42 protein-coding genes, 3 tRNA genes and 1 riboswitch (2 of these 46 running past the window's edge) are annotated in these 57,671 nt (G+C 63.0%); of the genes, 20 read left to right on the top strand and 25 right to left on the bottom strand.

Annotated features, from left to right (window positions below):
- Nucleotides 1-201 carry the start of a malate:quinone oxidoreductase gene (locus HMPREF3172_RS05580; RefSeq protein ID WP_070516071.1) on the bottom strand. The gene continues 1,287 nt to the left of window position 1, outside the view, so 201 of the gene's 1,488 nt are visible here — the first part of the coding sequence; it begins with the start codon at nucleotides 199-201; its stop codon lies off the left edge, out of view.
- 198 nt (nucleotides 202-399) lie between these two features.
- On the opposite strand from HMPREF3172_RS05580, the gene HMPREF3172_RS05575 reads away from it, so the two are divergent.
- Complete coding sequence (locus HMPREF3172_RS05575) at nucleotides 400-1,848, top strand: hypothetical protein (RefSeq protein ID WP_141741590.1); 1,449 nt, start codon at nucleotides 400-402, stop codon at nucleotides 1,846-1,848.
- Nucleotides 1,849-1,985: 137 nt separating this feature from the next.
- Here the strand turns inward: HMPREF3172_RS05575 and HMPREF3172_RS05570 are convergent, their stop codons facing one another.
- Together HMPREF3172_RS05570 and HMPREF3172_RS05565 are read right to left on the bottom strand one after the other, a co-directional pair.
- Entirely contained in the window at nucleotides 1,986-4,022 is a 2,037-nt protein-coding gene (locus HMPREF3172_RS05570; RefSeq protein WP_070516069.1) for an acetoacetate--CoA ligase, read from the bottom strand.
- A gap of 123 nt (nucleotides 4,023-4,145) precedes the next feature.
- Nucleotides 4,146-4,754, bottom strand: coding sequence for a nicotinamidase (locus HMPREF3172_RS05565; RefSeq protein WP_070516067.1), 609 nt, complete (start codon nucleotides 4,752-4,754; stop codon nucleotides 4,146-4,148).
- Nucleotides 4,755-4,900: 146 nt separating this feature from the next.
- Between HMPREF3172_RS05565 and HMPREF3172_RS05560 the strand changes: the two genes are divergently transcribed.
- Nucleotides 4,901-7,885: an ExeM/NucH family extracellular endonuclease gene (locus HMPREF3172_RS05560; protein ID WP_070516065.1), complete on the top strand. Its 2,985-nt coding sequence runs from the start codon at nucleotides 4,901-4,903 to the stop codon at nucleotides 7,883-7,885.
- A 401-nt stretch (nucleotides 7,886-8,286) separates the two neighbouring features.
- Here the strand turns inward: HMPREF3172_RS05560 and HMPREF3172_RS05555 are convergent.
- Nucleotides 8,287-8,359: transfer RNA gene (locus HMPREF3172_RS05555), tRNA-Arg, on the bottom strand.
- Nucleotides 8,360-8,627: 268 nt separating this feature from the next.
- On the opposite strand from HMPREF3172_RS05555, the gene HMPREF3172_RS05550 reads away from it, so the two are divergent.
- On the top strand, nucleotides 8,628-10,460 hold the full coding sequence (locus HMPREF3172_RS05550; protein ID WP_070516064.1) for a phosphoenolpyruvate carboxykinase (GTP): 1,833 nt from the start codon (nucleotides 8,628-8,630) through the stop codon (nucleotides 10,458-10,460).
- 251 nt (nucleotides 10,461-10,711) lie between these two features.
- Nucleotides 10,712-11,818 (top strand): baeRF3 domain-containing protein, encoded by a 1,107-nt coding sequence (locus tag HMPREF3172_RS05545; RefSeq protein ID WP_070516062.1) that lies wholly within the window; start codon nucleotides 10,712-10,714, stop codon nucleotides 11,816-11,818.
- A 78-nt stretch (nucleotides 11,819-11,896) separates the two neighbouring features.
- Here the strand turns inward: HMPREF3172_RS05545 and HMPREF3172_RS05540 are convergent, their stop codons facing one another.
- Nucleotides 11,897-12,958, bottom strand: coding sequence for an alpha/beta hydrolase fold domain-containing protein (locus tag HMPREF3172_RS05540; protein WP_070516061.1), 1,062 nt, complete (start codon nucleotides 12,956-12,958; stop codon nucleotides 11,897-11,899).
- A gap of 133 nt (nucleotides 12,959-13,091) precedes the next feature.
- Nucleotides 13,092-13,183, bottom strand: a tRNA-Ser gene (locus HMPREF3172_RS05535).
- A gap of 204 nt (nucleotides 13,184-13,387) precedes the next feature.
- On the opposite strand from HMPREF3172_RS05535, the gene HMPREF3172_RS05530 reads away from it, so the two are divergent.
- Together HMPREF3172_RS05530 and HMPREF3172_RS05525 are read left to right on the top strand one after the other, a co-directional pair.
- Nucleotides 13,388-15,514, top strand: coding sequence for an LCP family protein (locus HMPREF3172_RS05530; protein WP_070516059.1), 2,127 nt, complete (start codon nucleotides 13,388-13,390; stop codon nucleotides 15,512-15,514).
- Complete coding sequence (locus HMPREF3172_RS05525) at nucleotides 15,507-17,555, top strand: FAD/NAD(P)-binding protein (RefSeq protein ID WP_083281438.1); 2,049 nt, start codon at nucleotides 15,507-15,509, stop codon at nucleotides 17,553-17,555. The genes HMPREF3172_RS05530 and HMPREF3172_RS05525 overlap by 8 nt, the downstream gene beginning before the upstream one ends.
- 68 nt (nucleotides 17,556-17,623) lie before the next feature.
- On the opposite strand, the gene HMPREF3172_RS05520 is transcribed toward HMPREF3172_RS05525, so the two are convergent.
- The 8 genes from HMPREF3172_RS05520 to HMPREF3172_RS05485 form a co-directional block, all read right to left on the bottom strand.
- A complete protein-coding gene (locus tag HMPREF3172_RS05520; RefSeq protein WP_070516056.1) occupies nucleotides 17,624-20,095 on the bottom strand; it encodes a YhgE/Pip domain-containing protein in 2,472 nt (823 codons plus the stop codon).
- Complete coding sequence (locus HMPREF3172_RS05515; RefSeq protein WP_070516055.1) at nucleotides 20,088-22,931, bottom strand: MMPL family transporter; 2,844 nt, start codon at nucleotides 22,929-22,931, stop codon at nucleotides 20,088-20,090. Before HMPREF3172_RS05515 ends, HMPREF3172_RS05520 begins: the two co-directional genes overlap by 8 nt.
- A 269-nt stretch (nucleotides 22,932-23,200) precedes the next feature.
- Nucleotides 23,201-24,337 carry a C45 family autoproteolytic acyltransferase/hydrolase gene (locus HMPREF3172_RS05510; protein WP_070516053.1) on the bottom strand — a complete coding sequence of 379 codons (1,137 nt, stop codon included), beginning with the start codon at nucleotides 24,335-24,337 and terminating at the stop codon, nucleotides 23,201-23,203.
- Nucleotides 24,338-24,377: 40 nt separating this feature from the next.
- On the bottom strand, nucleotides 24,378-25,241 hold the full coding sequence (locus HMPREF3172_RS05505; protein ID WP_070516051.1) for an MBL fold metallo-hydrolase: 864 nt from the start codon (nucleotides 25,239-25,241) through the stop codon (nucleotides 24,378-24,380).
- Between the two features lie 96 nt (nucleotides 25,242-25,337).
- Nucleotides 25,338-25,880: a peptidoglycan-binding protein gene (locus HMPREF3172_RS05500; protein ID WP_070428853.1), complete on the bottom strand. Its 543-nt coding sequence runs from the start codon at nucleotides 25,878-25,880 to the stop codon at nucleotides 25,338-25,340.
- A 424-nt stretch (nucleotides 25,881-26,304) separates the two neighbouring features.
- Nucleotides 26,305-26,391: transfer RNA gene (locus HMPREF3172_RS05495), tRNA-Ser, on the bottom strand.
- Nucleotides 26,392-26,529: 138 nt separating this feature from the next.
- The gene (locus HMPREF3172_RS05490) at nucleotides 26,530-27,930 is read right to left on the bottom strand and encodes a hypothetical protein (protein WP_141741587.1); all 1,401 of its coding nucleotides are present in this window, start codon (nucleotides 27,928-27,930) and stop codon (nucleotides 26,530-26,532) included.
- A gap of 175 nt (nucleotides 27,931-28,105) precedes the next feature.
- Nucleotides 28,106-30,364 carry a maltokinase N-terminal cap-like domain-containing protein gene (locus tag HMPREF3172_RS05485; RefSeq protein WP_070516047.1) on the bottom strand — a complete coding sequence of 753 codons (2,259 nt, stop codon included), beginning with the start codon at nucleotides 30,362-30,364 and terminating at the stop codon, nucleotides 28,106-28,108.
- Nucleotides 30,365-30,508: 144 nt separating this feature from the next.
- Between HMPREF3172_RS05485 and ilvA the strand changes: the two genes are divergently transcribed.
- From ilvA to HMPREF3172_RS05460, 5 genes are all read left to right on the top strand, one after another.
- Complete coding sequence (gene ilvA / locus HMPREF3172_RS05480; protein WP_167346407.1) at nucleotides 30,509-31,768, top strand: threonine ammonia-lyase IlvA; 1,260 nt, start codon at nucleotides 30,509-30,511, stop codon at nucleotides 31,766-31,768.
- A gap of 174 nt (nucleotides 31,769-31,942) precedes the next feature.
- Nucleotides 31,943-33,091: an NAD(P)H-quinone oxidoreductase gene (locus HMPREF3172_RS05475; protein WP_256173224.1), complete on the top strand. Its 1,149-nt coding sequence runs from the start codon at nucleotides 31,943-31,945 to the stop codon at nucleotides 33,089-33,091.
- A complete protein-coding gene (locus HMPREF3172_RS05470) occupies nucleotides 33,084-33,614 on the top strand; it encodes a proteasome activator (protein ID WP_070516046.1) in 531 nt (176 codons plus the stop codon). Before HMPREF3172_RS05475 ends, HMPREF3172_RS05470 begins: the two co-directional genes overlap by 8 nt.
- Nucleotides 33,615-33,624: 10 nt before the next feature.
- Nucleotides 33,625-34,197, top strand: a complete 573-nt coding sequence (locus HMPREF3172_RS05465) for a hypothetical protein (protein WP_083281433.1) — start codon at nucleotides 33,625-33,627, stop codon at nucleotides 34,195-34,197.
- A complete protein-coding gene (locus HMPREF3172_RS05460; RefSeq protein ID WP_083281432.1) occupies nucleotides 34,194-35,075 on the top strand; it encodes an HAD family hydrolase in 882 nt (293 codons plus the stop codon). Before HMPREF3172_RS05465 ends, HMPREF3172_RS05460 begins: the two co-directional genes overlap by 4 nt.
- On the opposite strand, the gene HMPREF3172_RS05455 is transcribed toward HMPREF3172_RS05460, so the two are convergent.
- Together HMPREF3172_RS05455 and serS are read right to left on the bottom strand one after the other, a co-directional pair.
- Nucleotides 35,058-35,891, bottom strand: a complete 834-nt coding sequence (locus tag HMPREF3172_RS05455; protein ID WP_070516044.1) for an HAD family hydrolase — start codon at nucleotides 35,889-35,891, stop codon at nucleotides 35,058-35,060. The genes HMPREF3172_RS05460 and HMPREF3172_RS05455 overlap by 18 nt on opposite strands.
- Nucleotides 35,892-35,928: 37 nt before the next feature.
- Nucleotides 35,929-37,215, bottom strand: coding sequence for a serine--tRNA ligase (gene serS / locus HMPREF3172_RS05450; protein WP_070516042.1), 1,287 nt, complete (start codon nucleotides 37,213-37,215; stop codon nucleotides 35,929-35,931).
- Nucleotides 37,216-37,314: 99 nt separating this feature from the next.
- Between serS and HMPREF3172_RS05445 the strand changes: the two genes are divergently transcribed.
- Entirely contained in the window at nucleotides 37,315-38,442 is a 1,128-nt protein-coding gene (locus HMPREF3172_RS05445) for a diacylglycerol/lipid kinase family protein (RefSeq protein WP_070516041.1), read from the top strand.
- A 41-nt stretch (nucleotides 38,443-38,483) separates the two neighbouring features.
- Here HMPREF3172_RS05445 and HMPREF3172_RS05440 read toward each other — a convergent pair whose 3' ends face one another.
- On the bottom strand, nucleotides 38,484-39,068 hold the full coding sequence (locus tag HMPREF3172_RS05440; RefSeq protein ID WP_083281431.1) for a MarR family winged helix-turn-helix transcriptional regulator: 585 nt from the start codon (nucleotides 39,066-39,068) through the stop codon (nucleotides 38,484-38,486).
- A 177-nt stretch (nucleotides 39,069-39,245) separates the two neighbouring features.
- On the opposite strand from HMPREF3172_RS05440, the gene HMPREF3172_RS05435 reads away from it, so the two are divergent.
- Nucleotides 39,246-40,037 carry a maleylpyruvate isomerase family mycothiol-dependent enzyme gene (locus HMPREF3172_RS05435; RefSeq protein WP_070516037.1) on the top strand — a complete coding sequence of 264 codons (792 nt, stop codon included), beginning with the start codon at nucleotides 39,246-39,248 and terminating at the stop codon, nucleotides 40,035-40,037.
- A 253-nt stretch (nucleotides 40,038-40,290) separates the two neighbouring features.
- Entirely contained in the window at nucleotides 40,291-41,487 is a 1,197-nt protein-coding gene (locus HMPREF3172_RS05430; protein ID WP_070516036.1) for a hypothetical protein, read from the top strand.
- Between the two features lie 128 nt (nucleotides 41,488-41,615).
- On the opposite strand, the gene HMPREF3172_RS05425 is transcribed toward HMPREF3172_RS05430, so the two are convergent.
- The 4 genes from HMPREF3172_RS05425 to dnaK all read right to left on the bottom strand — a co-directional run bounded on the left by HMPREF3172_RS05425 (nucleotide 41,616) and on the right by dnaK (nucleotide 45,734).
- Nucleotides 41,616-42,071, bottom strand: a complete 456-nt coding sequence (locus HMPREF3172_RS05425) for a heat shock protein transcriptional repressor HspR (RefSeq protein ID WP_062023219.1) — start codon at nucleotides 42,069-42,071, stop codon at nucleotides 41,616-41,618.
- Nucleotides 42,071-43,075 (bottom strand): DnaJ C-terminal domain-containing protein, encoded by a 1,005-nt coding sequence (locus HMPREF3172_RS05420; protein WP_070516034.1) that lies wholly within the window; start codon nucleotides 43,073-43,075, stop codon nucleotides 42,071-42,073. The genes HMPREF3172_RS05425 and HMPREF3172_RS05420 overlap by 1 nt, the downstream gene beginning before the upstream one ends.
- Before the next feature lie 137 nt (nucleotides 43,076-43,212).
- Nucleotides 43,213-43,884 carry a nucleotide exchange factor GrpE gene (locus HMPREF3172_RS05415; protein WP_070516033.1) on the bottom strand — a complete coding sequence of 224 codons (672 nt, stop codon included), beginning with the start codon at nucleotides 43,882-43,884 and terminating at the stop codon, nucleotides 43,213-43,215.
- Entirely contained in the window at nucleotides 43,884-45,734 is a 1,851-nt protein-coding gene (gene dnaK, locus HMPREF3172_RS05410) for a molecular chaperone DnaK (RefSeq protein ID WP_070516030.1), read from the bottom strand. Before dnaK ends, HMPREF3172_RS05415 begins: the two co-directional genes overlap by 1 nt.
- A gap of 398 nt (nucleotides 45,735-46,132) precedes the next feature.
- Here dnaK and HMPREF3172_RS05405 point away from each other — a divergent pair, with 398 nt between their 5' ends.
- Nucleotides 46,133-47,437, top strand: coding sequence for a hypothetical protein (locus HMPREF3172_RS05405; protein ID WP_070516028.1), 1,305 nt, complete (start codon nucleotides 46,133-46,135; stop codon nucleotides 47,435-47,437).
- A 148-nt stretch (nucleotides 47,438-47,585) separates the two neighbouring features.
- Complete coding sequence (locus HMPREF3172_RS05400; protein ID WP_070516026.1) at nucleotides 47,586-49,121, top strand: carboxylesterase/lipase family protein; 1,536 nt, start codon at nucleotides 47,586-47,588, stop codon at nucleotides 49,119-49,121.
- Nucleotides 49,122-49,188: 67 nt separating this feature from the next.
- On the opposite strand, the gene HMPREF3172_RS05395 is transcribed toward HMPREF3172_RS05400, so the two are convergent.
- Nucleotides 49,189-50,160, bottom strand: a complete 972-nt coding sequence (locus HMPREF3172_RS05395) for an alcohol dehydrogenase catalytic domain-containing protein (protein ID WP_070516024.1) — start codon at nucleotides 50,158-50,160, stop codon at nucleotides 49,189-49,191.
- A gap of 54 nt (nucleotides 50,161-50,214) precedes the next feature.
- Between HMPREF3172_RS05395 and HMPREF3172_RS05390 the strand changes: the two genes are divergently transcribed.
- Nucleotides 50,215-51,021, top strand: a complete 807-nt coding sequence (locus HMPREF3172_RS05390) for a DedA family protein (protein ID WP_070516022.1) — start codon at nucleotides 50,215-50,217, stop codon at nucleotides 51,019-51,021.
- Between the two features lie 75 nt (nucleotides 51,022-51,096).
- Here HMPREF3172_RS05390 and HMPREF3172_RS05385 read toward each other — a convergent pair whose 3' ends face one another.
- The gene (locus tag HMPREF3172_RS05385; RefSeq protein ID WP_070516021.1) at nucleotides 51,097-53,193 is read right to left on the bottom strand and encodes a RecQ family ATP-dependent DNA helicase; all 2,097 of its coding nucleotides are present in this window, start codon (nucleotides 53,191-53,193) and stop codon (nucleotides 51,097-51,099) included.
- Nucleotides 53,194-53,298: 105 nt separating this feature from the next.
- Between HMPREF3172_RS05385 and mgtE the strand changes: the two genes are divergently transcribed.
- Nucleotides 53,299-54,642: a magnesium transporter gene (mgtE, locus tag HMPREF3172_RS05380; protein ID WP_062023194.1), complete on the top strand. Its 1,344-nt coding sequence runs from the start codon at nucleotides 53,299-53,301 to the stop codon at nucleotides 54,640-54,642.
- Between the two features lie 196 nt (nucleotides 54,643-54,838).
- Here mgtE and HMPREF3172_RS05375 read toward each other — a convergent pair whose 3' ends face one another.
- Together HMPREF3172_RS05375 and HMPREF3172_RS05370 are read right to left on the bottom strand one after the other, a co-directional pair.
- The gene (locus HMPREF3172_RS05375; protein WP_070516019.1) at nucleotides 54,839-55,627 is read right to left on the bottom strand and encodes a DUF3800 domain-containing protein; all 789 of its coding nucleotides are present in this window, start codon (nucleotides 55,625-55,627) and stop codon (nucleotides 54,839-54,841) included.
- A 9-nt stretch (nucleotides 55,628-55,636) separates the two neighbouring features.
- On the bottom strand, nucleotides 55,637-56,068 hold the full coding sequence (locus HMPREF3172_RS05370; RefSeq protein WP_070516017.1) for a MarR family winged helix-turn-helix transcriptional regulator: 432 nt from the start codon (nucleotides 56,066-56,068) through the stop codon (nucleotides 55,637-55,639).
- Between the two features lie 169 nt (nucleotides 56,069-56,237).
- A riboswitch (FMN riboswitch) is annotated at nucleotides 56,238-56,381 on the top strand.
- A gap of 97 nt (nucleotides 56,382-56,478) precedes the next feature.
- Between HMPREF3172_RS05370 and ribD the strand changes: the two genes are divergently transcribed.
- Together ribD and HMPREF3172_RS05360 are read left to right on the top strand one after the other, a co-directional pair.
- A complete protein-coding gene (ribD, locus tag HMPREF3172_RS05365; RefSeq protein WP_070516016.1) occupies nucleotides 56,479-57,564 on the top strand; it encodes a bifunctional diaminohydroxyphosphoribosylaminopyrimidine deaminase/5-amino-6-(5-phosphoribosylamino)uracil reductase RibD in 1,086 nt (361 codons plus the stop codon).
- On the top strand, nucleotides 57,545-57,671 hold the 5' portion of the coding sequence (locus HMPREF3172_RS05360; protein ID WP_070516014.1) for a riboflavin synthase. Its footprint extends 554 nt past the window's final position; 127 of the gene's 681 nt are visible here — the first part of the coding sequence; its start codon is at nucleotides 57,545-57,547; its stop codon lies beyond the right edge, outside the window. Before ribD ends, HMPREF3172_RS05360 begins: the two co-directional genes overlap by 20 nt.

Raw genomic sequence — 57,671 nt, 5'->3', positions numbered from 1 at the left:
GAGCTCGCACAGGGCCGCGTGGCCGGTGCCCGCGTTGTTCCATGCGTCAGAGCTTTCGCGTGCGACATAGTCGGTGCGCTCGTAGACGCGGATTGTCCAGTCGGGCTGAAGTTCGTGCAGCAGGGTGCCGAGCGTTGCGCTCATGATGCCCCCGCCGATCAGGACGACGTCAGCGTTTTCTTTGATACTCAAAGTCAGCATCCCCGTTCGGCTGTGTAGTAGATACTCCACTCAAACTCTACTCCTGTGCACACGACGGTGCCTCCCAGGGTCACCGCGGGCCGAGCCCTTGAAAACACCCCGCCGACTTGTGTGCTTGAGCCTGTGGATGAAATCGACGATGTCCACAGCCTGTCTCAGGCGTAGAGAAGCCGACGGCAGCACGTGTCTGATGTGGCTATGAAAAATCTATTGACAGCGCTGAAGACAAGCGCACTCATCATTCTGACCGCCATCATGGCGTTCGCAGTTTCAGGACCAGCGGCCGCCGACGACGACTTCTACGGCCCCGGTCTGTGGCACAAAGAAGGGGTGCACAAGACCTTCTACGGCGCCTATCTCACGATCGACGGCAAACCGTCCTACTGTCTCGATGCGGGGCTTCCCTCACCCAGGCCACAGCACTTCAAGGGGGCTGAGCCAACATCGGTGCGCACACCGCAGACAGCCTGGCTGCTGGCGGAATACGCGGACTCGAAGGACAGCAGCCGGCAGGCGGCTCTGTCGGCGTTCGTCAAACTCGACAAGGCACTGCCCCACCGACACACCATGAAGGTGCGCACGCCGAAAGAGCTCGGCAAGAAGTTCGCAAAAGCCGCGGACATGTTCACCCAGATGCGCAAGGACGCCAAAGACTTCGCAGGCCCGTACACTCTGACCCTTGCGCCTAAGCACCGCGACGGGAAGGTGTTCGCCACTCCGACACTGACCTCGGCTGCGGGGAAGGAACTGGACTGGCCGGTGGATGTTGTCATGACCGGCGGCAGCGAAGATCTCCGCAAGCAGGTGCCGGCCGGCACGGAAGTATCTGTCTCAGCACCACCCGGCGCGCTGGTGTCTGTCGAAGCCACAGCCGCGGGGCTGCCGAGCACAGATGTTCTGGTGTACAAGCCCACTGACGGCAAGCGAGTTCAGAACGTCACCACAGGTGTTCCCGCGAAAGTCACCGCTAAGGCAGCGGCGAACACGCAGCTGCCCTTTGCGCCGACTGCCGAAACAACTGCCGAGGTTTCCTCTGACGGGAGCATCACAGACACCATCAACATCACCGGCGCCCCGCCGAACTCAACACTGTCCGTAATCGCGCGGGCCTACCATTCGGACACCGAACCCGTGCAGAGTGCGGAACCACAGGGAACACTGGTCGACGAACAAGAACTCACGGCACGCATTGACGGCGACGGAAAGGCCCAGCTGACGACCGAAGCCGTGGAGGGCAAACCCGGCTGGACCACGTGGACCGTCGAAATTCGTGAAAGCGAAAGGTCAGACGGCTGGGTGTCCGACTGGGGCATCCCGGAAGAAACCGTCTACTGGGAAGAACCGCCGGAGCCGACTCCCCCGCCGGAAGAGCCCACGCCGTCTGAAGAGCCGACACCGTCTGACACACCCACACCGGAAGACTCCCCAACGCCGGAAGAAACTTCCTCGGCCCCACCGGAACAACCGGAACCGAAGCCCGAGTCCACGCCGGAAGCCGGAGGCGAAGAAAGCCCCACACCACAGGAGCCGAAGCAAGCCGAAACGCTGCCCCGCACGGGTGCGGACTGGCGGGTTGGCGCCGGAATGGGGCTGGTCCTGCTGGGAATCGGCGCGGCAGCGGTGGGCTTCACCCGGAAGCGAAGCTGATTGCACAGCGCGTTAAAGCAGAACGCACACTGAATCTGCACTGACAGCACGAGGGGGGGGTGGACAGCACCAGCTGTCCACCCCCGGGGCCTAAAGCCAGTACCGAAGATCCGGTGCCGAACCTCACGTGCCGAACATCAGCCCTTGCTGTCTGCCTCCTGGTCAGCCGCGCCCTGAGCAAAGCGGCTGGCGAAGTCCAAATACCAGTCAAGAATCTCGTTGTCAGCGGCAGCAGATCGGTTGACAACATCTGGCGACTGGCCCTGGAAGACCTTCTTGAGCGGCACCTCGAGAAGTTTGCCGGTGCGGGTCATGGGAACACCGGGGGCGGCGATGATCTCGTCCGGTACGTGCCGCGGAGACACCTCGGAGCGGATCGTCTGCACGATCTGGGAGCGCAGCTGCTCATCGAGTTCCGTTCCGGGCGAGGTCACAACGAACAGCGGGAGGTAGTAGTTACCATCGCCGAGCTCGGCGCCGATCACCATGGACGCCTGTACGCCCTCAACCCGGTTGACTGCGTTCGTGATGTCCGAAGAGCCCATGCGGATGCCGCCGCGGTTGATGGTCGAATCCGAACGGCCGTGGATGACCCAGCGATCATCGGCGGAGCGCGTCACCCAGTCGCCGTGGCGCCACACGCCGGGGTACACATCGAAATAGGCGTCCCTGTACCGGCTGCCGTCAGGGTCGTTCCAGAACTTCACCGGCATTGACGGCATCGACTCGGTCACCACGAACTCGGCGAGCTCATCCACAACAGAATTTCCGTGGGCGTCGAAAGCATCGGCGGCAACGCCCAGGTACGGCCCCTGCAGCTGGCCCAACACAACTGGGTCCAGCGGGTTCGAACCGATGAACGCGGTGCAGATATCGGTGCCACCGGAATCCGAACCCACGCGGATGTTGGGGGCCACAAACTCATACGCCCACTTCCACGTTGAACCCGGCAGCGGTGAACCGGTCGACAGGATTGTCCGCAGGGATGACAGATCGTATTCGGCGCGCGGCTTCGCGCCGGCCTTCTCCATCATCTGCAGAACCGCGGCACCCGTCGCGAAATGGTTCGCCTTTTCCCGGCTGACGATCTCAAACTGGCGCGAAGCCGAACCGGCCACCGGGGAACCGTCGTAGACGACGATCGCCGCGCCGGCACCAAGGCCGTTGACCAGGATGTTCCACATGATCCACGTGGGTGAGACAGCCGTGTAGGTCACGTATCCCGGCTCGAGTTCGCTGTGCAGAACACTCTTCGCCGCTTCTAGAACAATGCCGCCGTGACCGTGCACAATGCCCTTCGGCTTGCCCGTCGTGCCGGACGAAAAAACAACCCACAGGGGGTGCGAGAACTCCACGCGAGTGAATTCCGGTTTCTGCGGCTGAGCAACAATGTCAGAGAAGACAGCGCTCGGCACACCCACCTCGGCAGCGTCAGCTTCGGGCAGACGGTCGCCCAGATTGTCGACCAGTACGTGCGCCTTGATGCTGGGCATCTGCTCCACTAGCGACGCCGCAGAAGCACGCAGATCAATCTGCTTGCCATTGAACTTGTAGCCGTCAACGGTCAGCAGCACCTTCGGTTCAAGCTGCTGGAAGCGGTCCAGCACGCCCGCCGAACCGAACTCCGCCCCGACAACCGACCAAATCGCCCCCACGGATGCACTGGCCAGCAGACCGACAACCGTCTGGGGGATGTTCGGCAGCACGGCACAGACAACATCGCCTTCACCCACCCCTGATGACCGCAGCCACTCGGCGAGCGCACCGACCTGTCCCGCGAGCTCCGCCCAGGTCAGAGCGTGCCGGTTCAGATCTTCGTCCAAGCCGATGAGCGCCTCGTCATCCGGTGCGCTGTCAGCCCGGCGCAGCATGTTTTCGGCGTAGTTGATCTGGGATCCCGCGTACCAACGGGCATCTGGCATGGTGCCGGTGACCGCCGGACCGTCTGCGCGGTCGCCGATTATGTCGAAGAACTCCCACACCGCGTCCCAGAAGTCGTTCAGGTTCTCGACTGACCAGGCGTGCAGCGACGCGAAGTCACCCACCGGCACACTCCGTGTTTCAGCCAGCCACTCCTGGAACTCCCGTATTTTCGATGCGGCGATTCGCTCGGGTGAGGGCGTCCACAGAACGTCACCGGGTTCCGCCTGTTCAAAGTTCTCCGCAAGTGCCATAGCTGTCCTTTCTGCCGCGCTTCATTGCGCTGTGTGCTGCGGTGTGCGAAATGTTTCTGTGCGCCTCGTTTTGGGCCGGTCGGGCTGACCAGCCCAGAACGAAGCGCCCAGATCTGGTGAGTCTCAGTCCTCGGCGTCCCCGATGTCGTAGGCGGCGGCCTTTCCGTCGGTGCGCTGAACCGTGACGCCGTTGTCGGCGAGTTCTGCGAGCGCTTTGCGGCTGGTATCTGCAGCGACACCCGCGCACAGATCTTCGAGCACTCGAACTTCGAAGCCTTCGTCCAATGCGCTCAGCGCGGTTGCGCGCACGCAGTAGTCGGTGGCGATTCCACAGACGCTCACGTGCGTCACACCGCGTTCCCGCAGCCATTCGGCAAGTTCTGATTCGCCGTCTGCCTCTACACCGTCAAAACCGGAGTAGCCATCTGAGTACTGCCCCTTGAGGAACTGGGCATCAACTGCTTCAAGCACCGGTTTGAGGGCCGGTGTGAACTGCGCACCCTCGGTGTCTGCCGCACAGTGCACGGGCCAGGTGGTTGTGAAGTTCGGTTCGGAAGAAAAGTGCGTGCCGGGATCGATGTGCCAATCCTGCGTGGTCACAACGAAGTCGTCAGGCCCCTCTTCCACGTAGTCGGCAATCGCTTCGGCCGCTGCCAGTCCCCCGTCAACACCGAGAGAACCGCCTTCACAGAAGTCATTCTGAACATCAACGATGATGAGTGCAGTTGTCATGACCACAGTCTACGGAATGTGGTTCAGGTCTCTTCTGCGTTCCTTGGCAGAGTTCACTTTCTCGTTGCCTAAGAGAATGCTGAGTCTTCTAGCCTGGCTGGGTCAGTCTGCACTTTCGTGTGCTCACACCTCTCATTAGGACTCATATGAAGCGCCATGCTCTGCTCGCCGGCACTGCCGCCGTCGGTCTCGCATTCGGCTCCGCAGTTCCCGTTTGGGCCGCTCCCGCCGATGCTCATATCTCTGAAATCTCCTACCCGTCGAACGATGCCGACTTCGTTGAGATCGTCGCCCCCGCTGGTACGGATCTGTCCGGCTGGATCGTCGGTTCTGTCACTCGAGGTGGCGCTCTCAACAGCGACGAATCGGTCGTCGCCCTGCCCCAGGGCACGGTTGTCGGTGAATCCGGTGTTCACGTTGTCGAACTTCCGCTGACGAACTCTGTCAAAAGCGGCGCCGCCGCTGATGGTTCCTACGGAGCTTCCGTTTTCGTGGTCAGCGCCGATGGAAACCTCGTCGACTTCAAGCAGATCGGCGGTGTTGTCGGCGGAAAGGGCGTCACGGCGTCCAACAGCGACAAGCTGCCTGCCTCGGTGCGCGGTCAGCAGGCAGAGCCCACTGGAGCAAAGGCTTCCGGCAAGGACCAGTCGATCCAGCTCAACTGCTCCGAATGGGAATCAGGTGAGCCGACCCCGGGAACCGCACCCGACCCCAGCACGTGCGACGCACCCGACAACCCCAACCCAGATGAGCCCGGCACACCTGGCCCAACAGACCCCTCGGACCCGGAGAACCCGGCCAACCTCCTGCCGATCAACACCATCCAGGGCACCGGTGACGAAAGCGCGTATAAGGGCAAGACCGTCACCACCACCGGTGTTGTGACGGCCGCTTACCCGACCGGCGGGCTGAACGGCTACTACATTCAGACCGAAGGCACCGGCGGAGACAACCACGACTTCGCAGCGGGCTCGCACGGCATCTTCGTCTACTCGAAGGACACCGTGAAGCAGGTCAAGACCGGTGACAACGTCGAAGTGACCGGCAGTGTCAGCGAGTACTACGGACAGACCCAGATCAGCGTTGGCGGTGAGGGACTGAAGAAGCTCGACGAAGCAGCGGTGGCTCCGAAGCCGTACGAAGGCGCATTCCCGGAAGACCCTGCCAAGCGTGAGGCCCTCGAAGGCATGCTTGTTCAGCCCACCGGCGACATCACGGTCACCGACAACTACTCGACCAACACCTACGGTGAAATCGGCCTGGCCAACGGAACTGAAACCCTGCGCCAGCCCACGGATGTGGCGCGCCCTGGATCAGAAGAAGCCAAGAAGGTCGACGCCGAAAACAAGAAAAAGGCCTATGTCCTCGATGACGGCGGCACCGCGGACTTCTTCAAGACTGCGAAGGACACCCCGCTGCCGTACCTGAGCAACGACAAGCCGGTGCGCGTAGGCGCCAAGATCACGTTCACCAAGCCCACCGTTGTCGGCTATGGCCACGACAAGTACCGCCTGCAGCCCACGGGGTTCCTGCCGGACAACAATGAGCTGACCCCCGCTGAGTTTGAAAACACCCGCGCAGACGTACCGGGTGTCGGCGGTGACATGACGCTGGCCAGCTTCAACGTGCTCAACTACTTCCCCACCACCGGCGACACAGAAAAAGGATGCAAGGCCTACACCGACCGTGAGGGCAACCCAGTCGGATCGAACTACTGCACGCCGCGTGGCGCGTACAACGAAGAGAACTTCAAGCGTCAGCAGGCAAAGATCGTCACGGCCATCAACAAGCTCGACGCTTCAGTTGTCGCATTGGAAGAGATTGAAAGCTCCGACAAGTTCGGCAAGGACCGCGACTGGGCTCTGGAAAACCTGGTTGAGGCACTGAATGCCGCGGCAGGCGAAGACCGCTGGGCTTTTGTCCCCTCCCCGAAGGCGATCCCGGAGACCGGTGACGACGTCATCCGCACCGCTTACATCTACCAGAAGGCTGAAGCGAAGCCCGCAGGCGAATCAGCAATTCTCGACAGCCCGGCGTTCCACAACGCTCGCGCGCCCCTGGCGCAGAAGTTCCAGGCCGTTGGCGTAGACAACCCTGAGGCTTCCGAGTTCATTGCCGTTATGAACCACTTCAAGTCCAAGGGCTCCGGCAAGGGCGAAGGCAACGAGGACACCGGTGACGGCCAGGGCAACTCGAATGCCGACCGCGTTAAGCAGGCGAAGGCGGTCAAGGCTTTTGCTGACAAGCAGAAGGAAGCCATGGGCACCAAGCGCGTGTTCATTCTGGGCGACCTGAACTCGTACACGCAGGAAGACCCGATGCAGGTCTTCTACGACGACGGGTACACCAACGTCGGTGAGCACTTCGATGCGGCACCCACCTACCTGTTCGGTGGGCTGACCGGAAGCCTCGACCACGTGCTCGCCTCGGAAGAAGCGATGGGTCCGAAGGCACAGGCACGCTCGGCTGCTCCCACCGCTGCGGCGGGTGCTGTGACCGGCGCTGCCACATGGGAGATCAACTCGGTTGAATCGGTCGCACTGGAGTACAGCCGCCACAACTACAACGTGACCAACTTCTACCAGCCCGACGAGTTCCGCTCGTCTGACCACAATCCGAGCATCGTGGGCATCAGCACAGGTGCGCCGGCAGAAGAACCTGGTGACAACGACGACCAGGCTCCGGGCGAAGACGAAGGCCAGGAACCCGGCGAACAGCCCGGTGACAACGAAGACCCGGCACCCGGCGATGACGAAGGCCAGGAACCAGAAGAACAGCCCGGTGACGATGCGGGCCAAGCCCCGGGTGATGACGAAGGTCAGCAGCCAGGCGAACAGCCCGGTGACAACGACGGGAAGGGACCGGGTGAGGAATCTGGCGAAGACGCATCGGACGACGCAGCCGCTGGCAACGAGGGTTCGGATGACAGCGAAAGCCAGCCGGGCTCCGGCGGTTCGGACTCCCACGGATCCACAGCGAGTGGCTCCGGCAGCACTTCGGCCTCGGGCAGCGGAAAGGGCCTGCCCCGCACAGGTGCAGAACTCACTGCCCTCGGCGCGGGCCTAGCACTGTTGGCGGCAGGAGCTGCAGCAGTGTTTGCAAGCCGTAAGCGCGCACACGCTCGCCGCTGAACTGAAGAGCTGAGCTGACAACTGCGGCTCAGCAAACAACGCAGGGGTGGTTCTCCAAGGAACGGAGAACCACCCCTGCATCGTCTCCGGAGTCTCCTGTTCCACGACGAAGTACAGCCCAATCCGAAAAGGGAGCTGCGGCTCGGCATGGCCACACCCAGATTTGGACAGACGCACACCCTTTAGCCGGATTCTGCGCCTTAGCAACAACTGCTAACGGGAGTTTCTGTTGCTAAAGGGAGTCTCCTTACGGCTAAAGCGTGGATTCCGGCTAAGGGGTACTTTTCCCTGCCAAGCCGCCACAGCCTGCCAGCCCACATAGGAACCGATGACCCGACACATGGCAGCCAAACAAAAAATCTCGGGACATCGAGTGAACGATGTCCCGAGATTTTCACTTGCGCGCCACGAGGGATTCGAACCCCCAACCTTCTGATCCGTAGTCAGATGCTCTATCCGTTGAGCTAGTGGCGCACATCCGTGCGGACCTGAACAACTATACACAGTGTTTGCGGGAAACCCAAAAGCACGCAGCGTGAGGCTGCCCACAACCATAAAAACCGCTCTTGCAAAAACACGTCATGCTTATGCAAGCAACAGCCACAAGAATTTCAGAATCACGCCACACGGAACCATCTTGTGAGCCAACACACATGTTCAGTGGCCCGTTTTCCTCTCCAGCGTACATTCTGCGTTCCTACGGTGGGCTTGTCTCAAGAACACCGAAAGCTTGGAGTTAAGCATGACCGTCATCGACCGTGGCTCAGTCGAAGACCTGCTCGCAGGCGCACCCACGAAGAACGAGAAGATCCTCGAATTCGTCAAGCGCGCTGCCGAGCTCACCACCCCGGACCGCATCGAGTGGATCACCGGAGACGAAGAACAGCGTCAGGCAATCACCGACCAGCTGGTCGAAGCCGGCACTCTCGTCAAACTTTCCGAACCGGCTAACTCGTACTACGCGAAGTCCGACCCCGCCGACGTCGCACGCGTTGAATCGCGCACCTTCATCAACTCTGAAAAAGAAGAAGACGCCGGCCCGCTGAACAACTGGATGGACCCGCAGGAAATGCGCGCCACGCTCAACGAGCTGTTCACCGGCGCTATGCGCGGTCGCACCATGTACGTCATCCCGTTCGCAATGGGACACATTGACGCCAAGCACCCGCAGTTCGGCATCGAGATCACCGACTCGCCCTACGTTGTTCTGTCCATGCAGATCATGGCCCGCGTCTCAAACGAAGTCCTTGAGGCCATCGACAAGAACGACGGCAAGTTCGTCGAATGCATGCACTCGGTGGGTGCCCCGCTCGAACCGGGCGAAGAAGACGTCGCTTGGCCGTGCAGCGAGACCAAGTACATCACCCACTTCCCAGAAGACCGCTCCATCTGGTCCTACGGATCCGGCTACGGCGGCAACGCTCTGCTGGGCAAGAAGTGCTACTCGCTGCGCATTGCTTCGGCCATTGCCCGCGACGAAGGCTGGCTGGCCGAGCACATGCTCATCATCAAACTGACCAACCCCGAAGGCGAATCCAAGTACATCGCGGCCGCTTTCCCGTCGGCCTGCGGTAAGACGAACCTCGCAATGATCACGCCGACCGTCCCCGGTTGGAAGGCTGAGACCCTCGGCGATGACATCGCCTGGATGCGCTTCGGCGACGACGGTCAGCTCTACGCGGTCAACCCCGAATACGGCCTGTTCGGCGTTGCTCCCGGCACCGGCTACTCGACCAACCCGACCGCAATGGCAGCAATCGACGCTGGCGGCAACATCTTCACCAACGTTGCCCTCACCGATGACAACACCGTGTGGTGGGAAGGCAAGACCGACGAAGCCCCGGCCCACCTGACCGACTGGAAGGGCAACGACTGGACTCCGGAGTCCTCGACCCCGGCAGCCCACCCGAACTCGCGCTTCTGCACCCCGATTGCCAACGTGCCCACCGCAGCTCCGGAATGGCAGGACCCCAACGGCGTCCCGATTTCGGCAATCCTGTTCGGCGGTCGTCGCAAGACCACGATGCCGCTGGTGACCGAAACGCACGACTGGCAGCACGGTGTGTTCATGGGCTCGGTCCTGTCCTCCGAACAGACCGCCGCCGCTGAAGGCAAGGTCGGCGTTGTCCGCCGCGACCCCATGGCCATGCGTCCGTTCATCGGCTACAACGTCGGCGACTACTTCCAGCACTGGCTGAACATCGGCCAGACCGAAGGCGCCAAGCTGCCGAAGATCTTCTACGTCAACTGGTTCCGCCGTGACGACGACAATTCGTTCCTGTGGCCCGGATTCTCTGAGAACTCGCGTGTTCTCAAGTGGGTGTTCGAACGTGTTGCCGGCACCGCTGACGCTGTTGACACCCCGCTGGGCAAGGCTCCCGCCGAGGGTGCCCTGGACGTTGACGGACTCGACGTCACTCCGGAACAGCTGCAGAAGGCCCTGGCCATCAAGCCTGAAGAATGGGCTGAAGAGCTCAAGTCGATTGAAGAGTGGTACACCGAGCTGGGCGACCACGTTCCGGCTGAGCTGCGCGGCGAAGTCGACAAGCTGCGCGAACGCCTGGGTCTCGCCTGACCCAAGCCGCGCCCAGCGCCACCCGCACCTAATGCCAGCCGCATAGGAAGCATCGGCTGACATAGCAGACCGGCGAGCGTCCGGCCTCAGGTTCACGAGCCAGAACCGAGGTCGGGCGCTCGTTCTGTTTCTCCTGGTGGACCACCCCTTTCCTCGTAGTGAAATTCCCCTTTTCACTCTGCGCACCGGCCGCTACCGTGGTGGGAAGAGATGACACTTCGGTGTCACCCAACTGCGGAGAGGAATCTTCAATGACTGACAACCCTCAAGGCACCATCGACCAGCTCGACTTCAACGCTCTGATCAACGGCGATCAGGCTGCGGGCGGCAAAGTCTCCATCTACATTCCCACGAAGGTCTCCGGCGGCCAGGACAAGGTTGCTGCCGGTCTCATGCGCGATCAGCTCAGCGGCGCGAAGGCGGACCTTGAAAGCGCGGGTCTCAGCGCGAGCGAAGCTGCGGCGATTGTTGAACCCGTCCAGAAGGCCCTCGATGATCCTGATTTCTGGTTGCACATGAGCCGCGGACTGGCGGTTTTCGCTGCCGACGGCTTCTACCGCGTGTTCCGCATTCCGCTTGAGGTTCCGGCTCTGCGCACGGTTGATGACCACTTCAATGTGGTTCCGCTCGCGCCGATGCTCGAACAGGCCGGCCGCGTCTACGTTCTGGCGTTGGCCAAGAACTCGGTCCGCCTGTTCGATGCCAGCCGCAATCACATCGAACAGCTGCCTCTGGGCGCAATCCCAGAGAACTTCGATGCCACCGTCACGGAGCTTCCGGAGCATAACCTCCAGTACCGGTCCGCCGGCGGCGAGCGCACGGGCTTCTACGGTACTGGCGGCGGTGGCGACACTGAGGATCACCTGCGGGAGAACTTCCTTCGCCGTGTGGGCGAAGGTGTTGCGGCTGAACTGGGCACTGCCCGTTCACAGCCGCTGGTTCTGGCTTCAGTGCAGGAGTATCTGAGCCCGTTCAAGAGCCTGTGCCCCTACCCGAACATCCAGGACGTGGTCATCCCTGGCAACCCAGAGCAGACAAAGCCGGAGCAGCTTCGCTCGAAGGCCTGGGAAGTGCTCAACGACAAGATGCAGGCTGACGAGGCCTCTGTTGTCGAGCACGCTCGTTCGCTCATTGCGTCGGGCAAGGGCTCCTATGACCTGGGTGAGATTGTGCAGGCCGCGGCCGAAGGCCGGGTCGACACGCTGTTCACCCCGCGTGACATTCAGCGTTTGGCCGCGACGAACGCCTACGGGCCTGCCAGCCGGGCGATTCTCGCAACTGTCGCGAACAAGGGCACGGTCCGCACGGTTGGCGAGTTCCCGGAATCGTCGGAGGCGGTTGCCACTTTCCGCTACTGACCTGCTCACCTTCCCCTAACGCACGAGGTGGAGCTGCAGATTTCTGCAGCTCCACCTCGTGTTTTGGGGAGGGGCCGATCAGACATCGTCGAAGCGGGCGGCCGCATATTCGGCTCCCCACGCCAGCACATCGCGCGAAGCTTCCATCATCCTGCCGAAATGGAGGAAGGAATGCAGTGCACCTTCCTCTAAGTGGAGCTCCCTTTCGCGGCCGAATGTGCCCAGAACCTTGTCCAGGGCTCGCGAGTCATCGGCCAGGGGGTCGAGTTCGGCCCCGACGATGAACATGGGCGGCACGGGTTTCGAGTAGTCGGCCGTCAGCGGGTCAACGTAGGGGCTGGCTTCGTGCTGGGCGCCGCGGTAGTGGGCTTCGAGCATGTCGTCGAGATCGTTTCGGCTCAGGCCGTCCCACCAGCCGCCGTACAGGCGCATGGTGGCGGAGTCCCTCAGCCCGTAGGTGCCGTAGTACAGCAGGAGTGAGCGAATCGATTCGAAAGCGCTGTCCCCTGCGGGGTCCCCGACACTCGCGTCGTCGCTGAGGCCTGCCGCTTCGGCCGCAGTGCCGGGTTCATCGCGCAGAAGCAAAGTGGCTGTCAGCGACAGGATCGCACCGGCGGAGTCCCCGGCGAAGGCAAGACGCCTGGGATCGATACCGTGTTCACCGCCGCGTGCCGCGAAGTAGGCGGCGGCACCGGCAACTTCGTGCAGCGCCTGCGGGAACACTGCTTCTGGGGTCAGCGAGTAGTCCACTGCAATGACCGCCGCCCCGGATTCAGCCGCCAGTACGCGCTGAATCCGGTCGTGGGTGTCAAGGTTGCCCACGCTGAAGCCGCCGCCGTGAATGAAGATGATCGCCGGCAGTGTTTCAGCGTCTGCGGGACGATGAATCCGCACTGGAACAGACGTCCCGGCCAGCGGCAGCGTCAAGTTGTCGGTGCGGACCATCTGCGGGCCGCCTTCGTTCCAGAATGCGCGTTCGTCGTTGTAGTCAGCGCGCATTGCAGCGACGGGATCGTCGCCCGCGCCCTCGGGTGCAAGAGGCACGCGCGCAAGCTGATGCCGGATGACGGCGGCCTGTTCGGGCGTCATGGCGCGGCGAATGTGCGCGGGGATGGACTCAAAGGTCTGTTCGTCAGCCATGGGGCAATCGTCTCACCTGTCCTATAGAGGTCGTACAGAACGAAGAGGAACGGCACACAGCAGAGTCCGAAGACCCCGCCCACAATGGAAAAGACCCCCGAGAACTCGAGGTTCTCGGGGGCCTTTCACTGCTTGGCGGAGTTGGAGGGATTTGAACCCTCGGTCCCCAAACGCGAGGACTTCACCTTAGCAGGGTGATGCTTTCGACCGCTCAGCCACAACTCCAGGCAGATACAGGTTACAGTCCAAGCGCCGCGGGAGCAAAAGCGCCCCTCCTTTAAGCACCGCCGCCGAGGTGGAGCTCGCCTGAGCGTCGCATGTGACCTGTGTGGGCGGTCGGCTCGGTACACTTGCTGTTCAGCCGAGGAACATATACTCACCGCGCCGCTTCTGTGAGCGGCACGGCTGATGAATAGAGGAGACGACACGGTGACCGATTCTCACGACACCCCAGGCGACTCTGGCTCCGCTGGCGGCACAGACAAGCCGGACGGTGCGGGCACCACCCAGCATGGACGCTGGGACAATCTCCCTTCGCGCAGGGTTCTTCGCGCATCCTCTCGCCCCAACTTCCGCGGCGACAAACCCACCGGATCCCAGAGCGAAGAACCGGCTGCGGAAACTGTCCGCCCCACACCGGCCTCCGAACACCACAACACGCGCAATCTGAGCGACCCCCTTCCGTCACGCCGTGAACTTCGCGAGCAGCGCGAACGCGAAGAGCAGCAGCGCGCAGCACAAGCAGAAGAAACCGCACCGGCTGACGCGCCCACCGCCTCGCCTGCGAAATCGCAGAAAGCAGAACCCGCCCGTTCAGCAGCGGCCACCGCGGCAACCGCTCCCGCCGCGGCCACAGTGCCTGCAGCCGCCACTCCGACAGCCGGCACCACCCCCGCCGCAGCCGCCTCGGGAACCCCAGCAGCAGGCACCTCGACCGCGGCCCCGCCTCGAACCGCGCACCGCGACTTTGACCAAAACGACGACGCCCAGCCGCGTCACGGTGAACGCAGCGGTGAAGGCTTCCCGTCGATCGTCACGTGGACGACGCTGGGAACAATGCTGCCGGGTCTGGCAATCCTCCGCCGCAACCGCAGATCGATCGCCGGATGGATTCTGCTGTGCGGCTTCATCCTGGGCATCGCGGCCATCGTCATCACGGCACTCATCTACGGTCCGACGGCCTTTGCCAGCCGCGTGGTGTCCAGCCCGAAGATCCTGCGCTTCGCATCGGTTGTCCTCCTTATAGGACTCGTCATCTGGGTCCTTGTGATTCTGCGGTCCTTCGCAGTGTCCAAGCGCGGCTTCCGCCTGCCGAAGGCACAGAAGGTGCTCAGCTGGGTGCTTGTGGCCAGCCTCATTGCGATCGTCGGCATTCCGCTGAGTGTCGGAGCCGCATACGCCAATGTCACCGCCACCACCCTGTCGAAGGTATTCGGCGAAAACGGCGCCAAGGTGCTCAAACGCGAAGACCTCTGGGCTGACCAAGAGCGCATCAACGTCTTCCTCATCGGCCAGGACAGTTCCGACACCCGTGAGGGTGTCCGCCCTGACACCATGCTTGTAGCCAGCATCGACACGCGCAATGGGCAGACAACCCTGATTTCAGTCCCACGCAACCTGGCCTTCCCTGAATTCCCCGAAGACTCGAAGCTCGCCGAAACCTTCCCCAACGGTTTCCGCCCCACCGGCGATCCCACGGAGGACCTCATCAACGCGGTGTGGGACTGGGCTGAAAACTCGCCGGAATCCGTCGGCGACCCCCACGGCCTCGAACCGGGCATGTTCGCCACCATCCAGGCGGTCGAGGCCTCCCTGGGACTGAAGCTCGACTACTGGACTGCCGTCAACATGAAGGGCTTCACCGACCTCATCACCACGATGGGCGGAGTTGAACTCGATGTTGAGCGCCCCATCCCGATGGGCGGCGGCACCAACCAGAACACCGGTGGGAAAAACCAGATCTTCGACTGGATCGACCCGGGCCCGCAGCGCCTCGAAGGCAAGAAAGCGCTCTGGTACACCCGCAGCCGTGACGGGGCGGACAACTACGACCGCATGTGCCGTCAGCAGCGTTTCCTCAAGGCCGCTCTTGACCAGCTCAGCCCGCAGGAAATGGCGATCAAGTACCCCCAGCTGGCTGCGAGTGCATCTGACAACATCCGCACCGACATCCCGCTGTCGGACCTCAGCGCATTCGCCGACCTCGCCATGGTCATGCGCGGCACCGAAGTGAAATCTGCCCAGATCACCAACGATGTCGTCAACACCCTCCACCCGGACTATGACGACCTGCGCAAATGGGTGAAGAAGAACACCACCTCGGACGACGGCAAGAAGAAGCCCGGCAAGTCCAGCGCATCCACGCCCGAAGACTCCGCCTCGCCATCAGAGGAACCGCAGCAGGAAGCCGAGACCACAGAACCCGGCATCGGCATGGAGGACGATGACGGCAAGTGCTACCCGCACGGTTACAAGCCGGGCGATCCCTGGCCGGGCTACCCGCACAACGACAAGCTGCGCGGAGGTGCAAACGCTGGGACCGATGCCGATGGCTGATGTTGCGATCATCGGCATGGGCCCGCGGGGCCTGACTGTTCTGGAGCGCCTGGTTGCGCTGTCATCTGCTGGGACTGACGAGGTGCCGCCCGGGCTGCGCATTCATGTGATCGATCCGTTCCCGCCGGGCGCGGGCCGGGTCTGGCGGACGGATCAGAGTCCGTCGCTGTTGATGAACACAACGGCTGCCGAGCAGACGGTGTTTGCGGATGAATCGTGCGGTGTGCCGAATCCAGACCAGGGGCCGTCGATGGCCGAGTGGTCGTCTGATCCGCGCAATCCGGGCTCGTATTTCCCCAGCCGTGTTGAGTACGGCCGGTATCTGCGCGATTCCTACCAGCGGATCGTCGCGCGGGCGGAAGAGACACAGACCGCGGACGTCATAGAGCATCAGGCGCGCGTCACGGACATCGCCGAACCGGACGGCACGGACGGCCAGCAGGTTCTGCGCCTGTCCGATGGCAACCGCCTGACGGTTGACTTCACCGTGCTGTGCTTGGGCCACATTGAGGCCCGTCTGACGGGTGAGCGCCGCTCCTACGCTGAGCTCAGCCGAGAACCGGGTGTTGAGTACCTGCCGCCGTGCCTGCCGGCCGAAACGCCCCTCAACCACCTCAAGCCTGGCGAGCCGGTGATCTTCCGGGGGTTCGGCCTGAACTATTTCGACCTGCAGGATCTGCTTACCACCGGCCGCGGCGGCTCGTTCACACAGAACGAGGACGGCACCCTCAAGTACCACCCCAGCGGGCTCGAGCCGATCCTCGTGCCGTCTTCGCGCCGAGGCGTCCCCTACCGGTGCAAACCGATCACCGAGGCGCACCCGCTTTCTGAATGGGAGCTGCGCTATTTCACTCCGGAGAACATTCAGGCTCTGGTTCAAGCGCAAGCGGCTGAGGGCCAGAAGCTGAGCTTCAACGACCACCTGTGGCCGCTGATCCTCGCAGACATCCGCTCAGCCTGGTATCGCACGCTCTACCGTGTTCACCCCGAGGCTTTCAGCGCCGATCCGCTTCACATGCACGACGCGCTGACCCACGCTGTCACCGAACACATCGGCGTGCGCGCGGGCCGCAGTGAAAAAGGCGGCAAGGCCGCATCCGCAGCGGCGTCCGCTGCAACAGCACCGTCGGCTACACCAATCGTCGGCCCGCACCGCAGCCAGCACACGCCTGACAGCCGTCAGCGGCCTGCTGGCGCTTCCCCTGCCGGTCATCTGACACAGGCCTCCCCCAACTGGATTTCTGTCGAACGGCGGGTGCTTGCAGACCCCAGCTTTGCACTTGATCTGCACCGGCTGCTGCGCCCCATGGAAGACGTCGAATTCGCCGACCCTGATACTGATCTGCGCGAATGGATGCTGCAGTTCCTTCGTCGCGACCTCGCTGCGGCACAGGCCGGCCCTGAGGGATCTCCCGGCAAGGCTGTTTTCGCCGCCCTGTGGGCTGCGCGGAACCTGCTGAAGACTGTCGTAGTCGACGGTCTGCTGGATCCGGTGAGCTTCACATCGGAGGTTCGCGGGTGGTTTGAGGGCTTTGTGTCCGGCATCTGCGACGGCCCGCCGCCGCAGCGCTTTGCCGAGCTCATTGCGCTGACTGAGGCTGGTCTTGTTGATTTCATCGGCCCTGACGTGCAGATCAAAACCGTCAGCGGTCCTGGGCGCGGCCATTTCGTGGCCACCAGTCCCACCGTGGACAGGGCGATCCGAGCAACCGCCCTGGTGGATGCTTCGACACCCGGCAACAACGTCCGCTTTGCCGATGACGAGCTCATGAACTCAATGCTGGACCGCGGCCAAGTGCGGCCGGCCGTCATCACCACCCCGGCGGGCGTTGACATGCCCCTGACGGGGCTGGACGTTGACGGTCCCGCGTACCGCACCGTCACCGCTGACGGCACGGTTCATCCGCGCCGCTTCGCGTTCTCCATTCAGCTCTCCGCCGTACAGCTGGGCCTGGCAATCGCCGCTAACCCCGATGCAAAGGCCCAGAGCCTCATCGATGCCAACACGATCGCCCAGGCCATCATCGACGACCTCACCTGACCAGCCCAGAACAAAAGACGAGGCGGAAGCTCACCTGAGCTTCCGCCTCGTCCTCTGTTGTCAGCTGATCACACGTACCGGTACGCGGGCCTGCGCGGCACCGTGACGGTGCGCTTGCTGGCGATTGCCGCCAAGGCCGCAGCTGCGCTCACAACGAGCCACACAATCAGCTGGCCGACCGCCGCACCGGCACCCGGCGTGCCGGAAGCCAAAGCGGTGAAGCCGTTCACCGCTGGGGCCAGCGGCAGCATGCTCATGAGCGACACGAGCCCTGTTGGTGCCGTGCTGATGAGGTTGACCGACAGAACGCCGACCATCATCGCCGCCGACAGGATCCGGCCGAACCCTCCCATCAGTGCCACGAGGGCGAAGTTGATGACGGTGAACGTAATTCCCGCCAGCAGCGCCAGGAGGAACATACCGGCGAACGTTCCGAAGCCCAGGCCCCAGATGAACTGGAACAGGACCGTCATGACGAAGGCGTGGATGACCGCGATCGCCAGACCCGGGGCCAGCGATTTCAGCCCCACCTTCCACGATGGGTTGCCCGACGTTACGGCTGAGGCCGGTACTGCGCGCAGCACCGTGTAGGTCAGCAGCGAGCCGATCCACAGCAGCAGCGCGAACAGCACGCCGATGACGCTGTTCTGGGCCAGGGAACTCAACTTCGCCGATTCACCCGGCACAGATGCTGCCACGACGTCCGACAGCTGTGAACGGTGCGATTCGTCGTAGGTCGGGACTTCGTCCTTGCCCTCTTCGAGCTTGTCGTAGAACTCGCCTGTTCCGTCCTTGAGCTTCTTCGTGCCGTCGACCAGCTGCGGGGTGTTGTCCGACAGCTTCTTGGTGCCGGCGGCCAGCTGATCAACCCCGTCGGTGTACTTGCCGACGCCTGCGCGGTACTTCGAAGCGCCGGCGGCCAGTTCGTTCGAACCGTCAGCCGCCTGACCGATTCCCGCGGTCAGCTTGCCGGTGCCCTTGTGGAGCTTCTTGGTTCCGCCGGCCAGTTGGCTCGATCCGTCACGCAGCTGCTTGCCGGCCTTGAGAACCTTCTGCTGCCCCTCCTTGAGGCCGTTGACGTTCTTCTCGATGTCACCGAGGTTGTCATGGATGCCGGAGTTGAGTTCACTCGTTCCATCTGCCAGCTTCCGCAGCCCCTGCGGCAGGGTGAGACCGGAATCGCCCTTCGTGTGCAGGCCGTCGCTGACCTTCTGGAGCACACCCACCGAGGCGGTGGACAGTCCCACTGCGAACGCCCTTTCGGCCGCGCTGCAGGCTGTCTGCGACACCGCACTTCCGAGTGCCTTCTGGAACTCTGGATCAGTGAGCGTCTTCTGGATTTCAGGGTCGACTCCCGCATCGGCAAGTGCCTTCTGCAGGTCTTTCTGGAACTTTTGGGCGCTCTGCTGGCTGATCTTCGAGCCCGGTTCGGGGCACAGCGTTGCACGGACTCGCGCGACTTCCGTCGCCGACATCAGACCCACGGCCTGGAGATCATCGAGGCTCGTGGCCTTCGAGGTGCCGTCGGAGTTCATAAGCTTCTTGGCTGCAGCGAGCTGCTTGTCGACGTCCTTCTGCATGTCTTCCACACCGGTGGCGATGGTGTTCATGGAGGTGTCGAGCTTGTCGGCAGCGTCAACTGCCTTTTTGAGTTTGTCAGCGTCGAAGTCGTCGAGTGCAGTAACGACCTTGTCGATCTCACCGGTGTACTCGACGATGCCGCCGTGCAGCTGGTCGGCGCCCTCGTACAGTTTCTTCGTCTGCGAGGGAAGTGACTTCGTCTGGTCCTTCATGGTGTTGAGGCCGGAGGAAAGTTCGCTTGCACCGCTGGCCAGCTGGTCAGCTCCGCTGCGCAGCTCTTTGCCCTTGGTCGACAGGGTGCGCGCACCCTTGTTGAGCTCCTGCACACCGCTGTCGAGCTGCGTGGTTCCGTCTACCAGTTCACCGGCGCCGTCGTCGAGTTTCCCGGCGCCGTCGGCGGCTTCCTTCATCTGTCCGGAGATTTCGTTGAAGCCCAGGTAGATGTTGTCAAGGTACTGCTTGGCGAAGTCCTTGTTGAAGCTCTGGGTGGCTGCCTGCGTGATCGCCTTGGCGATGATCACGTCCGGCACGGGCTTCACTTTGGACTGCTGAATGTCGATTGTGGCGTGTTCGGCGTTCTTGCCGTCGTCTTCGGAGATCGACATGACGCGCTCGGAGAAGTTCTTCGGGATCGTCACAACCGTGGCGTACTTGCCGTTGCGCAGCCCCTCGGCTGCGTCCTCATCGTCAGACAGCTGCCAGTCGAGGTTGTCCTGGTCTTCGTCGTCCGGCGAGATGAGCGCTGCGGCCAGCTGACGGCCCAACGGCACGGTTTTGCCGTCGATCTCGGTGCCGTCGTCGTTGTTGACGATGGCTCCCGGGATGCTGTGGACTTTCTCTTCTGCCCCGTGGGCAGTCACCACATAGCCGCCGGCTACGAGCAGTGGGATGAGAAGCAGACCGATGATGGTCCACCATGTCACCCGCTGACCGGCAGCGGCCCGTTCAAACTTAAACATGGTGTGTTTCCCCTGTCAGGTGGACAGACTCTTGGTGCGCATCAGCATGTGCTTCCGCCAAAGGCGAATGGTCGGAGCTGCGATGGAGGTCAAGAAGTGTGTATTCGGAGTTCTTCGGCAGCATCCAGTCGGAGTCCGCAGTGACAAGACCGAGGACAACCGCAGAGCCGCGCTGGAGTGCCGAGTCGATGAGCCGCTTGAGCAGAGCCGCGCTCTGCGCATCCTGCGGCTGGTCCGCGTGGTCGACGACGACCAGCTTGGGCGGGTTCTGGATCATGCGGTAGAGCGAGCGGTGCGACGGTGCTGTCGAATCGTCGCGCGGGCTCATGACAATCAGCGGAAGCGCCCGCCGAGCGTGCACGCCCTGTTCTGGCATGACCCAGTCGAGAATCTTGAGTTCACCCTCGGAGACCGCCATGCGGCCCGACAGAGCTGTGACAAGTGCCGATGATCCCGGCCCGGTGACGGCAAACACCTCGCCTGGTTTCAGGGCAATGTTGACCCCGGAGACCAGCTTGCCTTCCGCATCGCCGACATCACCGCGAGCTGAGCGACCCGTATCGCGTGGACCGTTGATGCCGATGTTCTCCCCGTAGAGCAGGTACGGCGAGTCCTTCTGCGGCCAGTCGCGCTGCTCAACCAGGTGGGCGAGTCCTTCGCCCTCGACGTCGAAGTGCGGCAGGATCGCATCGAGCTTCTTCGGCAGCCACCACGATTTTTCACCCAACATGGCCATAACGGCTGGGCCGAGGGTCATGCGGATGAGGAAGGCGTCGACGGTGATGCCCACCGCCAGGCCCAAAGCGATCGATTTGATGATCGGTTCGCCGGCGGGCACGAAGGCTGCGAACACGGCGAACATGATGAGGGCCGCGGCCGTGACGACTCCGGCTGAGGCCAGGAAGCCCTTCTCGATTGAGTCGCGAGCAGACGCCCCGTGGGCGTAGGCCTCGCGCATACCGGACACGAGGAACACCTCGTAGTCCATAGCCAGGCCGAACAGGATGCCCATGAGGATGATCGGCAGGAACGAAATGACCGGGCCGACCTGTTCGATGCCGATCGCTTCAGCACCGTGGCCCTGGACGAAGACGAGCGACACCACGCCGAAGGCGGTGACGACCGAAAGAAGGAAGCCCAGGGCCGCCTTGATCGGAACCGCCACGGAGCGGAAGACCATCATGAGCAGAACGATCGACAGGCCCACAACGAAGATGCCGAACGGCAGCAGAGCCTTGCCCAGCTGGCTCGACACGTCGATGGCGACTGCAGTCGAACCGGTCACCGCGGTTTCAAAGCCGTACGTGTCTTTGAAGTAGTCGTGCATGTCGCGGATCTTTTCGACGACTTCTTCCGTGCGCGGGTCGTCCGGACCGTACTCCGGGATCACCTGGATCATCGCGGTGTCGGCGTTTTCGTTCGGGGTTGCCATGGCGATCTGCTTAACGCCGTCGACCTTTTCGAGGTCCGCCTTGATGTCGTCGACGTCCTGCAGCGGGTCATCGCTGGTGATGATGTCCGCGGTGACGATCAGCGGGCCGTTCGCACCGGGGCCGAAGTGCTCCTCGGTGAGGTCGTAGGCAATCCGCGGCGGGGTGCCTTCCGGTTCGCCGCCGTTGTTCGGCAGCGCCAGCTGGAGTTTGGACGCGGGGATGGCGAACAGGCCCAGGCCCACAACCACGATGATGACGGTAAGGGCGGGCACCTTCGTGACAATGTGCTCCCACGTGCGGAAGATGCGCGTTGCGGGGCGTTCTTTCTTGGGTTTTTCGGGTTTGGCTGTTTCTGCCGATGCGGCCTTCTTTTTCTTCTTCGGCATCATCTTTTCGCCGAAGAATCCCATGATCGCCGGAACGAGCGTCAAAGCCACAAGCACGGCGACCGCGACGGTTGCAGCTGCGCCGAAGCCCATGACCGACAGGAAGGGGATGCCTGCAATCGACAGGCCGACAAGCGCGATGATGACCGTCATACCGGCGAACACAACAGCGGAACCAGCGGTCGCGGTGGCCCGCGCCGCGGATTCGTGAGCGTCGAGGCCGTCGTCGCGGCTGATCTGGCGGGCACGCGAAATGATGAACAGCGCGTAGTCAATGCCGACGGCCAAGCCCAGCATGAGCGCAAGCATTGGTGCGGTGGAGTTCACCGTGGCGAAAGCGGTTGTCAGCACCACAAGCAGCAGACCGATGGCCACACCGACGATTGCGGTGACCAGCGGGATTCCGGCTGCGATGAAAGACCCGAAGGTCACAAACAGCACGACGAAGGCGATGACAACGCCGATGCCCTCAACCCACGAAATCTCAATGCCGGTGACCTTGAAGATCTCACCGCCGGCAACGACTTCGGTGTCTTCGGGCAGTTCGGCTTGCAGCTCTTCAGCTGCTTTTTCAAGGTCTGTTTTGACCGAGTCGGGCAGATTGGCCTCTGCGTCGTCGTACTGCACGTTGAGAAGCGCGGCATTGCCCTTATCGCTGATGGAACCGTCGATCATGTCGTCGTAGGGACTCATCGCCCCGTCAACGTGGTCGTAGTCTTCGAGCTTGTCAGCCGCTTCCTCGATGGGCTTCTTGTATTCCTCGTCATTGAGGTCAGCACCATCGGGAGCGACGATCGTCAGCTGGCCCCGGCCGCCGCTGACCTGCGGGAATGTGAGCTCCAAATTGTCAAGAGCTTCCTGGGACTGCGCGCCGGGAAGCTCAAATTCGTCGGAGAAGTCATCTGCGAACAGCGCGACGAACCCGCCCAGCAGGGCGAGTATTGCGAACCACACGGCAACGGTTGTCTTCCGCCGACGGTAGGCTGCCGCACCGAGTTCATATAGGAATGACGACATTCAGGAGCTCCGAACAATCGTGAAGTTACTTGCCAGTAATAAACGTATTCAGCGATGTTAACAACTGAGCGTTCCACCGACGCCCAGAAAACGTTAAGTCAAGTATGGCGCGTGGGCCTGAGGGCCTCGTCTGCACCCGTCAAATGAGCAGCTGCCGAAACGGCTCAGTGAAGTCGGCTGACGCCCGAGAACACGCCGACAGGGTCTTAAGAGAACACCGCACCGGCGGAAAGAATTCCAGCCAACAGCCGCTGTGAAGCGCAGCCGAGTCAGGAGGCACGCATGACAACTGTGCGGATTTTCACGTACTGCGGAACACCGGGGCTGACCGCAATCCGCCGCTGTACGGGGTCAATGCGAATGCTGGCCAGTGTGGCCGAATCGAGAACCCCGCCGGACTTGGGCAGTTTGGCAACACCGCCGACCGCCGGGTCGGAGCACAGCATCGGCACAAGGTCTTCCGCACACTGCGGTACCCCGGCCGAAGCCACGGCGTCTTGCAGGAACTCCAGCCGCTCAAAGGTGTTGGAATTCGGCGGGCTGAGAAGACCCGTCTGTGCAAAGTCGCCGTCCAGGAAGTGGTTGGTGTGCACCGCGTAGCCCTGGCCGTCCAGCACACGTGTCTTGCCCGCGCTGATTTCGACCATGGCCGTTCTCTCAGGGTCGACCAGCGTGATGACTGAGCTCGACGTCAGCGGCGCCTCTTCAATCAGCTGCACCGCCTCGTCGACATTTCCTGCAGTCCCCAAGATCCGCGCGAGAACAGAGTGAACAGGAACCCCACCAGGCGCATCGTCAGAAGCGAACAGGATGTTGAGGAAACATCCCAGACCAGCCGAATTGACCCCAATCTTGCCGGTCATGCCGTACTCGGCCACGCCCGCGTATCCGTAGCCGCCCGGCAGTGCGGACACCGAGTGCAGGTGCCACAGGTCCGCGAATTCCGGGTACCAGTCCCACGTCTGCACGCCGACGCACGGCGCACCGGCATCCGCTGGGTCCGCGGCAAAGGTGATGGTCGAACATTCCGAAGCCGGCGAGGTGGAGCCCACCTCCCGCGGTCCCTCCTGCTGGGTGGGGAGGACCGAACGGTCGGCAAGCGACAGGATCTCCGTGCGGGCGATGATGACCATGAGATCAGCGGGAGTGAGGCCCGCGCCCATGGCAACGCCGGTGATTTCCTGGTGCTGTTCGGGATCCCAGTCGCGCAGCGCGCTGAGGGAGTCTTTTGCTGCGGCCTTGACCGCGCGGTCCTCAATGCCGAGGGATTCGAACAGGTGTGCGTAGCTTCTGTGCGCTGAGCGAATCCGCTGCGCGGTCTGCGTGGCGCGGGCCATTCCGCGCATCTGCGGTGTTGTGCCGCTGACCACGATCGATTCGGAGCGGACTTCGTGCGGAACCGGCATGTGGACTCCTCGCTGCTGGAGAATCTGCTGTATGCGAAGCCTATCGGTTGTGCCAGCTCGGCAGTTCGCTCACCGGGATTCCCGCCGCATACATGTGGGCCGCCGTGTCCATGAGTGCGGCGAAGCGGGCGAAGGATTCGGGCGGTTGGTTTTGTTGAGCGCCTTCTGCTTCAAGTGCGACCGCTGCCGTGCGTTCGGCGCGAGCCCGATTGATCTGCTGGATCCGCTGGTGCAGACCACGGAATGGTTGACCTTCGCCCGGCAGAACGAGGGTGTCGGCCGGCAGATTTTCCAGTTTTGTGAGGGATTCGGTGTAGGCATTGACAGCGCGGGACAGATAGCTGACGTCCAAGCCCAGGCGGCCTGCGGGCGAGATTTCTTCCGGCGGCACGTGGTCACCGGAGTACAGGAGGGTGCCGGCGGGGTGGTCTTCGACGAACACCGTGTGCCCGAACGTGTGCCCGGGAGTCCACACGGCCCGCACGGTGCGGCCGGACAATGGGAGGCGAGCGCCATCAGCCAGGAGCACCGTGCCGGCGGGCACACGCGGTACGGCGACTTCGAAGCCTGCCGTAGGCGCTTTGCCGTCACGAATGTCTTTGAGTGTCTTGAGTTCGTGGCCGTGGACGCCGCACCAGATGTTCGGCTGGTTGAGCGCCTGCAACAGGCCCGCGTGGCCGTAGTGGTGGTGGGTCACAGCTGCGCCATTGAGGTCATCGGGGGTGAAGCCGGCCTGCGCGATGCCCTCCATGAGAGCGTCAAGACCCTCACGGCTCCCCCAACCGGTGTCGATCAGGCTGAAGCCGGTGTCTTCGGCCAGCAGGTAGGCGTTGGTGTGCCCGCCGAAGGGCGTGGGAACCCGTATCGCCCACGTGCCTTCGATGATTTCAGCTGCCTCGCTCATGGCTCTCATTGTGCCAAGAATGAGTTCGGACCGGTGGGCCAGCGCGCTTCGTCGCGTGTGCCCACCGGCCCGAATCAAGCGGCGGTGCTGGGTCTATCAGTAGTACTGGTTGAGGAGGTCTTCTGCCATGCCGTCCCATTTCGCGTAGGCATCGGGGAACGCGGAAACCTGGACTGCCTGTGCGGCGTCACCGGGTGCCATGTTCTCCCAGCCCTGAATCTGAAGCAGGCCGTTGGGCGACACTTCCGGGTTCACTCCGTAGAACGACTTGGCGGCGAAGACGGGGTCCTGGATCTGTTCAGGGCTTCCCCATCCGGCAGAGGGACGCTGCTGAAACAGGCCCAGCGAGTCACGGTCACCGTGGTCGAGGTTGAGCAGGGTCGATTCCTGCTGAGCGGTCATGAGTGCGATCTTGATTCCCTGGCGGGGAATGTTGTTGTCCTTGCCGACCTGGATGATCGTCTTGACGTTTTCGATCTGCTGCGGGTTCAGCTGCTGCTGTGCAGCTTCCTGCGCCTGGGCGGAGACTGCCGGCTTGGTGCCTTCAGTTGCCATGGCAGGGCCTGAAGCCAGGACTCCGACGGCGGCGATTCCGGCGGCGATTGCGGTGGTCGTAGAAATACGGGTAAGCGTCTTCACGGACTTTCGCTCCTGTTGTGGATTGCTTCATTTTCAGCCCCTGCTCGCGTCGTCTGCAGCGGTCTGCAGGCCGGTGCCGGGGAAGTCGAAGAAGCGAATCTTCGGGGCTGTCATTCACGTTTCCACAGCAGCCGCCGTCGTTCAACAGACTGCGAGTCAAAGGAATCTCACTGTTCCTTGGCCGTTTCCCGACCGTCCGAAACAGGAAAAACCGGGCCGGCGCCTCCCCCTACACCCAGCCACGCTTTAGCAACAAAAACTCCCGATAGCAGTGGTGGCTAAAGCGCAGATCCCGGCTAACGGGTGTTTCCTTGCGGCTAAGCCGCAGAATCCGGCTAACGGGTGTTTCCCTACGCCGAAATCGCCCGCACCGCCGACCCCAACAGAAAACCCCGGCAGTTCTAGGAACTGCCGGGGTGTCCGGCGGTGAGTGTGGGATTTGAACCCACGGAGCCCGTGAGGACTCAACGGTTTTCAAGACCGTCACATTCGGCCGCTCTGTCAACTCACCTGATGCGCACAGCGCCACACCATTGTGCCACACGAAGGTGAAACGCTCGCGAGGTGCCGCCCCTCGCCAACTGTTAACCGCCAGCCGCCGCTTGCCAAACTTCAGCTCCGACAACCAACAGTCGCGCGTGTCGATTGGCTACTGGCTGACGCGAGTCCAGTAGGCCTTCTGCAGGTCCTCGTCCAGCGGCTTGCCGTCGGCCAGCGCCCACTTGCTGGGCCGCTCAGCGCTGCCGGTCTTCGAATCGACGAACACAACATCGCCGTGTTCCTCAACGTGGCGCACCAGGAGCAGGGGCAGTTCGGTCATGTCGACGGGATCTGCGGTCTGCTGCTCTGTCGGCTCCTCACTGGGGTCTGCGGATTCCGAGGCGCCGGGAGTCTGTTCGGCTCCCGCACCTTCCGATTCGTCACCATCCGGCTGCCCGGCTGCCTCGCTGGCTCCCTCGTCAGCCGCTTCCTCTGCCGCTTCCGAGGTACTACTCGCCTCCTCGGTCCCCTCGGCTTCGCTGCTCGGTTCAGCTTCCGGTGCTGGTGTTCGCTTGTCGGCATTGAACAGCGCAGCTCCCGCACCCTTCGGAGCCCCAGCGGAGGCGGTTGGAATTTCGAGGTCTTCCACGGCTTCCATCAGCCGACTGCTGGGCTCGATATCTGCCAACTTCTTCCAGTCGTCGAGCGGTTTGAGCTCCGAGTGGGTGTAGCTGCTTGCCGTGGGTGCGCCCGTGGCGAAGTCCAGTTGGACCATCTGGTCGTCCTGAGTGAGCACAACAGCGCTCGTTTCGTTCCCGGCGAACTCAACGCTGAAGACTTCTTTCACTTCGTAGTATTCGAGCGCTCTGACCAGCTGAGCTCCGGAGTGTTCAGACATTGCTTCGACTGCCGGCATGGTGTTCAGCAGCTTTTCGGCTTCGTCTGTCTGGGCGATTTTCGGCTCGGCCCCGTCAGCACTGGGCACACCGAGGATGCGCTCAGCATCGAGGCTCCACACGACGGTTCCCGATCCCTCACCGAATCCTTTGCCGGAGGTTGCCACTCGCAGCGTGGCTGACGGTCCGGCGTCGCAGCCGTTGAAGTGTCCGTAGTCCTGTTCGATCGACAGCGCTCGGATTCGATCTGCCTGGTCGATGACGTTCAGGGTCTTGTCGGCGGCGGCCGTAAAGGCGTCAGCGCTGATATCAGCAGCGGGAACACGTGCGGCGTCGGCCGGGGCGCTGCCTCCCGGCTTCTTTTCGGGTTCGCCGGTTTCGCTGAACATCAGACTGGTGAGTTTGCCGTCTTTTTCGAAGACCTGAGCGGTGGCATGTTTTTTGGTGATGATCAGCTGGTAGACGTCTGCACCCTCGTCCTGGAGAGCGCTGACGATCCGCCCCGCCTGTTCGGCATTGAGGAAATCAGCTTCGGTCTGCTGTTCCTGGGATGGTGCGGCGTCGTCTTCACACGCGCGAATACCGACGGCGGCTATGAGCAGTGCCGCGGCGACTGCGATGATCGTAAGGATCGGCTTGCGCGATCCCCTGTGGGTCGGTTCAGCACTTTCCATGCGGGGACTATCGCTTGTGTCGTGGGTTTCCGGCACCGGTGTCTGCTTCCTTGGCTGCGTGCGCTGAGTCATGCGGGAGCAAACCCGCTGGCCCCGAGTCTATCGAAGCGCCTCTGAGCCTTTCCGCCCAAGCACGGCCTTTAGGTCACACCCGCGTGAGGACCGCGCGGCACCGTCAGTTGTTGCGCGCTGATTTCGGCTGTGCGGGCGGCTGTTCCTCTTCTTCGGTTTCGTCGCCGTAGTCGCCGTCTTCTTCGTGGAGCGTGTAGTCGCCGATGACGAGCCCGCCCAGGCCTCCGCCCGCGGGTGCGGGCTGGGGTTCGGCTTCTGCAGAATCTGACGAGGTGCCGCTCGGCTTATCCGTCTTCTGTTCCGAGGGGCTGTCGGCCAGTACATCGGCCTGCGCATCCGATTTGCTGTCAGGCTCGCTGGGCTCGGGCTGAGCCTGCGGCTCAGCCTTGTCGGCAGCTTTTTCCTCAGCCTTCTCCTGGGCTTTTGTGGCCTTCTTGGACTTCTTGGGCTTCTTCTTCGGTTCGTCCGGCTGTGGGATCTGCAGTTCGGCCCGCTGTGCAAAGTCTTCAGCGCTGACCTTGTCACCGGGAACTGCCCAGGCCGATGCCTGTGCAGCGTCGCCCTCAGATCCGACGTCCGCAACATCCGCGCGGCCAGCGACATCTGCGGCAGGCTGCGTCTTCTTCACGGGAGCGGCAGTGCCGTCTAGACCGAAAGCCCTTCCGCCTTCGTGCTTCTTGGCAGCCTTCTTGTCGATCTTCTTGCCAACCGGGGCCTGTGCTTCTTCCGAAGCCTGTTTTTCTTCCGGAGCCTCAGCGCGCGGGGTCTTTGTGACCTTCGTCGGTTCAATCGGACCGCTGCGGTGTGCTGCCGTACCGCGCGGAGTGGCCTTCGGCGGACGTCCGCGCAGCGCCAGAGTCAGTGCGGCAAGCGGCACTGTGAGCCACGCCGGACGGTTGCGCAGTTCTGTGACCACTTCGACCAGCAGTCGGTCGATGAGCACTGCGCGCAGAATCGGGTCGTCCAGGGTGACAGCGCCTTCCACAGCGCGGGAGTACCCGGTCAGAAGCGAGTTCTGCGCCCGGTTCGACCATTCGAACTCCGGCGAGTCCGTGACTTCGCGCAGCTGGTCGGGAGACAGACCTGAGGTGAGCGGCGCCTCGTCAGCTTCAAGAGCTCCCGTGCGCTTGAGCCGCGCGTAGCCAGCGGCGTAGTCCAGGGAGCGCAGCAGCGCGACCAGATCGAAGGCCGGGGGCTTCGGTTCGGCGGTCTGTCCGTCGCCGCCCTCTGCGAAGTTGCGCACCCGGGGGCCAGCGGTGGGAGCCATGATGACATTGCCCAGGGTGAGGTCACCGTGGATGCGCTGCAGACCACCCACGGAATCGAGGCCGGCCAGCCATTCGCGGTGCCGTTTGAGGTCGCCGCGCAGCGGTTCGAGCGTCAGCGGTGAACGTTCAAACGCCCAGTCAATGCGCTCCTGCCACTTCTTGATCCACGCGCTTGTGGCATCAGCGGATTCCACAATGCCGAAGATGCCGGCGAGGTCGCCGTGCAGTTCGCCGATGCGCGAACCGATCGCCCCTGCGGTGTCGACGAAGCTGGCGGTCGAACCAGAATCGACTTCGAGTGCCGACCGGACGGCCTGCGCCCACGCGGTGTCAGCTTCGGCTTCACCGCCGGTCAGCATGAGGGTGGGAAGTTCGCACGTCTCCAGGCCGTAGCCGTCAAACCAGCGACCGGACATCCAGCCGGCAACGTGCGGAACAGCGGCAGAATCGGCCTTTGTGAGCGCCACCGGCATGTGCAGCGCGGCGGCAGTGGCCGCGTTGAGCACGCGGAAGACCGTGAGCACTGAACGGCTCAGGCCGCGGTCAATGACGACGTTCGTGACGTTAGCGCGGTCCGAAACCGTGACCTGGGCTGAGCTGAGAGCATCGGCCACAGCGACCGATGAGCTCAGATCGTCGACATCGACAGCCTGGGGGCTCACGCGGTGTGCGTTGACCTGGTTGCCGGGGAAGCTGCGTCCGGCAGCAATCGCCCCGACCATCGTGAGGACATAGGCGGGGTCCGCCGCGGCGTCGTACACCCAGACCCGGCCCAGCGTCAGATCGTCAATGCGGCCGATGAGGTGCGAGCGCAGGCTGAGCTCTTCTTCGGTTCTGTACGTCAGAGGGATGTTGAGGCGGAACACCTGCTCCGCACCACCCGGTGTGGTGCTGCCGACGGCGATGACCGATTCATAGCCGTACACCTGACCGCCGCTGGGCAGGTCCAGGTGGAACACCTCGACCGAAGACATCGGGGTGACATCCGGGGAGGATGCGAGCACGCGGCCGAGAACCCCCTGCTGCCTCGGAAACCACGACTGCCGGGGCAGCCATTCCGAAAGCAGGTGCTCAAGCTCGCTGCTGATCGCCACTGTATGTTCTCCTCACCAGGATGGACTGACCCTCCCACTGTATCGGCCAACCCCCATATTTCAGTGATATGACGCGGGAAGTTGCCGTCCCGTCAGCGAAAGGTCGAGAATGAAAACGTGTTAATAGACGGCAAGAAACCCCAGGTGCCCCCAACAGCTGCTGAAATCCGTGAGGCCGCCTCGCGAATTCAGCCGAAAGTGGTTTCGACGCCCCTGCACATTTCCGAGCGGCTGTCGGCCGCGACGGGAGCCACCGTCTACCTCAAGCGCGAAGACCTGCAGGCTGTCCGCTCCTACAAGGTGCGCGGCGCGTTCAACTTCATGCTTCAGCTGACCCCAGAAGAACGGGCCCGCGGTGTTGTCGCCGCATCGGCTGGCAACCACGCGCAGGGCTTCGCCCAGGCGTGCAACGATCTGGGCATTGACGGGCGGATCATCGTTCCGCGCACCACCCCGCAGCAGAAGATCCAGCGCATCCGCCATTTCGGCGGCGAGCGCGTGACCGTCCAAATTGAAGGTTCCACCTACGACGACTCTTCGGCACTGGCCAAGCGCTACGCCGAACGGACCGGCGCTCTCATGGTGTCGGCGTTCGACCACCCGCGCACAATTGCCGGGCAGGGCACGATCGGTGTTGAGATCCGCGATCAGCTGGGCTACGACCCCGATTACATCGTCGTGCCGATCGGCGGCGGCGGAGTTCTGGCAGGCATTGCCGAATACGCACGCGAAGCCATGCCCAACACCAAGGTCATCGGCATGGAGCCGGCGGGCGCTGCTTCCATGATCGCTGCGTGTTCCGCCGGAAAGCCGGTCGAACTTCCCGAAATCGACTCCTTTGCTGACGGTGCCGCGGTGCGCCGCGCCGGTGATGTCACGTACCAGATGATCTCCGGCATGGACCTTGAGCTGCACCCGGTTCCGGAGGGCCGGATCGCGAAGGAAATGCTCGATTTGTACCAGGTGGACGGCATCATCGCCGAGCCCGCCGGTGCCATCGCCTCGGCCTCTGTCGGTCCGGAAGGGTCTTTCGCCCCGCTCGAAGTTCCCGCGGGTTCGTCTGTCGTGTGTGTTCTCACCGGCGGCAACAACGATATTTCCCGCTACTCGGAAATCCTTGAGCGCTCGCTCGTGTGGGAGGGGCTCAAGCACTACTTCATTGTGAACTTCCCGCAGGAGCCGGGGGCTCTTCGCCGGTTCCTCGACGAGGTGCTGGGCCCGGATGACGATGTCGCCCTGTTTGAGTACATGAAGCGCTCCGGGCGCGAAACCGGTCCCGCTTTTGTCGGCATCACGCTGGGCAATGCGGCTGATCTGCCCGGTCTGCTGCAGCGGATGGACGAATCGCCTCTCGAAATCGAAAAGGTCGGCGAGGACTCGCCTCTGTTCCACATGTTCGTCTGAGTTCGGCGAAGCCCCGGTCTGGTCTGCGGCCGGGCCGGGGCTTGCTGTGTCTCCGGTTTGCTGGCCGCCCCACGCGGACGAGGTGCCGGGCACTGTTCCGCCGAGGTGCCGAACTCGGCACCTCCGGGGTGCCGGACTCAAGCTTGTGTCAGTGCCGACAGATAGGCTTGCCGCATGGCTGAAGTGACGACGATGCGCGCGGTGACAATCCCAGAGCCCGGTGGGCGCGACGCCCTGCGGGTAGAGGCCGTCGACGTTCCGGAATGTCCGCCCGGGCACGCTCTTGTGCGAGTGGCCGCGGCCGGGGTCAATCGGGCCGACATCGTGCAGCGCGAAGGAAACTACCGTCCTCCCGCGGGTGCCACGCAGATCCCCGGCCTGGAAGTCGCCGGCACCGTTGTCTCCGTCAACCAGGCAGAAAGTGCTGAGCCCGCGGCTGCCGGTGCCGCGGCAGATGGCGCTGCACACAGCGCGGCGGGAGTGCAGGCAGGCGATCGCGTGGCGGCTCTGCTCACCGACGGAGGCTACGCCGAATACGTGCCCGTTCCCATCGGCCAGCTGATGCCCATCCCCACCGTCACTGACCCGCACAGCGGTGCCGATCGTCCCATGACGTTCGCTGAAGCAGCAGCGCTGCCGGAAGTCATGGCCACCGTGTACTCCAACCTGTTCACCACAGCGCGCCTGCAGCCTGGCGAATGGGTGCTTATCCACGGCGGTGGTTCCGGTATTGGCACCGCGGCCATCCAAATGGCCAAAGCCCACGGAGCAAAAACAGCCGTCACGGTCGGCAGCCAGCGCAAAGCCGAGTTCTGCCGCGAACTGGGCGCAGATGCCGTCATCAACTACCGCGAAGAAGACTTCGTTGACCGCATCAAGCAGATTACGGGGGATGCCCAGCAGCCCGACTCCCCCAATTTCTTCGGACTCCCGCGGGATGCGGACCGCAGGCCTGGCGCTGACGTCATCCTCGACATCATGGGTGCGGCCTACCTCGAAAAGAACACGGAAGCACTCACGCGCGACGGCCGGCTGGTGGTCATCAGCCTGCAGGGCGGAGCGAAGGCCGAACTCAACTTAGGCCGGCTCATGGTGCGCAGGCAGACGGTCATCGCCACGACCCTGCGCGCCCGTTCGGAAGAACAGAAAGCGGCCGTCGTTGCGGGCCTTCTGCAGGACTTCTGGCCGCACGTGGCAAGCGGCCGCATCGCCCCGGTGGTGTACCGGGAACTTCCCATTGACGACGTCGCCGAAGCCCACCGTCTGTTGGAAGACGGCGAAGCCATCGGCAAGGTAATCCTCAAGGTAGGTGCACATGACTGACGCGAACAGCACAGCTGAAACCCCCGTCGAATCCGAAGAAGAACAGCAGCCGACTGCTGATGCAGATACGGATTCCATCACTGAAAGCGGCGGAGAAAACAGCGCGGAAGGTGATGAGGAAAGCCCGGATGTCACCGACCCGTCCCGGGTTCTGCGCATCGGCAACACGCTGAACCGGCTGTTGGAAGACCTGCGCGGCACTGACGATCTCGATGCCGCCGGCCGCAAGAGGCTCAGCCGCATCCACAAGGGCGTACGCGAAGACTTCGCAGAGGTTCTCAGCGACGAACTGCTCGAAGAATACGATCGCGGGGCTGCCGCTCTGCCGGTTACACCGTCGCGCGGCGAACTGCTCATCGCCATTTCGCACGCTTCGGGGTGGATTGACGGTCTGGTGCAGAGCATCCAAACCGCCATCATGGCCCGCCAGGCCATGAGCGGCGAGGGGCAGCAGCCCGCACCCGCGGCTCAGGCTGTCAGGAAGCCCGGACACACACCGGCGGGGCCGGGCAACTACCTGTAATAGGACAGCAGTGGGACTGTTTTCTTGGCTGCGGTCACGCCCGTCAGACGGTGGCGACCAGCGAGACGATTCACTGGATGCCCGCCTGGGAACAGGCCTGTGGCGTCAGCACCGCGACCGTTTCGGCCGCGCGGTCGACAGGCTGTACGCAACCGCCGTGCAGGCCCAGAAGGAATCCCCCGGCGTCCCGGCGGTCACGGCGGTGGTCGAACTGACCCACCGACTGTCTGAACTCGACCAGCGTGCCGCCCACATTGCCGAATACGCCCACAGCAGGTGGCCGCTGGAAGGGCTTGTTCTTCCAGCCGACGTCCGCCAGCAGGTGGGTGACCTTCCCGAACTGCTCAGCCGCGCAGCAGGGAAAGTATCCGAAGCAGCGCAGGCGGCGGCTCATGTACGCGTCGCTGCGCTGCAGGCGACGAACGCCGGCCGGGGTGAAGCACGACCACTGGAGCCCGCAGCCGGACCAGCGGATGCCGCTGCCGCATCGGCTGCTCGGTTCGTCGATGACGCCGAAGCTCTGATCGCCGAAGCCCAGACACGCACAGGGGTACGGGGCACCGCGGGAAGGGAAACACCATGAGCATGCACCTGCCAGACGAACGCGCTTTGGCCGGTATCCGTCTGATCGCCACGGATGTCGACGGCACTCTGCTGGAAACCGGTACGCCCATCACCGCCCGCGTCCTTGAGGCCATCGATGCGGTTCGCGAAACAGGCGCACACGTTGTTCCCGTCACCGGCAGACCCCTGCGCTGGATGGACCCGGTAGCGGCGCAGCTGCCGCAGCTTCAGTGGGCCATCTGCGCCAACGGATCTGCTGTACTCGACATGCAGAGTGGACAGCTGGCGGCTGCCTACGGCATTGATCCCGGCCAGTTGGTTGATTTCCGCGAACGCCTGCACTCTGTTCTTCCGCAGGCAGTGCTGGCCTATGAAACTCCGGACGGGTCATTCACGTCGCCGGGCTTCGTCCATGATTCAGCAACCGAACTGTCCGAATCAGCTGCTGTGCGGGCTCGCCTAGAGGCTCCCGAAATCGCCTATGGCGAAGAAAGCACGCTCGGCACGGTGCTCAAAGTTCTTGTGCGGATTCCCGGATCCTATGATTCCGAGGCTCTTCTGAACGCCGTCAGCCCGCTGACCAGCGGGATTTTCCACCCCACGCATTCCAACCCGTCATCGGGTCTGATTGAACTGGCCGCCCCGGGCATCACAAAAGCGCACACTCTCGAAGTCTTTGCCGCTGACCGTGGAATCAGCTCCCCTGAAGTCGCGGCGTTCGGTGATATGCCCAATGACATTGAAATGCTCACGTGGGCCGGCGCGGGCTTTGCAATAGCCGACGGCCACCAGCAGGCACTGCAGGCCGCAGCATTCCGCGCCCCGTCGCTGGCTGACGGCGGCATCGCCCCTGTTCTCGAGGCGATTGCCCGCGCCCGCTCAGCGGAACTCGGCTGAGATTTCGTCCTTCGTCAGGTCGAAGAAGTTCACCAGCTGTTCGGCCAGACCGTCTTCTTCAACGGGGGCGGCGATGATGTCGGCGTAGGCGCCCAGCTTCTCTTTCGACTGGCCCATGACAATCGCGGTGTCGACCCACTGAAGCATTTCGACGTCGTTTGAACCATCGCCGGCACCGATCGTGTGCTTCTGTTCGACACCGAGGTTCACTCCCACGCGCTGAATGGCGCTGGCCTTGGAAACCCCGTCGGGCTGAATGTCCAACCAGTTCGACCAGCCGACCGAATAGGTGACCCCGTGCAGGCCGATGTTCTGGACCGACTTTTCGAATTCGGCGTTGTCGATCGTCATTTCACGCATGACGATTCGCGTGGCGGTTTTTGTTTTGAGGTCCTCGAAGCTTGTCACTCGCAGGTCGTTGCCCACTGCAAGGTCGCCGTCGGGGAACTGTCCGGAGGACCAGCGCACCAAGTCAGTGTCTTCGACCATGTAGAGGGCTTCGGGAAGCACCGAGGACATCCGCTCAAGCGCCGGGCCGGGGTCGAAGCATTCGACGTGGTAGACGTCCCACCCTCGGTCGGATTCAGCATCGAGTTCCACAATGACCGCCCCGTTTGAGGCCACCACGTAGCCGTGGGTGAGGCCCAGCCGGTTGGCGACATCGAGCGCCCCGTCGACGGTGCGGCCGGTGGCGATGACCACGTGGTGACCGCGCCTGGCCACCGCACGGATGACCGCTCGGGTGTAATCCGACAGTCGGTTCTCGTAGTCGACTACTGTTCCATCGAGGTCAAGGGCGACGATGTACTCGGTCACGATCTCTCCTGTGAGTCATCCGGCTGTGGTCGTTGTGTCAGTGCCGCGGTCCTTCCGGCCCCCACGCCTTGATGCCGCCCAGGTAGGGCTGCAGTGCGGCGGGAACGTTGACCGACCCGTCTGCCTGCTGGTGGTTTTCCAGAATCGCCACGATCCAGCGGGTGTTTGCCACGGTTCCGTTGAGGGTGGCGACCGCTTCGGTCTTGCCGTGTTCACCGCGCGTGCGGATATTGAGGCGGCGGGACTGGAATGTGGTGCAGTTCGAGGTGGAGGTCAGTTCGCGGTAGGTGCTCTGGGTGGGCACCCAGGCTTCCGTGTCGTATTTGCGCGCGGCGGAGTCGCCGAGGTCACCTGCGGCAATGTCGATCACGCGGTAGGGCAGTTCGCAGTACCCGAGCATCTTCTCCTGCAGGTCGAGCATGCGCTGGTGTTCGGCTTCGGCGTCTTCCACGTGGGTGAAGGCGAACATTTCGACCTTCTGGAACTGGTGGACGCGGATGATTCCGCGGGTGTCCTTGCCGTAGGATCCGGCTTCGCGGCGGTAGCAGCTGGAAATGCCGCCCAGGCGGATGGGACCGTCGGACAGGTCGATGATTTCGTCTTTGTAGTAGCCGGCCAGGGCTACTTCCGAGGTGCCGACCAGGTAGAGGTCGTCACGTTCCAGGAAGTAGATTTCGTCAGCGTGCTCGCCCATGAATCCGGTGCCGGACATGATTTCGGGCTTGACGAGCGTTGGCGTGACAACCGGAGTGAAGCCGGCCTCGATGGCGGTGTCCATCGCGAGGTTGAGCAGCGCCATTTCAAGGCGTGCACCGAAGCCGGTCAGGTAGTGGAAGCGCGATCCGGACACCTTGGCGCCGCGGCCGGTGTCGATTGCGGACAGCCCTTCGCCGATCTCCAGGTGGTCTTTCGGTTCGAAGCCTTCTGCTGCGAAGTCGCGGGGCGTTCCTTCACGGCGGATCTCGACGGAGTCTTCTTCCCCGCCGGAGGGCACACCGTCGATGATGAGGTTCGGAACCTTCTGCACCGCGGCGGTGAAGGCCTGCTCGGCTTCCGAAGCGTCGGCTTCGAGCGACTTGACGCGTTCGGCCAGCTGTTTGGCTTCGGCTACGAGCGCCTGCTTGGCTTCGGGGTCCTTTTCCTGCGAAACCTTCTTCCCGAAGGCCTTCTGCTGGGCGCGAGCCTCTTCGAAAGCGGTCAGACTCTGCCGGCGGGCAGAATCGGCGGACAGGACGTCGTCAATCAGTTCGACGCTGCCGCCGCGGGCCCGCTGCGAGGCCTTGAATACGTCCGGGTTGTTCCTCAGCTGCACAAGATCAATCACGCCCCTAAGCTTAGCCGGCCCTGTCGAACGTGCAGGTGACGGGAGTGAGAACGTCCCGATCCGCACGAACCTCACAGCCGGGGCGGCTAGACTCGCATCATGTACTTCAGCACGCAGACCGTTCTGACCATCCTGCTGATACTCGTCGTAGCTCTTGTTGCCTACGCGATCGGTCACAGCGTCGGAGCACTGCGCACACGCCGAAGCATTGACAGTCAGAGTTCCTCGGAACTCGCCAAGGTGACGAGCGAGCGTGAGTCCAGCGGCACCTCGTCAGACAAACAGCCCAGGTTTGCCGTGGTGTACAACCCCACAAAGCCAGAGGCCCAGGAGATCATCGCCGCGGCCCAGACCGAGGCACGCAATTCGCGGTGGGCTCAGCCGCTCATCATTCCCTCGGACGAAGAGGACGGCGGGGTCGCGGCCGCCCGGAAGGCTGTCGATGAGGGGGTTGACCTCATCATCGCCGCCGGCGGGGACGGCACTGTGCGCGCTGTTGCGCACGTGATTGCCGATACCGATGTCGCGCTCGGCTTGGTGCCGATCGGCACAGGAAACCTCCTGGCCAGGAACACCGGTCTTTTCTTTGAGAACCCGGAGTGGTCCATCAAGATCGCCATGTACGGACACGACAGGCACATTGACGTCATCCGCACGCGCACCAGCCCGCAGGCCGAACCTGATACATCCGTTGTCATGACCGGCATGGGCTATGACGCAGCGGTCATGGAGACCGTTTCGCCGGAACTCAAAGAGCGGATCGGCTGGTTGGCCTATGTTGAGGCCGGCAGCCGCCAGCTGACTGGAAACCGCACCAAAGTCAAAATGAAGTTCGACGACAAACCGGTGCAGTCGTACTCCATCCGCTCGGTGCTGGGCGCCAATGCCGGTCGAGTGCAGGCGGGCCTTGAGCTGCTGCCCGGATCGCGACCGGACGACGGGCTCATCAATGTTCTGGTGACCACGCCTAAGAACATCGCACAGTGGGCGAGTGTTCTGCTGGCAGTGGTTGGCCGTCGAAAGCGGGGGCTTGCCACCGAAATCGTCACGTGCTCGTCGGTCACCATCGAAGCTGAAGAGGAACTGGCACTGCAGCTGGATGGCGACTTTGCGGGCATGAGCGACTACTTCGAGATGAGGGTAGTTCACGCAGCTTTGACGCTGCGCACGCCCACACCGAATCAGCGTCGCCAAATGCGCTCAGCCCAGTGGAACCTGCCGGGGTAGACGGAGGCTGGCCGCGCTGACCGGTTCAGGAAGTGCGTGGATCAGGGCATACGAAGAGTCAGAAGCGAAGCTGCGACCATGCTGAGGTTGTCGAGCTCTTCGTCCGAAAAGACCTTGCCGAAGATTTCTCCGATCTGGAATTCGTGCAGCTTGTACGCAGCCGCCATTTCTTCCGATCCCTCATCGGTGATCCGCACAAGCTGTGAGCGCGCGTCACCGGTCTGTGTTTCTCGCATGACGAAGCCGCGCTGCACGAGTTTGTTGACCCGGTAGGTCATGCGCGGCGGAGAAAAACCAACGGCACCGGCGAGGTCCGACATCCGCATCTGCTGATCCGGGGCGTCGTGGAGCGCAACCAGAATATAGAGGTCGACCAGATCTACTCGCGTGTTCTGCTTGAGGCTGGCGTCACAGCCCTCGACCACCCTCGACTGGAACAGGTGCCACAGTCTCCAGGCCTGCATGGTCTTGCTGCCGGAGAACATGTTGCGCCACTTGTCAACAGCGCGGATATCCCCGATACGCGATGCGATGTCATAGGGCATGGGGCCGCCCTGGCCGGCTTCCGTGTCAGCCGTATGGTCCTCCTGCACGACCATCCTCTCCGCGTCTACGCGATGTTTCATCGACCTGCCGAACTTCGCTGGTCGAACAAGCCCGAATTCTACACTGCAACCTTAAGTCAAGGTAAATTCAACTTCTTGTTCCCTTGCCATCGAGACAGGCAATAATCATTTGAAGTATCCCATACTCACGATGTCTGCACCTGCCCCGAGCAAGTGCACAACGGTATGGTCGTGAATATGGCTGACAACACCCCGAGCACAGACGACGATCTCCAGCTGAGGATGCTCGCCGAAGGGTTCTACCTGCAGGCACTGGATCAGGTGACACACACCGGAATGGGCGGCCCGTCACGACTGTCCGGATGGACCCGCAAGCATGTCGCGATGCACGTCATCGCCAATGCGGATGCATTTATGCGCTTAATCGAATGGGCACGCACTGGGAATGAAAACCCCATGTACCCGTCGCGGGCAGCACGGGATGCCGAAATCGAACAGCTTGTGGCATCAACTCCCGATGCGGATGTCAGCACAATGGCCCACGAAGCTTCCGAGGAACTCACACAAGCACTCAACACGATGAACGACGACGCCTGGTCGGCGCTCGTACGCACGGGGCAGGGCGAAGAAACCGCAGCATCGTTTATTCCGTGGGCGCGCGCCCGGGAATGCTTGGTCCACGCACTTGACCTCAACATCGGATACACGGCACTCGACTTCCCGACAGCCGCCGCCGACCGTATTTTTGCTGAGCTTCTTGGCTACTGGAAGAAGACAGAGATCCGCGCGAACTTCCTCTTCCACGTGACCGACCGGGAAGATCTCGCCGAGTGGCGCATCGACATTCCCGGAACCGAGAAGAACGAAACTGACTTCAGTCAGCCCGTTGAGGTGACGGGCGAATTCAATGAGCTGCTGCAGTACGCAATCGGCCGCGGATGGCCGGCATCAGGCAGGCAGGACGATGCGAAGGGCGGCGCCGGTGCGGCCACGCCGGAAGATCTGCCCATTCCCCCACCCTGGGTGTGACCGAGCAGCGCAGCGCAGACCGCCTTTTGCCTCATTTAAATAACAATTACTCAGATTTTCCGGGATTCCGGACATTCTGAAAATGAACTCTGCGTAAACACACCGCCCTCACCAGGGACTTTTTCGGCTTTTGAAATTACTTTCGCGTACTCCCTCAGAGTGCTTGCGGGCGCAATTCAGCGATCTTTAGGCTCATGTGGACCTTTTGATCGGCACCTGTTGCCGTGAGCACCGTATGACTCGAAGGATCGCAGTGAAGAAGAACATCCTCGCTCCAGCCGTGGCTCTGTCGCTTGGACTGACCGGCTCGCTCGGAGCAATTGCAGCACCCGCATTCGCAGACGAACCCGCGACGGACACACCGACGCCCAAGCCCCAGCAGGAAGAGCAGCCTACCGACGAAGGCGCCCAGCCTCCCGCACCCGGTGAAGGCGAAGAACCCGCACCCGGCGAGGGTGACGGTAACGGCACCGAAGACCCAAACAACTCTGGTGAGGGCGGCAAAGAAGACCCCAACAACCCCGGCGAAGATGAAGAGGGCACTAACGACATAGGCTCAGCTGAAATCAGTGCTGACAAGATCACCCTGAGCGAATTTCGCGAAAAGGGCATCGACGTCCGGTACATGGACGGCGAGCCCGGCAACACGGTCGACTTTTGGCTGCGCAGGAGCGGCAGCGAGGCCGTCATCCACTCCGAGCAAGTAGAAGTCGATAAGAGCGGCAATGCCGGAGCCACCGTCAAGCCGAAGATTGATGACGAACACGCCGAACACTTCCTCGGCGAATACGAAGTCGACGTGTTCCTGGACTTCGAGACCCATACCGTTAAAGTTGACACCCTCAAGTTCTCGGTCGTTGCCGATGAAGACGACAGCGACGACGAAGCTCCGGCTAAGGACCCGGCTCTGAACCTGTCGGACAAGAAGGTCACCGCCGCTGACTTCGTCAACAAGAAGAAGGGCGTCGTTGCGACCGTCTCCGGCCTCGAGCCCGGCACCAAGGTGAAGTTCACCGTCACCGGTGTTTCCGGCAACGCCAAGAACGTGAAGGCGTACGAAACCACCGCAACTGCCGATAAGGACGGCAACGCCGTCTTCTCCGCAGCCGGTGTCGACAAGTCCAACCCGTCGGCATACCTCGGCAAGTACAAGGTGACCGCTGAATTCGACGACCAGAAGCTCGAAGACTCCTTCGAAGTCGTCTCCGGCAAGAGCAGCGACGCGGGCGAATCCAGCGACGACCAGACCGGAAGCGATGAACAGGCCGGCAGCGGCGGCGGATCCGTCTCCGGTGGCGCCTCGGACAACGTGAGCGGATCGACCACGTCCGGTTCGTCCGGCACCCTGCCGCGCACCGGTCAGGGCCTCGGGGGCCTGGCAGCAGGTGTCGCACTGCTCACCGTCGGCGGCGCAACCGTTCTGCTCACCCGCCGCACCCGCAAGGCCTGAGCAGAACACAGTCCAGAACTGACGCTCTGAACTGACACTAGAAGGGGCGGCCCACACAGGGCCGCCCCTCCTTGTTGCTTGAAAGCCGCGCCGCTCAGGGCCTTACTGCAAAACGGCCGGCGGAGCCGCTACCGGGTACGACGCGACGAAGTGCCCGGCATCAGAACACCGGCAATGCGCCTGGCCGGACGCGCCCTGCGGCCTGCCCCCTGCGAGTCCTCAAACAAGGACACAACATCACCAGATGACGCCGCTGCGAAAATCCTGCCGGCAGTCTCCAGCCGCCTGCGCATCGCGTCCATTTCGGCGCGCATAGCTTCCTGTTCGCGGCGCATAGCCTCGATTTCTTCGCGCATCCGCAGGATCCGCTTAATGCCCTCGAGGTTGATGCCGTCATCCTGGCTCAACCGCTGCACCAGCTGAAGCTTCTCAATGTCATCAGCCGAATAGCGACGACCACGTCCAGCAGACCGCTGAGGCGTCACCAGCCCCAGCCGGTCATACTGCCGCAGCGTCTGCGGATGCATCCCGGCAAGTTCCGCGGCAACCGAAATCATGTAGACAGGGCGGTCAGCGGGAATCATCACGCTTCACCCGCCCTCCGCAGCAGGCCCTCACGCGGATCTTCACCCTCGGTGGCGGCAGCGAAGTCCTCGACGGCCTTCTTCGCATCCGCATTCAGATTGCGCGGCACCGTCACCTCGACGGTCACCAGCAGATCGCCCTTACCGGACTTGGCATCAATGCCCCGCCCACGCAGGCGCAGTGTGCGGCCCGACGGCGTACCCGCAGGAATCTTCATGGTGACCGGCTGCCCGCCCAAAGTGGGCACCGAAACCTGAGTTCCAAGAGCAGCCTCCGGGAACGTGACCGGCAGCGTCATGCGCAGATTGTTGCCATCGCGCGTAAAAACACTGTGCGGTGCAACCTCAACCGTGAGAATCACATCTCCGGCCTGACCGCCGTTGGGGCTGGGCTTGCCCTTGCCGCGAACGCGAACCTCCTGTCCGTCCTTTACCCCCGCGGGAGTACGGACAGTCAGCGGCTTGCCACCGGGCATCTTGAGTTTCACGGTGGCGCCTTCAACGGCTTCCGTAAAGCTCAGACAAGCCTTCGAGCGGATATCCCCGCCCTTCTGCGGAGCCTGCTGGTAGCCACCGAAACCGCCACCGCCAAAGCCGCCGCCGAACAGGTCAGAAAGATCCGGACCCCCGCCGGGGTAACCACCGGCATATCCACCGGCACGAGTCCGACCCCCTCCACCGGTGTTGAACAGTCCGGAGAAGATGTCCCCAAAGCCACCGGCACCAGCACCGCCAGCACCCGCCTGGAACCTGGCGCCGCCGCCCATGGCGCGCACCTGGTCATACTGCTTGCGGGTTTCCGGATCGCCGATCACCGAATTGGCAGCCGAGATCTCTTTGAACTTCTCTTCTGCTTCCGCGTTTCCCGGATTGGCGTCCGGGTGATACTTGCGGGCCAATTTGCGGTAGGCCTTCTTGATTTCAGCATCGGAGGCATCCTTGGAGACTCCGAGCGTCTTGTAGTAGTCCTTCTCGAACCACTCATTCTGCGGTCCCGAGTTCATCCGGCCCCTCCTTTCAATGCCGAAATGGTCTGTTCTTAGGTTCTTCTAGCGGCCGAGGCGGAGCCCCACCTTCCCCGTGGGGCACCTGGGTGCCCCTGCGGGTGGTCGGAAGCTCCGCCTCGGCAGCTGTGAGCGTGTCAGGCTTCGGGGAGGTGAACTCCTACCCGAGCCGCCCGAATGACACGTTCGCCGATTTTGTAGCCGGGCTGCATGACCATGAACACCGTGGGCTCTTCAACATCAGCCGAAGGCTGCTGCATGAGAGCGTCGTGGATGTTTGGGTCGAAGACTTCGCCGACTTCGCCGTACTGCACGACATCAAGCTTGCCGAGAGCTTCCAGGAGCCTGTCGACGTGTTTTTCGTACGGACCGGTGACGTCGCCGGCTTCGCGGGCCAGCTTCACTTCGTCAAGCACCGGCATGAGAGCTTCAACCGCGCCCTGCAGGCCAGCTGCGCGAGCAACCTCCTGGTCGCGTTCCGAACGGCGGCGGTAGGCCGCGTATTCGGCGTTGAGCCGCTGCAGGTCGTCAAGGTAGCGCTTGGCTTCGTCCGATTCCGGCTGCGGTTCGGCATCTTCGATGCCCGAAGCGTCGTCGGGAATCTCAACACCGAGATCCGAGGCGTCGGCCGCCGGCTGCTCTGCACCCTGCTGGGCTTCCGGCTGCTGTTCGGACTCCGGGGCGTCGGCCCCGTCCCCGGCCTGACCCGCGGGGCGGGCCTGACCGGTTTCGGGATCAATCCGACGGTTGTCCTTGAACGAGAAGCCCTGGTCGCTGGCGTCGCGGCCGTCTGGGTTCTCGGTGGTCATTACTTCTCCTCGTCTTCGTCAACGACTTCGGCGTCAACGACATCGTCGTCAGCAGAACCTGCGTCAGCCTGTGCGCCTTCCGCGCCGGCTTCAGCCTGAGCTGCCGAGTAGATGGCCTCGCCCAGCTTGGTCTGCGACTGCTGGAGCTTGTCGTAGGCCTGCTTGACGGCGTCGTCATCGTCACCCTTGAGGGCTTCCTTCAGGGCGTCAACGTCTGCCTGGACTTCGTTCTTGACGTCTTCGGGCAGCTTGTCGTCGTTGTCCTTGATGAGCTTGTCCGTCTGGTAGGCGACAGTCTCCGCGTTGTTGCGGGTGTCAGCAGCTTCGCGGCGCTTCTTGTCTTCTTCAGCGTGCTCTTCTGCTTCGCGCACCATGCGGTCGATGTCTTCCTGCGGAATAGCCGAACCACCGGAGATCGTCATGGACTGCTCCTGGCCGGTGCCCTTGTCGGTGGCCGACACGTGCACGATGCCGTTGGCGTCGATGTCAAAGGACACTTCGATCTGCGGAACACCGCGAGGAGCGGGTGCAATGCCGGTCAGTTCGAAGGTGCCCAGCGGCTTGTTGTCGCGCGTGAATTCACGCTCACCCTGGAAGACCTGAATCGACACGGACGGCTGGTTGTCTTCGGCCGTCGTGAAGGTTTCGGACTTCTTGGTGGGGATCGGCGAGTTGCGCTCGATGAGCTTGGTCATCACGCCGCCCTTGGTTTCGAGACCCAGCGACAGCGGGGTGACGTCAATGAGCAGCACGTCCTTGCGGTCGCCGCGCAGAACACCAGCCTGGACGGCAGCGCCGACTGCGACGACTTCGTCCGGGTTGACGCCCTTGTTGGGCTCCTTGCCGTTGGTGAGCTTCTTGACGGTTTCGGTCACGGCGGGCATACGGGTGGAGCCGCCGACGAGGACCACGTGGTCGATGTCGGACAGGCTCACGCCAGCATCTGCGATGACCTGTTCGAAGGGCTTCTTGGTGCGGGCCAGGAGGTCCTCGGTGAGCTCTTCGAACTTGGCGCGGCTGATGGACTCATCCAGGTGGATGGGGCCGGATTCGCTCATCGACAGGTACTGCAGCGAAATGTTGGTGCTGCTTGCGCTGGACAGTTCCTTCTTGGCCTGCTCGGCAGCTTCCTTGAGGCGCTGCATGGCGGTGGGGTCCTTGGTGAGGTCCACGCCGTAGCCGCTCTTGACCTGGCCGACCAGGTAGTCGACAAGACGTTGGTCCCAGTCGTCACCGCCGAGTTCGTTGTCACCCGAGGTGGCGCGCACCTGAATGGTCGAGAAGTCGTCGTCATCCTTGCCGACTTCCAGGAGCGAAACGTCGAAGGTTCCGCCGCCGAGGTCGAACACGAGGATGAGTTCGTCTTCCTTACCGCGCTCCAGACCGTAGGCCAGAGCTGCTGCGGTGGGTTCGTTGATAATGCGCAGGACGTTCATACCGGCAATCTGACCGGCGTCCTTGGTTGCCTGACGCTGAGCGTCGTTGAAGTATGCGGGGACGGTGATGACTGCGTCGGTCACGGTGTCCTGCAGGTACTCTTCAGCGTCGTGCTTGAGCTTCTGCAGAATGCGAGCCGAGATTTCCGGTGCCGAAAGGTCCTTGTCGCCGAGCTTGGTGGTCCAGTCGGAGCCCATGTGGCGCTTCACCGAGGAAACGGTGTTCTCAACGTTGGTGACAGCCTGACGCTTGGCGATTTCACCCACAAGGGAATCGCCGTTCTTGTTCACTGCGACAACCGACGGAGTGGTGCGGCCGCCCTCAGCGTTTGCGATGACCTTCGGTTCGCCGCCTTCGAGAACCGCGACGACCGAGTTGGTGGTTCCAAGGTCAATACCTACTGCACGAGCCATGTTCGTGTCTCCTTTCAAAAGAGCCTTCGCACTCTGAGTGCATCTGACTCAAGTCTGCTACTGGATGCTTGGGTCGTCAACCTCATTGAGCCTGAGACCTTCATCAAACTTGCGTTCACTAGGCTCAACCCTAAAGGGCCTGACCTTATTCCCCGCCGGAAGAAAAAACGGGAAGAAGTTTTGTGACAGCCGAAGTCGATCTTGAGAAAAATTTTCGGAACCAATAAAGCCCCTGGTCAGGAGGCCACTTCGCGCCCGCACGGCAACTCAAGTCCGAAATCTTGGACAAAAGGCACTTTTGTGACCGCCCAGTCAACTCGCCAGTAAGTTACTTTGAAGTCGTCAACTCGGTGACATGCGTCACCACACAAGAATGACGACCACGAGAGGACCACCCGATGAAGCTGACACAGTCACTCCTGCGCTCCGCCGCCGGCGGTCTGACAGCACTCGCAGCGACCGCGGCTATGGTTGCAGCCGCCTCCCCCGCCTCCGCGGCAACACACACCCACGAATACCCGGAAACCCCAGCCCTCAACCCGAACCTGCCGATCGTCAAGACAACCCACAAGTCCGACCACATCAAGGCAAACGTCCTCAATCCCCACCCCGTGTGCAACGCGCTGGAAGACAAGCGCACCACCGTCTACAAGGTCACCGACAAGTTCCTGCCCGTCGGCACCATCTCCACCACCAACAACACCGACAAGGCGATCCCGCTGACCCAGAACACCTCGAAGTCACAGTCGATTTCGCTTGAGGTCAACGGCAGCCAGACCGAATCCGTTTCCGTCAACGGCGGCGGTTCCGCATCCAAGAAAGACACCACCGGCAACTTCGGCATCGCCTGGGAACTGGCCAAGACCATCGGCGGTTCCGCCTCGTACTCCCTGAGCTGGGACGTCGGCCAGACCATCGGCCCCTACGATGTCCCCGCCGGCAAGACCGGCGACGCCACCTACGGATTCCGCGCCATCAACATGATCGGCACCCAGCAGCACTGCAAGTCCGACGGCACCTGGTCGAACCCGACCGCGTGGCGCGCATTCTCGCCGATCAAGAACGAAGTCCGCGTCAAGATCTACGGAAACGCCTCCGAATCGGATCAGACAGGCAAGCCCACGGTTGAAGAGAAGCCCAACCCGAAGCCCACCGAAAACACCATCGAACCCGATGATTCGCCCATCAAGGGCGACGGCGGCAGCAAGCCGGCGGGCAAGCAGAAGCTTGACCTCGAACCGCAGATCACCGTGACCGACGGCAAGGTTCCCGGCTACGCGGGCATCGCCGCACTGCGCGTGAAGAACGTCGGCACCGACCGCTACTTCAGCGAAGACCCGGCAGTGTCCTACCGCGTTGACGTGATGACCGAAGACGGCCCCGAAAGCGTTGACCGTTTGATCACCCCGGGTTGGTTCAACGGCGCCTACACGCAGGACCTCGGCTTCAACAAGAAGACCTCGACCCGCTCCTTCCTCGTCACCCTGTCCAACCCGGTGAAGAAGGGCGAGAACCAGCTGATCGCCAACTTCAAGTTCGGTGACGGCAAGACCACCGAAGGCCGCCTGAAGAACTCGATTTCGGTCACCCAGGTTGAACGCGCCGAAGGCGACAAGTCGACCTACAACGACCAGAACGTGTCCTCGAAGGACATCACGGTCAACGACCTCGGCAAGCCTGCCAAGCACAAGGGCATCTTCTGATCGACCAACATAGGCAATCGGGCCGGTGGGACACTCCCACCGGCCTGATTCGCATCTGTCCCGGTCACACCCGGCACAAACACGACCCCTGCGACTATCGTGGTGGGCACAACGACTGTCAGACCGCCACCGACAAACACCGGAGCCCATGACTTCCACATCAGCCGAATCCAACCAGCCGACCGTCACCGCCCCCTGCGGTACCGTCCGCGGGCTCAGCGACGGCGAAGTCGAGTGCTACCTGGGCATCCCGTACGCCCAGCCGATGACAGGAGCGGCAGCCTTCCAGGCACCTCGGCCCCTGGAGAGCCTGCCCGGCGGAGAATTCGCGGCAACCTCCTTCGGTCCGCCCTGCCCGCAGTTCATGCCCGCCGGCGACATCCCGATGGAGGAGCACCGCGACGGCGATGACTGGTTGAGCCTCAACGTGTGGACGCCCGCCCAGCGCACGCAGGGTCAAGCACTGCCGGTCATGGTGTGGATTCACGGTGGGGCCTATGTCCTGGGCGGTTCAGCCGAACCGCAGTACAACGGCACCGTGTTCGCCCGCGAGCGCTGCGTCTTCGTGTCCATCAACTACCGGCTGGGGCTTGAGGGCTTCCTTCAGCTGGACGACGCTCCGGCCAACCGCGGCCTGCTCGACCAGATTGCCGCACTGAACTGGGTGCGGAACAACATCGCCGCTTTCGGCGGCGACCCGCAGCGAGTGACGGTGTTCGGCGAATCCGCGGGAGCAGGCGCCATTCACTGCCTGCTGACAATGCCCGATGCGCAGGGCCTGTTCCAGCGCGCCATCCTGCAATCCCCGCCGTCCATGGTTCTCGAAGCCGACCTCGCGGCCCAGATCACCGACACGGCTGTCCGTGCGGCCAGCCAAATGCACCCCGGAGCGCAGGCAACGCCCGAGTTCTTCGGCTCACTCAGCCTGACCGAGCGCCGCGCGGTGCTTGAGGAGCTCAACTCCACCGCCAAGCGCAGCATGGGCACATGGGGCGCGGCCGCAGCATTCGAACCGCCCCTGACCCCGGTGGTCGACGGCACTGTGCTGCCGCGCGGGCCGTGGAAGGCGCTGCGCAGCACTCCGCCGGACATTCCGGTGATCATCGGCAGCAACGCCGAGGAGTTCAACCTGTTCATGGCGCTTGCGCGCAGCCAGCCGAATGAAGCGGTCGCACAGCGCATTCTGGGAACCATCGGCCCGCGCACCCAGCCGGAGTCAGCGCAGTACGCCCATCTGGTCACCGCACCAGAAGGCACCGCCCGCCCGCCGGTTGTCTACGAGCGCGTCAACACCGACTTCATGTTCACGGTGCCGGCCCTCGACATGGCCCAGGCGGTTCCGGGAGCGTGGACCTACCTGCTGGAGGCTGACCCTCGCGGCGGCATTCAGGCTGCTCACTCGGTCGACCTTCCGCTGCTGTTCGAGAACTACACCGACGGGATGGGTGCTTTGACATTCCCGCAGGGCCCCACGGAGCGCGAACGCCGCACCGGTCGCCGCATGCGGGACGCCTGGCTGCGCTTTGCCCGCACCGGCCGGGCCGACTGGCCGGAGTTCAGCCACGACGGCGCCACCCGGGTTTTCGATGCCCACACCGACGAAGAGCGGGTCCTCCCGCACCCTCTGCTGGAGCGCTGGAAGTGCTTTGTTCGCCAGCCCGCGGCACCCCACGGGTTGGTCTGACGAGGCGCCGCCGGGCTTCCGCCGGCTGTGCGGCTGACGCTTGTGGCAGGTTGGGTCGGCTGGCGCTTCAGATGCGGATGATGATTTTGCCGGCCGCGTGACCGGCCTCAACGTCCGCCACGGCCTGCGCGGCATCCGCAAAGCGGTAGCGGGCTGAAACCCACGTGGGCGCGGCCGATGCGGCCAACAGCTGGGCAATGCGGGCGTAGACCTCGCGCGTCCGGTGCCGAACAATGCCCGATCCGCCGAGTTCTTTCGCCAACGCGGGGTCTGCCGCCGACAGGATCCGCACTCGCTGACCAACATCACCGGCTCCTTCACCCGCTGAACCAGCAGCAGAACCAGCAGGCACCTCGTCCGACAGGAGCTGGGCGCCCTCACGGAGCACCTCGCCGCCCACCAGATCAAGAATTGCCGCCGGTGTGCCCAGCCGGCGTACCCGGTCGGTCCACCCCGGACCGGATTCGACGTGTTCAGCGCCCATGCGCGTAATGACATCGTGTTTCCCAGCCGAACCCACTCCCCACACTGTGAGACCTGCGGCTTTGGCAAGCGACAGAGCAGAGGATCCGACGCCTCCTCCAGCGCCGATCACCAGCAGCGGCTGGCCCGGCCGCAAGCCCAGCTGATTGAGCGCATCGTGCGCGGTCCCGAACGCCGCGGGAATGCTGGCGGCTGTTCCCGCGCTCAGTTCTTCAGGCAGCGGGGTCGCCGAGGTGCCGGTCAGCACTGTCTGTTCGGCAAACGTTCCGATGCCTGGAGCCGCCGAACCGAAAACCCGTTGGCCGACTTCCAAGTCAGTCGGAGCGTCCGAACCGAGTTCGCGGATGGTGCCGACAGCCTCCCGGCCCATGGCCATGGGGAAGCGCACCGGAAAAGACTCTTGCCGCTGGCCGGAGCGGACCTTGATATCGCCGGGATTGACTGTGGTTGCTTCGACGTCGATGAGCACGCCGTCACCCTCTGGTCGCGGGTCGGGAACATCGAGGAAACCGGCCACCTCTGGGCCGCCGTATTCAGTGAAGCCGAAGATTCGCATAAGAGCTCCTGTCGCGCGTCGTTGCCGGCAGCGGTCTTTCTTTAGACTACTGGAATGGCACACGAAGAAAGAGCGGACGACAAGCACGGCGACCTTCCCGATGATGGCGTTCCAAGCGACGGCCGCGACAGTGCTCACGACACCGGCGCTGATAACAGCGCTGGCAGCAGCGCCGAAGCCGAAAAGCCGATCCCGTGGCCGTGGGGCGACCGCAAACCCTCAAAAGCAGACAAAGTGCTGCTGGGCTTCATCATCGGCCTGCCCCTGTTCTTTCTTGTCATCTTCCCGCTGCGCCCATTTCTCATTGCCAAAATGCCGGTGCTGCTGTCTGTCATCACGGGAGCAAAAACCGTTATTGCCGGAGCCGGCGCATTCGCCAAGGTCGAGGGCTACCCGCTGTGGTTTGCAATCCTTGCCGGCTTCATCGGCGCGGTGAAGTTCGACTGGCTGTGGTGGCTGGCCGGCCGCCACTGGGGAGAGAACGTGGTGCGCTTGGTGGCCAACACCCCGAAGGCCTATAGGAAAGCGGCCCGAATCCGCGATCTGCCGCAGTGGCTGCTGGTGGTGCTCGTGGTGTTCGGCCGGTTCCCGGGTGTGCCCGGATCCTTGGTGTGGCTGGTGGCCGGATGGTCCGGAATGCGATTCCGCACGTTCATCAGCGCCAACATCGCGTGCGCCCTGCTGGTGTCCACGGTCAGTGCCAGCCTGGGCTGGTTCATAGGTCAGCCGGCGGTTGATCTGCTCAAGCTCATCGACAAATACGCTCTGTGGATCACACTGGCGCTCATCGTGGGAACCGTCATCTGGACCTCTAAGAAGGAACGCGACCGGGCTGCCAAGCGCAAGAACTCGGAATCTTAAGCTCTGGGCCCGGCGAGTTCACCTAGTCCAGGGGCTTCCTTCGCCGCCCGGCGAGTTCACCCGCCCTAAGTGAAGTCACCCGCGCTGGGCGAGCGCGAACGGCAGAACTGCCGCCGCTCCCGCCTGCTTCAGCAGGCGCGCCGCGATCGTCATGGTCCAGCGCGATGCGATTTCGAGATCCGTCAGCAGGACTGTGCGTCCAGCCACCGCAGCTTCCAACTGCGGGCCGACCCTGAGGGCGTCCCACAGGTTTTTGACACGGTAGGCACTGTTGACATCGGGGCTGCCCGGATCGCGCAGCAGTTCCAGCTGACCCAAGTACTCCATACGGCCCACAGCGGCGAGCCCCTGGGCCAGGGACTGCGCGGAGTTCGGGCGGTGGGCGCTGGGAATGCCGACAACGCAGTCGGGACGCACTGCCCAGTCCCAATCGGCCAGAACTGAGACCGCGAGGTCGCCAATGGTCTTGGGAATCTGCTCATCGGGTGATGCCGGAGTCAGGAACTGTCGCAGCGTCTGCCCCGCCCCGAGGTCGGTCAGCCGGGCAATGACCCTGCCTGTGTCCGCCCTTTCTCCTTCCGGGATCTTGCCCTTGATGTCGATTCCCGCTTTGGGCATCCCGGTGGGCCACTGGGCACGCGGTGCAACAGGCAGACCGACGGAGGACAGCAGCGACTGAGCGCCCTCACGCAGGCCCGCGTCGATGTCCTCAGACCACCAGCGGCCAGCACAGTTGTCGCACCGTCCGCACGGTTGGGCCGTTGTGTCGTCCAGTTGGCGGGCGAGGAACACCATGCGGCAGTCATCTGTGGCCAAGTACTGTTCCATGGCCTGCGCTTCGCGTTCGCGGGCAGCGGCAACACCGGCGTAGCGTTCGGCGTCGTATTCCCAGCCGGCACCCGTGGACACGTAACCGCCCTGCACTCGATCAACAGCACCGTCTGCCTGCAGGGTTTTCAGCAGCAGTTCCAGTGCTGAGCGCTTGATGTCGACAAGCGGCTCCAAAGCGGGCACAGACATGGGGCCATCTGCTGAGGCAAGAACCTGCAGCGCGCGGTCGGCCGCCTGCGGATCCGGCATCGAGGCAGTTGCGAAGTAGTCCCAGATTGCGCGGTCTTCGGCACCGGGCAGGAGGAGGACATCCGCGTGTTCAACTGCGCGGCCGGCACGGCCGACCTGCTGGTAGTAGGCCACGGGCGAGGCGGGGGCGCCGAAGTGCACAACGAATCCCAGGTCGGGCTTGTCAAAGCCCATACCGAGCGCGCTTGTGGCCACGAGCGCTTTGAGTTCGCTTCTCTTCAGAGCGTCTTCCAGCCGCGTGCGGTCCTCGGCATCCGTGCTGCCGGTGTAGGCCTCGACATTCCATCCGGCCTGTTTCAGTGCCCGCGTGAGGTCTTCGGCGGCTGAGACCGTGAGCGTGTAGATGATGCCGCTGCCTGGAAGATCGCCCACGTGCTGGCACAGCCACGCAATGCGGTCCTGTGCCGACCACACACCCGCAGCGCCCAAACGCAGGGAATCGCGCGTGAGCGGACCGCGGACAACCACAGTGTCGTCCCCCAGCTGAGCCGCGACATCGGCAACCACCCGTTCGTTTGCGGTGGCGGTTGTGGCCAAAACGGGCACGGAGTTCGGAAGCGAGCGCACCAGCGCGCCGATCCGCCGGTAGTCCGGTCGGAAGTCGTGCCCCCAGTCTGAAATGCAGTGAGCCTCATCGACCACGATCATGCCGACCCGCTTGAGAACCTCGCCGAGAACGTGATCCCGGAACCGCGGATTCGTGAGCCGTTCGGGAGATATGAACAGAACATCAACACGGTCCTGACGCAGCGCCTCGACCGCGTCGTCCCATTCGGTGACGTTCGACGAATTGATGGTGACGGCGTTGACACCCGCCCGATGGGCTGCTGCCACCTGGTCGCGCATGAGCGCCAGCAGCGGGGAGATGACGAGTGTCGGCCCTCCCCCGGCTTCGCGAATCAGCCGGGCGGACACGAAGTACACGGCGGACTTTCCCCACCCGGTGCGCTGGACGACAAGAGCCCGGCGCCGATCGCGGACGAGGGTCTCGATTGCCTGCAGCTGACCGTCGCGAAAAACCGCGTCGGGGCGCCCTGTCAGTTGGGCTAAGATCGACTGGGCGGAGGCATGCAGAGTGTTTTCGCGTGACATATTCGAAGTCTATGGGGGAGCACCGACACGGCGGCCTGACCAATCACCTTCAGCACCGCGCCGCGTGCCGCACGGCCTTCCCCAAACGCAGCGCAAGGAGGGGCAGTGTCCGTAGAACTCATAGAAGAAGCGCTGCGATCGCGACCCCAGGGCGAAGCAGAACTGGCCGAACTCGCCCACGCTGCGCGCAACGTCAGCAACGACGACCTCCAGTACCTCATCGAATCAATGCCTGCCAAACAGGCCGCCGTGCTCTACCGGGTGCTGGACAAAGACACCGCGCTGAACATCTTTGAGGACCTCCCGCCGGCCTACCAGGCCGATCTGATCAGGGGGCTGCGCTCAACCGACGTCGCCGAACTCATCGAAGACCTCGACCCGGACGACCGCGCGCTCGTGTTCGACGAACTGCCGGCGGCGGTCGCCGACCGGCTCATGGCCGGGCTGAGTCCGTCCGAACGCCACATGACCGCCTCGGTTCTGGGCTATCCGCCCGAAGCGATCGGCCGCTACATGTCGCCGGAGGTCATCGGCATCAATCAGGACTTCACGGTGGGTGAGGCCATGGCCTATGTCCGCCGCAGGATTGACGACCCCGAAACCATCTACCTGCTGCCGGTTGTCGATTCCAGCCGCAAACTCACGGGAGTCATCGGTCTGCGCCGCCTGCTGAGCGAAGACGATTCGGTTGTCATCCGCGATATCGCCAACCAGCCGGTGAGCGCCAGCGCCATTGACGACCGTGAAGAAACTGCGCGCCGCTTCTTGAGCGACAAGCTCATTGCTATGCCGATTGTCGACCGCGAACAGCGTCTGGTGGGAATCCTGACGATTGACGACGTCATCGACATCGTCGAAGAAGAAGACGCGGAAGACACCGCCCGCTCCGGTGGTTCGGAACCCCTGGCGCAGTCCTACCTGTCAGCGTCGATCTTCAGCATCTTCCGGTCCCGCGTTGTGTGGCTGACGATGCTCGCGGTCTCAGCTGTTCTGACGGTGCAGGTGCTCAATGTGTTCGAGGACCGGCTGGCGCAGCTGACCGCGCTGGCCCTGTTCATTCCCCTGCTGACCGGCACGGGCGGCAACACCGGCAACCAGGCGGCAACAACCGTCACGCGCGCCCTCGCGATGGGCGAAGTTCGTGTTCGCGACATGCCGAAGATCATCTGGCGTGAGGCTCGCGTGGGCTTCACCCTGGGACTCACCCTGGGTGTTCTGGGCTTCCTGGCGGCCTCCCTGGCGTTCGATGTGGGGATCGGCACCGTCATCGGCCTAACCCTCCTGTCCATCTGCACGATGGCCGCAACGATCGGCGGGGTCATGCCGCTGGTCGCGAAGAAGGTCGGCGCCGACCCTGCGGTGTTCTCCAACCCGTTCATTTCCACGTTCGCTGACGCGACGGGCCTCATCATCTACTTCTCGATCGCCACGGCAATTCTGCTCAGCTGAAGTGGTTGAACCGGCGAGCCCACAGCTCGTGCGCTATTGATACGCGCACAAGGGGTCCTGTATCCTACGGGTAGGAAACACCACGATATTAGAGGTGTTTACCTGAAGGAGCGGGTTAGCACTCGCCCGGATGCTCGGCGGCGCACAACGCCGCACTCCTTAAGTGGATCGACTCCGGGGAGTGCTAATCCGCTCCTTATTTAATTTTGGGACAATCGGGACAAGGGAACCACCCGGGTGAGATCACCTTGTAATTCGGCATTGCCATAAATCCGAGGGGAACGGCACAGTAGTTGCTGGCGCTAGTGCAGTTTTCCACGCCTCGTACACGCGGCCAGACCGTGCGGAGGTAGCGTCCCTCCACGTGCCCGTACCGCCCAGGGCGCAGAGCCTCATTCAAGCAGCCTGCAAAGAGATCGGCCACATCGGACTCGCGGTACTTCGTCGCAGCCACCCACTGAAGGGAGTCAAGCAACTCCATCGGGAGGCTTTGCTGAGCCGGCAAAGTCGTTTCAAGGTAGGGCCGGCTGACAGAATCGTGGTCAAAGCCTTTGACGTGTGAAAAGCGGATCGTCAAATCACCCTTCTTGACGCCAGAGTTCCGGGCCGCCCAGAGGATGTTCTTCAACATTTTTCCGGCAACATAGTTATAAAGCGCGCCACGTTCCGTGGTGTACGTACCCTCAGTCACGGCGGCCTTATCGGTGTAGACATAGATGGCCTGCACCTTGTCCAACATGCTGAGATGGTCGGCGACATAGAGGCGCCGGTCGTGATCTCGCACGTACTCCTTCCACGAAAACGGCTTGTCGTGGGGAACTCTGAATTCGCCCTTAAGGTCTGTGATCATTCGGCGAACATCGCCGGCTGCGCTGGCAGGAAAAAGAATGGCGGCCATTCCGAAGTGCGGGCTTGCTTTGGGGCTCACGCTCAAGTCACCAAGGTCACCAGTCTCGTCAACGTAGGCGAAGTATTTCTCAGACATCGCTGCCCTTCATTCGTCCTCGACAAGGGCTGCCGCCATGCTGTTGAGCAGGTCGACCGAGCGGGTGAGCGCCGCAACGTCCTCAGCCGTGAGGTCATCGACCGTCGAACCCATTTTCTGCACCGCCGAGGTGCGCTCAGACACAAGCCACTGACGGCCCTTGTCCGTGATCTCCAGAAGAGAAGCGCGCGCGTCATCTGGGTCTGGTCGGCGTGTAATGAAACCGTCCGCGGTCAGCCGTGCCGCGATCTTCGTAGCTGCCGGCTGCGAACATCCGTACAGCTGGCCCAGCAGCCCGACCGTGGTGCGCTCACTTTGGTCGATGACCGCCAGCGCACGCCAGGCCGACCAGCCTTCGTCACCGTGAGTGCCACGGCGAACAGCGCGGGTGAAGCGCCCCGCTGCGGCAACGAGATCAGTGACAAGACGTTCGTTTTCCATACCTCATTTATATAACTTGGCTATGCACGCCGCAAAGGCCCACACCCAGCCGCCTCACACCCCGACCACCCCAGAAACAGGCCCCGGAGCACCCGGGCAGGCACCTCGTCAGCCCGGCACCTCCCCACCCCGTGTCACACGTGTCACACCCAGGGGCTACTATGAGCCTCAGATGTTCCGGGGACGGTGAAATTCCGTACCGGCGGTGACAGTCCGCGACCCGGCTGCTCCACGGCACACGCCGTGCGAACACCCGGCTGACTCGGTGCAATTCCGAGACCGACAGTAAGAGTCTGGATGGGAGGAACACAGTCTGCTCGCGCAGGCGCTGTCGGCGTACCCGGCGTGCCTTTCGCGAACCCACAGCGCCGCTGTGGACTCCCATCTCCCGGCTGTACCGGGAGGTTCACATGGAAGTCCAGGCGGCTTTTCTTCTGCCTGATGCCACCGGCCTGACCCACGAGCAGGCCATGCGGGCTGCCCTTGAGTACGCGGCACACGGCTCACGAGGCGCCACTCCCCTCGTGGGGGCTGTTCTCCTGCCGCCGGGCTCCGGTCCGATCGTGGGCTTTCACGCCGGTGCCGGCACAGCCCACGCTGAGGCTGCCGCACTCGGCTTCGCTCAGGCCAACGGCGTTGACACTCGTGGCGCGACGATGGTCGTGACGCTGGAGCCGTGTTCGCACACCGGCCGCACCGGCCCGTGCACTCAGCGGATCATCGACGCTGGAATCGCCCACGTCGTCATCGCCACAGCCGACCCAAACCCGGCGGCCCGCGGCGGCGCGGATGTTCTGCGTGAGGCAGGCATTGCTGTGACGACCGGTGTGCTGAGCGCAGAAGCTCAGGCTCTCAATTCGCGTTGGCTGCTGGCGGTGCGTGAGGGCCGGCCGTTCATCACGTGCAAAATCGCCCAGAGCCTTGACGGCTGTTCCGCTGCCGCCGATGGCACAAGCCAGTGGATCACGGGTGAAGAGGGCCGCTCCCACGCGCACGGAATTCGCGCGAAGGTCGATGCGATTGCCGTGGGAACCGGTACCGCGCTTGCCGACAACCCGCGCTTAAGCGCCCGCCCTGAGACCGCCGCGGTCACCTCCCAGCCGATCCCGGTGGTCATCGGCCGCCGCCCCCTGCCGCCGGAAAGCAACCTGGCGCAGAACCTGCAGACCATCACCGCCGAAACAATCGACGAGGCGCTGACCAAGCTGAAAGCGGCCGGTGTTGAACATCTGCTTGTTGAGGGCGGCCCCCGGCTGGTCGGCAGCTTTATTGGCCGCGGTCTGGCCGACGAACTCCTGGTGTATCAGGCGCCCGTGCTTTTGGGCGACGGCCTGCGCAGCACCACCGGGCTGAATGTCACCACTTTGCTTGACGCGCACGCCTTCACCCTCGATGCCGCCAGTGCGGCCCACCCCAACCCACAGGTTCTCGGCGCAGATGTTCTGCTGCGCCTGACGCCAGCTGAGAAAGGACACCATGTTCACCGGAATCATTGAGCACGTCGGAACCGTCGTTTCGCTTAAGCAGGCTGGCGACAGCGCCTATCTGACTCTGGAGGCCGGGCCGATCGTCGCCGACCTTCCGCCGGGAGGTTCGCTCGCGG

The sequence above is a fragment of the Brevibacterium sp. HMSC08F02 genome (assembly GCF_001807555.1).
Lineage (GTDB): Bacteria > Actinomycetota > Actinomycetes > Actinomycetales > Brevibacteriaceae > Brevibacterium > Brevibacterium ravenspurgense.
This window is presented reverse-complemented; position numbering and strand designations above follow the sequence as displayed.

Bases quoted from the DNA above. Each gene is read 5' to 3' on its own strand.
- HMPREF3172_RS05575 (WP_141741590.1), top strand. From the start codon at position 400: ATGAAAAATCTATTGACAGCGCTGAAGACAAGCGCACTCATCATTCTG.
- HMPREF3172_RS05570 (WP_070516069.1), bottom strand. From the start codon at position 4,022: ATGGCACTTGCGGAGAACTTTGAACAGGCGGAACCCGGTGACGTTCTG.
- HMPREF3172_RS05565 (WP_070516067.1), bottom strand. From the start codon at position 4,754: ATGACAACTGCACTCATCATCGTTGATGTTCAGAATGACTTCTGTGAA.
- HMPREF3172_RS05560 (WP_070516065.1), top strand. From the start codon at position 4,901: ATGAAGCGCCATGCTCTGCTCGCCGGCACTGCCGCCGTCGGTCTCGCA.
- HMPREF3172_RS05550 (WP_070516064.1), top strand. From the start codon at position 8,628: ATGACCGTCATCGACCGTGGCTCAGTCGAAGACCTGCTCGCAGGCGCA.
- HMPREF3172_RS05545 (WP_070516062.1), top strand. From the start codon at position 10,712: ATGACTGACAACCCTCAAGGCACCATCGACCAGCTCGACTTCAACGCT.
- HMPREF3172_RS05540 (WP_070516061.1), bottom strand. From the start codon at position 12,958: ATGGCTGACGAACAGACCTTTGAGTCCATCCCCGCGCACATTCGCCGC.
- HMPREF3172_RS05525 (WP_083281438.1), top strand. From the start codon at position 15,507: ATGGCTGATGTTGCGATCATCGGCATGGGCCCGCGGGGCCTGACTGTT.
- HMPREF3172_RS05520 (WP_070516056.1), bottom strand. From the start codon at position 20,095: ATGTTTAAGTTTGAACGGGCCGCTGCCGGTCAGCGGGTGACATGGTGG.
- HMPREF3172_RS05515 (WP_070516055.1), bottom strand. From the start codon at position 22,931: ATGTCGTCATTCCTATATGAACTCGGTGCGGCAGCCTACCGTCGGCGG.
- HMPREF3172_RS05510 (WP_070516053.1), bottom strand. From the start codon at position 24,337: ATGCCGGTTCCGCACGAAGTCCGCTCCGAATCGATCGTGGTCAGCGGC.
- HMPREF3172_RS05505 (WP_070516051.1), bottom strand. From the start codon at position 25,241: ATGAGCGAGGCAGCTGAAATCATCGAAGGCACGTGGGCGATACGGGTT.
- HMPREF3172_RS05490 (WP_141741587.1), bottom strand. From the start codon at position 27,930: ATGGAAAGTGCTGAACCGACCCACAGGGGATCGCGCAAGCCGATCCTT.
- HMPREF3172_RS05475 (WP_256173224.1), top strand. From the start codon at position 31,943: ATGGCTGAAGTGACGACGATGCGCGCGGTGACAATCCCAGAGCCCGGT.
- HMPREF3172_RS05470 (WP_070516046.1), top strand. From the start codon at position 33,084: ATGACTGACGCGAACAGCACAGCTGAAACCCCCGTCGAATCCGAAGAA.
- HMPREF3172_RS05460 (WP_083281432.1), top strand. From the start codon at position 34,194: ATGAGCATGCACCTGCCAGACGAACGCGCTTTGGCCGGTATCCGTCTG.
- HMPREF3172_RS05445 (WP_070516041.1), top strand. From the start codon at position 37,315: ATGTACTTCAGCACGCAGACCGTTCTGACCATCCTGCTGATACTCGTC.
- HMPREF3172_RS05440 (WP_083281431.1), bottom strand. From the start codon at position 39,068: ATGAAACATCGCGTAGACGCGGAGAGGATGGTCGTGCAGGAGGACCAT.
- HMPREF3172_RS05435 (WP_070516037.1), top strand. From the start codon at position 39,246: ATGGCTGACAACACCCCGAGCACAGACGACGATCTCCAGCTGAGGATG.
- HMPREF3172_RS05425 (WP_062023219.1), bottom strand. From the start codon at position 42,071: ATGATTCCCGCTGACCGCCCTGTCTACATGATTTCGGTTGCCGCGGAA.
- HMPREF3172_RS05420 (WP_070516034.1), bottom strand. From the start codon at position 43,075: ATGAACTCGGGACCGCAGAATGAGTGGTTCGAGAAGGACTACTACAAG.
- HMPREF3172_RS05415 (WP_070516033.1), bottom strand. From the start codon at position 43,884: ATGACCACCGAGAACCCAGACGGCCGCGACGCCAGCGACCAGGGCTTC.
- dnaK (WP_070516030.1), bottom strand. From the start codon at position 45,734: ATGGCTCGTGCAGTAGGTATTGACCTTGGAACCACCAACTCGGTCGTC.
- HMPREF3172_RS05405 (WP_070516028.1), top strand. From the start codon at position 46,133: ATGAAGCTGACACAGTCACTCCTGCGCTCCGCCGCCGGCGGTCTGACA.
- HMPREF3172_RS05400 (WP_070516026.1), top strand. From the start codon at position 47,586: ATGACTTCCACATCAGCCGAATCCAACCAGCCGACCGTCACCGCCCCC.
- HMPREF3172_RS05395 (WP_070516024.1), bottom strand. From the start codon at position 50,160: ATGCGAATCTTCGGCTTCACTGAATACGGCGGCCCAGAGGTGGCCGGT.
- HMPREF3172_RS05390 (WP_070516022.1), top strand. From the start codon at position 50,215: ATGGCACACGAAGAAAGAGCGGACGACAAGCACGGCGACCTTCCCGAT.
- HMPREF3172_RS05385 (WP_070516021.1), bottom strand. From the start codon at position 53,193: ATGTCACGCGAAAACACTCTGCATGCCTCCGCCCAGTCGATCTTAGCC.
- HMPREF3172_RS05375 (WP_070516019.1), bottom strand. From the start codon at position 55,627: ATGTCTGAGAAATACTTCGCCTACGTTGACGAGACTGGTGACCTTGGT.
- HMPREF3172_RS05370 (WP_070516017.1), bottom strand. From the start codon at position 56,068: ATGGAAAACGAACGTCTTGTCACTGATCTCGTTGCCGCAGCGGGGCGC.
- ribD (WP_070516016.1), top strand. From the start codon at position 56,479: ATGGAAGTCCAGGCGGCTTTTCTTCTGCCTGATGCCACCGGCCTGACC.